Below are 55349 nucleotides of genomic sequence, written 5' to 3'. Positions count from 1 at the left end.
CGCTGTGGGAGCTGGGCGCCGACGTGGTGTCGATCGGCGTCGAGCCCGACGGCTTCAACATCAACAAGGAATGCGGCTCGACCTCGCCGGAAGCGCTGTCGAAGAAGGTGCGCGAGATGCGCGCCGACATCGGCATTGCGCTCGACGGCGATGCCGATCGCGTCATCCTGGTCGACGAGCGCGGCCATCTCGTCGATGGCGACCAATTGCTCGCGGTGATCGCGCAGAGCTGGAAGGAAGACGGCCGGCTGTCGCGGCCGGGCATCGTCGCCACCGTGATGTCCAATCTCGGGCTCGAGCGCTTCCTGAAAGGGCACGGGCTCGACCTCGTGCGCACGCCGGTCGGAGACCGCTATGTGCTCGAGCAGATGCTGAGCGGCGGCTACAATCTCGGCGGCGAGCAGTCCGGTCACATCATCCTGTCCGACTACGCCACCACCGGCGACGGCTTCGTTGCCGCCTTGCAGGTGCTGGCCGTGGTGCAGAAGCTGCGCCGGCCGGTGTCGGAGGTCTGCCACCGCTTCGATCCGCTGCCGCAGATCCTGAAGAACGTCCGCTACAAGAGCGGCAAGCCGCTCGATGATTCCGACGTCAAGTCGGCGATCTCCGACGGCGAGAAGCGGCTCAACGGCCATGGCCGCCTCCTGATCCGCTCCTCCGGCACCGAGCCGGTGATCCGCGTCATGGGCGAGGGCGAAGACCGCATCCTGGTCGAGGACGTCGTCGACACCATCGTCTCCGCACTCGGACAGGCGGCGGCTTAAGGCGCATAGCTGCGCGAAGCACGATCGTAGCCCGGATGAAGCGCAGCGAAATCCAGGACTGCGCCACTGGGCTCCCGGATTGCGCTTCGCTTCATCCGGGCTACGAGCGGTATCCCGGCGACATCTCAGACCCTCATGGTGAGGAGCCCGCTTTGAGCGGGCGTCTCGAACCATGCAGGCCGCGCCGGTTCACACGGCGGCCCCGGAGCGCGGCGCCTGCCCAAGCTGCCGCGGTACACGCGTTAACGCATCCTTTTTCGCTGCAACGCAGCTTTACGCATCGTTAGGAAATGCGGCGAACGCGGCGCATTTGGCGCCGCATTTTCGCAACGCTCGCGCGGCGCGCGCGTGTGCAGTGAGAAAAAATCAACCTTAAAAATTAGGGTTAAGTGGCGCTTAAGCATTTGCTGCCATCGTCGTCCCGTGAGTTTCCAGAACGTGGGGCGTCTGCATTTTGCCTCACCGGCCATAAGGACGAAGCCAAATGCGTAGCGTTAAGTCTCTCCTTGCCGCGGGTGCGGCCTCCCTGATCTCGTCGATGGCGTTCGCCGCCGATATGCCGATCGCGGCTCCGCCTCCCATGTACGCGCCGCCGGCTCCGCCCGCCGATTTCGGCGGCTGGTATCTGCGCGGCGATGTCGGCATGACCAACCAGCGCGCCAAGAGCATCGAGGGCACGGTCGCGCCTGGGTTTACGAAGACGACGGAGGGGCTCGGCTTCGACTCCTCGCCGCTGTTCGACCTCGGCGTCGGCTATCGCTTCAACAACTGGTTCCGCGCCGACGTGATCGGCCAGTATCGCGGCAAGGCCAACCTGCACGGCAGCGACAACGTCATCGGGCCTGGCTTCGTCGGCGCCAACAACTACACCGGCAGCAAGTCCGAGTGGGTCGTCATGGCCAACGCCTATGTCGATCTCGGCACCTGGTGGTGCGTCACCCCGTTCATCGGCGCCGGTGTCGGCGGCTCCTACAACAAGCTCAGCGGCTTCCGCGACGACGGCGTGTCATTCAGCGGCGGCACGCTGTCCAACAGCGTCGCCTACTTCGCCGACAGCGGAAAGTGGAACTTCGCCTGGGCCGCCCATGCCGGTCTCGCCTACAAGGTCAATCCCGGGTTCACCGTCGAACTGGCCTACAGCTACATGAACCTCGGCGACGCGGCGCCCGGCAACTACCGCCTGTTCGACAACAGCGCCTCCGGCCCGAGCTCGATCAAGATCAAGGAGCTCACCTCGCATGACCTGAAGCTCGGCGTGCGCTGGGATCTCAACAGCCCGCCGGTCTACGCGCCGCCGCCGCTCGTCACCAAGGGCTGATCGTCGGCCTCATCGCTTAACGTCTCTTAACGGCGCGGGATCATCCCGCGCCGTTTTGCTTTGCGTATTTTTCATTGCTCGCGGCGGCGAGGGTGCCTGACGCAACCATTGGTTAAGGTTAACAGGCGATGATCATCGCAACAGTTCGAGTCCGATGGAGCGTTGCGATGCGTAGGCTGATGTTGGCGGCAGCGATGTTGGGGACGGTGTCTGCCGCGCACGCGGCCGACATGCCGGATCTGCCAATCCTGCGCGGCAGCTTCACCGACGGTCTGACCAGATCCAACGTCAACTGGCAGGGCTTCTACGTCGGAGGCCAGGGCGGCTATGGCTCCTCGGATGAGAATTTCAGGGGATCGACCAGCAACATGATGGCCGCGCTGCTCGCGGACACCATGATCGAGCAGGAGATGCAGGTCTCGCAATGGAATCTCGGTCTGGGAAAGGCCTCACAGCGCAGCAGTGGATGGGGTGCGTTCGCGGGTTACAATGCCCAGTGGGACGATGTCGTGATCGGCCTGGAGGTCAGTTACCTGCACGGCAACTTCGGCGGATCGACCACGGCCAGCGAAGCACGCAGCAACACGCTGTCCGATGGTAACGTGCATTCCGTGACAGCGACCTCGACGTCATCGATCGCGATCAAGGACATGGCGACGTTTCGCGGCCGGGCCGGTTATGCGTGGGGATGCTTCCTGCCCTACGCGTTCGGAGGACTCGCGCTCGGCAATGCCGATATCGTTCGCACGGTGAGTGCTCAGGATTACATCACGCCTGCCGGCGTTCTGCAGGGGCCGGTCTCCGCGAGCGAGGCGCAGCACAATCATCTGATCTACGGCTACACCGGCGGTCTCGGCGTGGACGTCAACCTCGTCGGCGGTCTCTTCATGCGCGCCGAGTGGGAATACATTCGCTTCACTTCCCAGGTCGACACCAGCATCAACACCGTCCGCGCCGGCCTCGGCTACAAGTTCTGACGCGGCCGCGCACGCCGCGGTTGACAGCCTCCCGCCGTCCTGATGCTCTATCGTCGGACGCGGGGTGCGGCAGCGATGAAGATCTACGGCGACAGCAATTCCGGCAACTGCCTGAAGGTGAAGTGGGTCTGCGACAAGCTCGCACTGCCCTATCAGTGGATCGAAATCGACACAAGCAAGGGCGAGACGCGCACGCCGCAATTCCTCAGGATGAACGGCGCCGGCCAGGTGCCGACCGTCGCCTTCGACGATGGCCGCACGCTGGCGCAGTCCAATGCCATCATCCGCTATCTCGCCCGCGACAGCGCGCTCATCCCACGCGACGCCTTTGCTGCGGCCAAGATGGATGAATGGTTGTTCTGGGAGCAGTACAGCCACGAGCCCTATATCGCGGTGTGCCGCTTCCTCCTCGTCTATCTCGGCAAGGATGCATCCGAGCTCGACCCCGAGAAGGTCAAGCGCGGCTATGCGGCACTCGACCGCATGGAGCAGCACCTTTCCGCCAGCCGTTTCTTCGTCGGTGACGCAGTTTCGCTCGCTGACGTCTCGCTGCTCGCCTACACGCGTCTCGCGCATCAGGGCGGCTTCGATCTCGGCCGCTTTGCCGCCGTCCGTCGCTGGATCGGCGAGGCCGAGGCTGATCTCGGCCTGCCGCCGGCGCGCTGAGTCCTGGAGCCGTCCGCATGAACGATAAGTCCGTCTCCATCCGTCGCGCGCGCCGCGACGACGTTGCCGCGATCGTCGCGATGCTCGCGGACGATCATCTCGGGCGCGCGCGCGAGCGCTTGGAGGATCCACTGCCCGCCTTCTATCACGAGGCGTTCGAGCGGATCGAACGTGATGCAAATCTCCAGCTCGTCGTCGCCGAGAGCGAGGGCAGGGTGGTCGGCTGCCTGCAGCTGGCGATCCTGCCGGGCCTCAGCTCGCAAGGCGGCTCGCGCGGTCTGCTCGAAGACGTGCGCGTCGCTTCAGATTGCCGCAGCCGCGGCATCGGCGAGCAATTGGTGCAATGGGCGGTCGCAGAAGCGAAAGCGCGCGGCTGCAATTTGGTCGAATTGCTGACGCATGCGAGCCGCGTCGATGCGCAGCGCTTTTACAAGCGGCTCGGGTTCGCTGCGAGTCATGTGGGCATGACTGTGCGCTTTTGAGGCAGGTCGCCGCAGCCTCTGCATTGTCTGCGAAATCGGATCGCGCATTCATTCGCATTAAGGGCTGATAAACTACCCAGCCGTCGTTCACGTGGACCTAGGAACGAACGGTGCTACGGCAGCGTCAGACACCGGGCTCGGTCGGTTCGGGGATTTCGATGACAAGCTATTCGATGATCAAGGTCGGCAACGATTACGTTGTGCAGGCCAATGATAAATGCATTTTGAAGGTCGGCAGCCGCCGCAGAGCCGCGCAATTGATCAGCGAGGCCACGGACTTGCTGAACGCGCTCGCGGCCGTCGAGTCCCCGAAACTCGCGCCGGAGGCGCCTTCACTCCCCCGTGAGACGCCGGAACTTCCTTGACTGGTCTGCCCGATTCCCGTATCAGCCGCGGCGGGACACCTCCCCCCAACGGGAGGCTTACTATCTGGAAGGGTAGATCATGACTGTAGCGAAGCCCGCTTCGCGGCCGAACGTGCCGCATTTTTCTTCCGGCCCCTGCGCCAAGCGCCCCGGCTGGAACGCCCAAAATCTCAAGGACGCAGCCCTCGGCCGCTCGCATCGCGCGAAGGTCGGCAAGACCAAGCTCAAGCTCGCGATCGATCTGACGCGCGAAGTGCTCGAGGTCCCCGCCGATTACCGCATCGGCATCGTGCCGGCCTCCGATACCGGCGCGGTCGAGATGGCGCTATGGTCGCTGCTCGGTGCACGGCCCGTCACCACGCTCGCCTGGGAATCCTTCGGCGAGGGTTGGGTCAGCGACATCGTCAAGGAACTGAAGCTCAAGGACGTCACCAAGCTCAACGCAGCCTATGGTGAGATCCCCGACCTCTCCAAGGTCGATCCCGCAAGCGACGTCGTGTTCACCTGGAACGGCACCACCTCCGGCGTGCGCGTGCCGAACGCCGACTGGATCAAGGCGGATCGCGCCGGCCTGACGATCTGCGACGCGACGTCGGCCGCATTCGCGCAGCCGCTCGACTTTGCAAAGCTCGACGTCGTCACCTTCTCCTGGCAGAAGGCGCTCGGCGGCGAGGCCGCGCACGGCATGCTGATCCTGTCGCCCCGCGCGGTGGAGCGGCTCGAGACCTACAAGCCGGCCTGGCCGCTGCCGAAGATCTTCCGCATGACCAAGGGCGGCAAGCTCAACGAAGGCATCTTCGTCGGCGAGACCATCAACACGCCGTCGATGCTCTGCGTCGAGGACTATCTCGACGCGCTGAACTGGGCCAAGTCGATCGGCGGCCTCAAGGCGCTGATCGCGCGTGCCGATGCCAACACCAAGGTGCTCGCCGACTGGAAGTCGAAGACGCCGTGGATCGACTTCCTGGCCAAGGACCCTGCGATCCGCTCCAACACCTCGGTGTGCCTGAAGTTCACCGACCCCGCGATCACCTCGCTCTCCGAGGACGCACAGGCCGAGTTCTCCAAGAAGCTGGTCGCGCTGGTCGAGAAGGAAGGCGCCGGCTACGACTTCGCCTATTACCGCGATGCGCCGGCCGGCCTGCGCATCTGGTGCGGCGCCACCGTCGAGGCTGGGGACGTCGAGCTGCTGACGCAGTGGATCGACTGGGCCTTCGCCGAGACCAAGGCGCAGCTCGCCACGGCGGCGTAAGTTCGTTCCAGCTCCATCTCGTCATGGCCGGGCTTGACCCGGCCATCCATCGATCAAGAGAGATGGATCCGCGGGTCAAGCCCGCGGATGACGTTCCGTAAATGCACCTCGCACCACGGATCATCCCCATGACCAAGCCCAAAGTTCTCATTTCCGACGCGCTCTCGCCCGCTGCCGTGCAGATCTTTAGGGATCGCGGCGTCGAGGTCGACTTCCAGCCCAATCTCGGCAAGGACAAGGACAAGCTCGCCGAGATCATCGGCAATTACGACGGCCTCGCGATCCGCTCCGCGACCAAGGCGACGGCCAAGATCCTCGACAAGGCGACTAACCTGAAGGTGATCGGCCGCGCCGGCATCGGCGTCGACAATGTCGAGATCCCCGCCGCCACGGCCAAGGGCATCATCGTGATGAACACGCCGTTCGGCAATTCGATCACGACCGCCGAGCACGCCATCACCCTGATGCTGGCTTTGGCCCGCGAGATCCCGCAGGCCGATGCCTCGACCCAGGCCGGCAAGTGGGAGAAGAACCGCTTCATGGGCGTCGAGATCACCGGCAAGGTGCTCGGCGTCGTCGGCTGCGGCAATATCGGCTCGATCGTCGCCGACCGCGCGCTCGGCCTGCGCATGAAGGTGGTCGCGTTCGATCCGTTCCTGTCGCCGGAGCGCGCCAAGGACATCGGCGTCGAGAAGGTCGATCTCGACGATCTCCTCAAGCGCGCCGACTTCATCACCCTGCACACGCCGCTGACCGAGAAGACCAGGAACATCATCGATGCGGCCGCGATCGCCAAGATGAAGAAGGGCGTGCGCCTGATCAACTGCGCCCGCGGCGGTCTCGTCGACGAGCAGGCGGTGGTCGATGCGCTCAATTCCAAGCACATCGCAGGCGCCGCCTTCGACGTCTTCGTCGAGGAGCCCGCCACCGCCAACGTGCTGTTCGGCCACCCCAACGTGATCTGCACGCCGCATCTCGGCGCCTCCACCACGGAAGCGCAGGAGAACGTCGCGCTCCAGGTCGCCGAGCAGATGTCGGATTATCTGCTCACCGGCGCGATCTCGAATGCGGTCAACTTCCCCTCGATCACCGCGGAAGAAGCGCCGAAGCTGAAGCCGTTCATCGCGCTCGCCGAGAAGCTCGGCTCGTTCGCCGGCCAGCTCACCGAAAGCGGCATCCTCAAGGTCCAGATCACCTATGAGGGCCACGTCGCCGAGATGAAGATCAAGGCGATCACCTCCGCCGTGCTGTCGGGCCTGCTGCGGCCGATGCTGGGCGAGGTCAACGTGGTGTCCGCGCCCGTCGTCGCCAAGGAGCGCGGCATGGTGGTGGACGAGATCGTGCGCGCCGCGCAGAGCGACTATGAGAGCCTGATCACCGTCACGGTGGCGACGGAGCGCCAGGAGCGCTCGGTCTCCGGCACCGTGTACCATGACGGCAAGCCGCGTCTGGTCGACGTCAAGGGCATCCGCATCGACGCCGAGTTCGGCAAGTCGATGATCTACATCACCAACGAGGACAAGCCGGGCTTCATCGGCAGGTTCGCAAGCCTGCTCGGCGACGCCAAGATCAACATCGCCACCTTCCATCTCGGCCGCGTCGCGCCGGGCAGCGATGCCATTGCGCTGGTCGAGGTCGACGGCGCGGTGCCGCCGGAACTGCTCGCCAAGGTGCAGGCCCTGCCGCAGGTCAAGCAGGCCAAGGCGCTGACGTTCTGATCCACACCGTCATTCCGGGGCTCGCGAAGCGAGAACCCGGAATCTCGAGATTCCGGGTTCGATGCTGCGCATCGCCCCGGAATGACGGTGATCATGTTATATATTCCGACCCGCGGAACAACGCCGCCTCCGTCACCGGAGGCGGCGTTTTTATTTCCCGCGACCTTCCAACTTTGTGTACCAATGGCGAAAGGACGCTCCGTTCAAAGTCGTTCGAAAAGGGAGAAACACATGCGTGAAGCCGTCATCGTTTCCTATGCGCGCACGGGGCTCGCAAAATCCGGCCGCGGCGGGTTCAACATCACGCCGCCGATGTCGCTCGCGGCGCACGCCATCCAGCACGCGGTGAGCCGCGCCGGCGTCGACAAGGACTATGTCGAGGATTGTTATCTCGGCAATTGCGCCCATGGCGCGCCGAACATCGGCCGTCAGGCCGCGCTGCTCGCCGGCCTGCCGAAGACCACCGCCGGCGTCTCGGTGAACCGCTTCTGCTCCTCTGGACTCCAGACCATTGCGATGGCTGCCAACTCGATCCGCTCCGACGGCGCCGACTGCATCGTCGCCGGCGGCGTCGAGAGCATCTCGATTCCCGGCGGCGGCTCGCCGAAGGAATCGATCGATCCGGAACTGCTCAAGGTGGCCCCCGACATCTTCATGGCGATGATCGACACCGCCGACATCGTCGCCGAGCGCTACAAGCTCAGCCGCGAATACCAGGACGAGTTCTCGCTGGAATCGCAGCGCCGCATGGCCGCGGCCCAGCAGGCGAACAAGTTCAAGGACGAGATCGTCCCGATGAAGACCAAGATGAAGGTCGTCGACAAGCAGACCAAGGCCGAGAGCATCGTCGACTACGTCGTCGATCGTGACGAATGCAACCGGCCGGAGACCACGATGGAGGGCCTTGCCAAGCTCGAGCCGGTGAAGGGGCCCGGCAAGTTCGTCACCGCCGGCAATGCCAGCCAGCTCTCGGACGGCGCCGCCGCCGTGGTGCTGATGGAAGCCAAGGACGCCGAGAAGCGCGGCCTCAAGCCGCTCGGCCGCTTCGTCGCCTGGGCCACCGCCGGCTGCGAGCCCGACGAGATGGGGATCGGCCCGGTGTTCGCGATCCCGAAGCTGCTCAAGCGCACCGGCCTCAAGATCGACGACATCGATCTCTGGGAGCTCAACGAAGCCTTCGCCAGCCAGTGCCTGTATTGCCGCGATCAGCTCGGCATCGATCCCGCCAAGTACAACGTCAATGGCGGCTCGATCGCGATCGGCCATCCCTTCGGCATGACCGGTGCGCGTCTCACCGGCCATCTGCTCCAGGAAGGTGCGCGCCGCAAGGCCAAGTGGGGCGTGGTGACCATGTGCATCGGCGGCGGCCAGGGCGGCGCCGGCCTGTTCGAGATCTACAGCTGAGACCAGTCGCAGGAATGCGGAGAGGGCACGGCGCGCGCCGTGCCCTTTTTGTTTGTGCTGAACAGCAAGGGACGAGCCGCTCTCTCACCCCTCGTCATTGCGAGCGCAGCGAAGCAATCCAGAATGTCTCCGTGGAAAGACTCTGGATTGCTTCGCTGCGCTCGCAATGACGGAGATGTCGGATGGACGGCGCATCGTGGCGATCCCGCCTACGCCTTCGCCAGCGCCGGTGCGAACACCACCTCGATCAGCGTGCCGGAATTGCCCGCGCTCTTGATGTTGAACCGGGCGCGGTTGGCTTCGACCAGGGCCTTGGTCAGCGACAGGTTCAGCGCCGAATTGTCCGCGGCGTCGCCCGGCGGCGGGGTGCGGAACGGCTCCATCGCGGCGGCGACCTCGCGCTCGGACAGGCCATGGCCGGTGTCGCGGATGCGGAGCGCGACCTCGCCGCGATCGTTCAGCGCGGTCGAGACGATCACCTGGCCGCCGGCGCTGGCGAGCCGGATCGAGTTGGAGATCAGGTTCATGGTGATCTGCCGCAGTGCGCGCGCGTCGGCCGCGACCTGCGGCAGCGCGTGCGCCAGCGAGGTGCGGATGATGATGCGCTCGCGATTGGCCTGCGGCTGCATCACCGTGACACAGGCCTCGACCAGGTCGTTGAGATTGAGGTTGGCGAAGGTGAGGTCGAGCTTGCCGGTCTCGATGCGCGACAGCTCGAGCAGGTCGTCGATGATCGCGATGACGCGCTCGCCCGAGGCGCGGATGTCCTTCATGTACTCGCCGTAGCGCTCGTTGCCGAGCGTGCCGAAGCGCTCCGAGATCATCACCTCGGCGAAGCCGATGATGGCGTTGAGCGGCGCGCGGATCTCGTGGCTGATCCGCGCCAGCATATCGGCCTTGGCGTTGGCCGCGCCGTCGACGAGACGGCGGGCCTGCGTCAGCTCGCTCTCGCCCTTCTTGCTCTGCGACAGGTCGCGGAACACGGCGAAGAAGTTCGGCCCGTCCGGCCGCGTGCGGCCCATGATCATGGCGAGCGGAATGACGCCGCCCTTCTTCTCGCGTCCCAGCACCTCGCGGCCGTGGTCGAGCAGGCTCGCGATGTCCTCGCTCTTGAGGCTTTCGAGATAGTCGATGACGATCTGCTGGCTCTCGGGCGCGAACAGCGTCAGGACGTTCTGCTCGAGCAGCGCCTGGCCGTCGTAGCCGAACAGCGCTTCGGCGCTGCGGTTGCAGGCGTGGATGTTGCCTTCGGCATCGAACATGACGATGCCTTCGGCCGTGGTGTCGAGGATCGCGGCGAGGTCCTCGGCATCGGCATCGCCGGCCGCGGATTCGAGCTGGGGCGCGTAGGGGAACGACTCCGGGACGATCGTCTCGGTGATGACGGACGCGGCAACCACGGCTGCTGGCTCCGGCAGCGCGCAGATCAGCGCATGCGCGCTCTCGCCGTTCCAGTCGATCGTGTGCAGATGCGCCTCAGTGGTCGCAAGCGGCTGCTCGCCGTTTGCGACGGTCGCGCTGATCGTCACCGGCGTGCCGGCCTGCGAGGTGCTGCTGGCCGTGGACACGCCGGGTTCGACATAGAGCGCGTCGAGCCCGCCGGCGTCCTCCAGCGCATTGAGGCTGGCATAGCCCATGCGCGCGAGGAAGGCGGCGTTGGCGTAGAGCAGGCGGTCGAGGCGATAGATCAGGATGCCGGTCGGCACCAGGTCGAGCAGCGTGCGATCGCGCATGGACTCGCCGCGCGCCGGCGCCGCCGGCTCGGTCAGCCATTCGGCCGCGGCTTGCGGCGCATCCGGCTCCGGCGCCGCTGGTTCGGGCGTGAGCTCCGCGGCCGGCGGTTCGGTCGCGCTAGCTGTGATCGTCTCCCGCTCGCGTTCGAGCCGCTCGGACAACTGCCGGGCGAGCTCGTTGAACGCGCTGTTCTCGACGGGCGTCAGCGTCGGCGCCCGGGGATCGCCGGGCGGGCGGAACGGCACGACATTGGGAGGCGTTTCCACGGGCGTTTCCGGATCGGTTGGGTGTGAATTCGCGTCGGTTGCAGGTTCGGGCAGTTCAGCGACAGGCTCAGGCTCAGGTGTTGGCGGCGCGATCGGCGGAGGCGCCGCCGCTGCCTCGGGCTCAGGCTCGGGCTCCGGGTCGACGATGTCGGCGCACGGGCCGCGCTGTCCCGCCGGCTCGGCGACCAGCTCGAAGCGCCGCAGCGCCTCGAGCCGGTTGAGAGCGTCGAGATCGCGGCAGACCCCAAAGCCCCTGAAGCCCACGAAATTGCGCATCCGGTCGTAGACGGGAAGGCCGGCGAGCTCGACCGGCAGATGCTCGCCGCCATCGGCCGGCCAGTTCACGGTGATCCCGGCCCAGGTGTCGTGGCTCGCCAGCGCCGCTGCGACGCGGCCCTCGGGATCGAGCGAAAATTGCTCGGCGATCTCGCGCCAGGGGCGGCCGAAGCCGGCGGCCGTGCGCGGGCCGATCAGGCGGATGAATTCGCCGGAGCCGAGCACAAAGCGGCCGTCTGCATCCATCTGCCAGAGGAAGCGCAGCGGATGCTGACGCGGTGCGGGCGGCTCTTCAAAGCCCGACGGCGGTTCGACCATGCTGGTAGTGATCGGCGCCGCCTGCGGCGACACAATGGCCTGGGAGCGGTTTTCAACCGGAGTTTTGGGCGCCGCTTCCACCGCTGGCGTAGCGGTTTGCCGGATGACCTCCACCGCCGGCGGTTCGGCCGCTGCGGGCGCCTCGACCGGTTCGGCGAAGGCGTCGAACAAGGCGATCCCGGCCGGCGCGTCGTGCGAAGGCGGCGGCTCGCTCGGCGTCGCAGCTTCTTGCTGCGCAGATCCAGCCGGTGCCTCGGCAGCCGCGGCCTGCGCAGCGGCCGCGGGCGCGATCAGCGCGACCAGGCCGATATCGGCACCGGTGCCGACCCGTTGCAGCACCATCTGGCCGATGCCGATCGGCGTCTCGGCGCGGCCAAGGCTCAGCGCTTCGCTGCGCGCCTGTTCGAGGCCGGCCTCGGCCAGATCGCGGAAGCCGAGCAGGGAACGGGCGGCCTCGCTCGCGCCGACGAACAGGCCATCGGGGGCGAACGCCGCCATCGGCACCTTCGCACCCGCGACGAGACCATGCAGCCGCTCGACCAGCGGCATGGTGCGGCCCAGTGGATCCATCGCGGTGACGAGCACCGCAGATCTTCCGGCGGGATGGCCGCCATCGGCAAAGTCGAGCCGCGCGCAGGCGCAGGTCATCAGCGTCCCGAGCCGGGCGCCGAAGCCGCGCAGCCGTTCGAGCCTGACGGCGCCGCCGGCCGACAGCCGGCGGGCGAGCCGGGCGACCTGGCGGCGGTGGCTGTCGGCCGGGCCGAAGGTCTTTTGCGCGAGGGCTGCGGCATCGGCCGCGCCGAACAGCCTGGCGCCGACCGGATTGGCCCACAGCACGCGCGTGCCGTCGATCGACCACAGCCAGGCGGGCAGGGGAGAGGTCGCATGCACGGCCAGCCGCGGATCGCCGACGCCTCGCAACTGGAAATCCGAACTCGTCATCCGACCGGCTTTAGTCTCGCTGTCGCATCTGGTGGGACGGCTGCCGGAATGGCAGCCTTAAGAAAGGGTTAGTATCGCGCGCGGGCGCGGGCAGGTCCACGGCCCCCGCCTTACGGGGCGCCCCTAAGCCGCGATAACCTTAATGTGGCTGAACCTGCAAGCCACACCCGCCCGGCATCCGCAGGATTCCTGTCGACTTGGCGGGGCCTGAGCGACCGCCTCGTCCTTCGAGACGACCGCTTCCAGCGGTCTCCTCAGGATGAGGCGAAGCGCATCGTTGCCTGCTAACTGGAATTGTTGCCGCGCACTCCGTCCTCATCCTGAGGGCCCGCCAAAGGCGGGCGTCTCGAAGGATGGGTCGCAGGTGAGCTTTCCGGCATCCAACTACCTCAACCATCGGTTCCCCCGACGGGGAACCTCGCCCTCACCGAGATTAAATTTGCACTGCCCCGCGCGGATCGCATTGCAATGCACAATGTTGACATGATGCGGGGCAATAGTGGCGGAGCTGGGCGAGCCGACTCCCTAGTTTCGCGTTTCCAGTCTTCGCACCGCTAATTGAGGCCTAGGTCGGGGCCGGCGGGCGCGCCAGAAGGCTCACTCCATTTTTCATTAGCGTGAGGGACAACCATGACAGGTGCGACTGATCCGTTTTCTGCCTCGATCATCCCGTTCGAGGTCCCCGAGCAGATGCGTGCGTTCGCCGAGAAGGGCGTGTCGCAGGCCCGCGAAAACTACGCCAAGTTCAAGGACGCCGCCGAGACCCACAACGGCACCGTCGAGGCCGTGTTCGCCTGCGCCAGCAAGGGCACGAGCGAGTACACCGCCAAGCTGATGGAGTTCATGAAGGCCAACACCAGCGCCCATCTCGACTTCGCCCAGGAGCTGCTCGGCTCCAAGTCGCCGTCGGACGCGCTGGAGCTGTGGACCGGCCACACCCGCAAGCAGCTCGAGACCTTGCAGTCCCAGGCCAAGGAGCTGCTCGAGCTCGGCCAGCGCGTCGCCGCCGAGACCGCCGAGCCGATCAAGGCCTCCGCCTCGAAGTTCTACAAGCCCGCCGCCTGAGCGGCCGCGGAGCGTTCAAGTTGAGAAACCCGGGCCTAGCGCCCGGGTTTTTTTCACCTCTCCCGCTTGCGGGAGAGGTCGGCGCCCGCCGGGCGATGCGCAGCATCGTCCCGCCGGGCGATGCGCAGCATCGTCCGCGCGCCGGGTGAGGGCTCTCTCCCCACGGGGAGTTTCCCTTTTACGTGCAGGGTTATCGCATTTGACTTTTTGTGGCGGCCTGAGCGCACGCCTCGTCCTTCGGGACGACCGCTTCGCGGTCTCCTCAGGATGAGGCTAAGCGGCGCCTTCACCTGTCGAAATTGCTGCCGCGCACTCCGCCCTCATCCTGAGGGCCCGCCAAAGGCGGGCGTCTCGAAGGATGGCCGCGGAGAAACGGTCTTCAAATGCGATTGCCCCGCCCGTAGGCAGGTGAGGAAGCGCACACCCCTCATCGTCGCCATCAAGCGATTTCATCGTGTTGAGGGTGATTTACCCCGGTTTTTCGCCCCATTGCGGCCTTGCCAAACGGGGCCGTTGCACCTAGTTTCCGCCCCGTCCAGCCCCCTCGGCAATCGCCTTTTCAGGCAGCCCTTGAGGGCGGCTCGCCAGGATGCAGTTGTAGCTCAGTTGGTTAGAGCGCCTGTCTGTGGAACAGGAGGTCGGTGGTTCGAGCCCACCCAACTGTACCAGCACTCCCAGATCAGCAGCTTGTTAAACAAGGCCTGACCTCAAGCAACTATGCTGCAGCCGAGTCGCTATGGACAATCCTCGAAAGTGAAGCGCTTGCGCGGCCGGACTACTGCACATCCACTGCGAACGTCCTCGATCTCTCGGCTTTGTGCTTGAAGCGACCCGCCCATGTGCTCAAATGCCACTTGGCTTACGGTTTTAGGCATTTGGCGCAAGAGCGCTGAGGCAGGCTCCGATGGCAAAGAATGCACGTACTCGCAAAGGCGTTGGTTCAATCGCTTCGCGGCAGCGTCGTGCCCCCGGCTCGCGGAGCAACAAGCGAATCAAGCCGACAACGGCGTCGGCCCTTCTTCAGCGGCCGGACCATCCTGAACGCCTGTCGGCCGCCGAGCCGGACCAGACCTACCACCCGCAAGCCGGCGCGGTCGTCGTTCGCGGACACTTCGATGCTGTCACCGGCCTCTCCACCGTCACCGATGCGCCTTCGCTCGGGCGCGGCACGAGCGCGGCAGATGAATCGCTTCCGCCGGCCGAACTGTTCAATGTCGTCATCGACGCCAATCGTCTGTTTCGCATCGAGCCTGCCGCGCTTAAGCGGCTCGCCCATTACAGCGACGACGAAATCTTCGCGCTCGTCGTGCCCAAGCGCACGCTGGCGCGGCGGCTGTCGGATGGCGAGCCGCTGACGATCGAGGAGACCGACAAGGCGGTGCGGCTGGCGCGGATCGACCGGCTGGCCGCGAACGTGTTCGGCGAGGCCGCGAAGGCGCACCGCTGGCTGCGCAAGCCGAAGAAGCTGCTTCGCGGGGAAACGCCGCTGGCTTACCTCGCGACGGAGGCGGGCGCGCGAGTCGTCGAGGAGATGTTGCACCGGATCGATCATGGCATCCTTGCTTAGGATTTGGCGTGAGGATCTGGCGGATCTCCAATTTCGACGATCTGTCTGGCGTTGGCGGCCTGAAGGCCGACGGCCGCTGGCACGATCGCGGCCGCCACGCAGTCTATGCCGCGGATCATCCGGCGTCGGCGCTGCTCGAAGTGATGGTCCATCTGGAAATCGATCTCGAGGACCTGCCCACCAGCTATCAACTGCTCGGCATCGATGTGCCTGATGACCTCGCCGTCGAAACGGTGAACTTGAGCGACATCGAGAACATATCGCCGGATTGGGCTGACGATCCCAGGGTGACACGCGATCTGCTGCGGCCCTGGTTCGCTGATGCGCGCACGGCGATCGTGTCGGTGCCATCGGTCATCGTGCCGTTCGCGCAAAACTATTATATGGTCAATCCGAGACACAAGGACGCCGCGCGCATCCGCGTGTGGCACGTCGCGCGCTATCCCCATGACATGCGCCTGTTCGGGCAAAGGACAGGACGAACTACCTGACCCGCATCATCCACCATCACCGGCAACGTCATCGCCGGCAGCAGCGTCCCAGCGCCTCTCCTCAATCACCGTCCACAATCCGAACAAGCTCCGCTTCCAGCTTCAAGCCGGGCGATTGTTTTGCAAAGCCCGTGCAGGATGTGGATGAGCCATCGACCGAGCGGCCCGACACGACGATGTCGATCTCATCCAATCCGAACACACCGGGCGGTCCCGGCGTCACGCGGCGGGCGGAAAGACTGGCTTTGAAGTGCCCGCCTTCCTGCGTCCAATGTCCCGCATAGGCAAACGTGGAATCGCCGCCGCTCAGTTTTCCGTCGGGTGCGAACTCGACGACCCCGGCGCCTTCGCCAACCGGCGTTTTGAACCAGACGGAATATTTGCCCGGGGTGATCAATCAGGTCCACCATCTCGACGGGTATCCAGCTTGAGTTGAGCCAGACCAAAATGGCTATCGAGTGGCAGACGCTCGGGAGCGCCGAGCAGATGGCGCGGGATCTGCGGAGCTATTTCGACCTCGCCATCACCATCAGCACCACCACCGGCAACGTCGCCGCCGCCAGCAGCTTGAGCGCGCACATCACGAGGATTCCGAGCTTCTCGCCCTTCACCTCGAAGCTGAACAGGTTGATGCCGAGCTCAGCGCCGTCGGCGATCCTGCCCGCGTCAAGGATGAGATCGGTGTACGAGACTGCCGAGGTAGCGGGCCGCGCATCAGGTAAGGCAATCGATCTTACTCTTTGGATTGCCGCTTCAGACTTTTTACGACGAAAGCAATGACGAGTGTAAGGTGTTTCACAGCAGCCGGCTCGCTGCGATCTTAACATCGTTCTGCACTTCCATGTTCTTGCGCGGCCCGTCCGTACAAGGTGTCGCTCTCTGTTGACAAGAGGAGCATGAAGATGAAGACGTTTCTTGCAACGAAATCTCCATTCCTGATCATCGCCGCTCTCGCAGTTTGCGTCGGCACTGCGCGTGCCGATGTCATCATGGACTGGAATGCGAAAGCGGATGCGATTGCCGCTGAAAAGAAGGTCCTGCCCGTGCCACAGGCCCGGACGATGTCGATGCTGCACGTTGCCATGTTCGAGGCCGTCAATGCGATCGAAAGACGCTACACGCCCTACAAGCTGGATCTCGTGGCAGACCGCTCTACGTCCAAGGAAGCCGCAGCGGCGACTGCGGCTTACAACATTCTTCTGACGATCTATCCGGACCAGAAATCTGCTCTTGATGCCGCATTGCTTGCATCGCTTTCCGGTATCCAAGATTCGGACGGAAAGGCGAATGGAATTGAGCTTGGAAAGATTGCCGCTTCCGGCGTGATCGCGTTGCGAAAGGATGACGGCAGCGACGCTCAGGAGACTTATCGGCCCTATACTGCCCCGGGTGTCTATGTGCCGACCGTGGTGCCGATCGCCACGACGGCTGGAGCAACGTCGCCTTGGGTCATGACGTCGGTCTCACAATTCCGTCCAGCGCCGCCACCGGCGCTTGATTCCGAGACCTGGACCAAAGACGTCAACGAAATTCGGGAGGTCGGTGCTCGCAACAGCACCACCCGAACAGCAGAGCAGACGGCGATCGGACGATTCTGGTTTCTGGTCGGGCCTCCCAGCTTCAATCCAATCGTCCGGCAAGTCGCTTCGGCCAAGCACATGGACGTCGTTGACTGCGCTCGTCTCTTTGCCCTTGCCGAGATCGCCGCGAACGACGCAATCGTTGCCGTCTTTGACGCGAAGTATCATTACAATTTCTGGCGGCCAATGACGGCCATACGCAATGCGGACATCACGCACAACCCGATGACAACACGCGAAGCGTCCTGGTTGCCGCTGGGTGAAACGCCGATGCATCCCGAATACCCCTGCGCCCACTGCATCATATCGGCGTCGGTTTCTACGGTTCTCCGGTCCATCGCCGCGGACGAAATAGAGTTGTCGATGATCAGTCCGACTGCGCCAGGGGTGACTCGCAAGTGGTCCAAGATTCAGGATTATAGCGACGAGGTCGCAAATGCGCGCATCTATGCCGGCTTCCATTACCGTTTCTCGGCGGAGGTCGGAAAGGACATGGGCAGGAAGATCGGTGATTTGACCGTCAGGACACAGCTTCGCGGGCTGGAAGCGCGAGCTGATCCGAAGCAGTAGGAGTGTTCCTATGCAGGGGGCTATTCATACGTGTTGAATGGCCCCCGCTGGAGCTGCAACTGCTGGCGCGAAGACGAGCTGCCTACCTCACCCCCGCCACCACAACCACCACCACCGGCAACGTCACCGCCGCCAGCAGCGTCCCCAGCGCCACCGCGCCTGATACCGGATTCACCAGCCGCTGATACTGCGCCGCGAAGATGTATGCGTTCGCGCCGGTCGGCATCGCCGCGAACAGCACGGCGACGCCGGCAGCTAACGGCGGCAGGTTCAGCAGCCTGGCCAGCACGAAGGCGGCCGCCGGCATCGCCAGCAGCTTGAGTGCGCTCATCACGGCGATGTCGAGCTTCTCGCCCTTCACCTCGAAGCGGAACAGGTTGATGCCGAGCGCGAACAGCGCCGTCGGCGATCCCGCCTGCGCCAACAGCTCGATGGTCCTGTCGACGACGGGTGTGAGGCCGAGGCCGGTGAGGCGCCAGAAGAGGCCGAGGCCGATCGCCAGCATGATCGGGTTGCGGGCGAGATCTGCGAGCACCGGCAGGATGATCGACAGCGGCGATGTGGTGTGCTTGCGGCCGACGAGCTCCATTTGCAGCGTGCCGCAGAGCCAGAGCAGCGGCGTGTTCACCGACAGGATCAGCGCCATTGGCCCTGCGGCCTCAACGCCCAGCGCCGAGAGCGTCAAGGGAATGCCGAGCATCACGATGTTGCCGTAGACCGAGCCGATCGCGAACACGACGCCGTCCTCGCTGTCCCCGCGGCGCTTGCGCAGCAGGGCCGAGAGCGCCAGCGCCGCGAGCCAGGTGACGGCGAGCGCGCCGTAATAGGCGCCCCACATCCGCCACGGGCTGACATCGGAGAATTCCGACACGACGATGGTGCGGAACAGCAGCGCGGGAATCGCGATGCTGAAGGCAAATTCGCTGATGCCCTTGTGAGCGGTCTCGGAGACGAAGCGAAACAGCACCGCGGCATAGCCGGCCGCGATCAGCGCAAACACCGGCGCGACGATCAACACGGTGGCCATGCGCCCCCCAACCTCACGGGGATATCGGCCGACCACCCCACGCAGCTTTCGATCGTGCCATCATGCCACTGTTTTGCCCGACGGGTCAAATGTATTTCGTAAAATCCGTAAAGCGCAATCCGCGCCTGGACTTGGCTACTGTGCATGGGGTTGTTTTCGCGGTTTTTGTTGGAGGGGCGCGGAAGCTGCGAGCCTGCCCCGATCTCGCCAGTTCTGCCAAAGGGTTAGCCGTGGTCCTTCCCCACGCACAGCTGTCATCCCCCGCGCATGCGGGGGATCCAGTACGCCGCGGCTTCTCGGGGAGCTATGGACGTCTCTGGAATACTGGATCACCCGCCTTCGCGGGTGACGACAGCGAAGTGAACGGCACGCCCCCCACCCTGTTGCCGAGACCGCACACGTCCCGGCTTTCGCATCTGCCCTCGTTGCCAACGAACGCCCGTTCACCCACTATTCCCTCCTGTTCGACATTTGGGGGGATCGATGCCGGCGTCTCGCTTGAACAAGTTCCTGGCTGCTGCAAGCCTCTCGCTTGCGCTGGCCGTCCTGGCCCATCCCGGCGCAGCCTTCGCCTACACGCAGGAAGAGCAGCAGGCCTGCTCGCCGGATGCGATGCGGCTGTGCGGCGAGTTCGTTCCGAATGTCGACGCCATCACCGCCTGCATGATCAAGAAGAAGGCGCAGCTCTCGCCGCAGTGCCGGGTGTTCTTCCGCCCCGGCCCCGAGCCCGGCGAGAGGCGCGCCGGCAAGCCGACCAACATTGCACCCAAGTCCGCCAAGAAGAGCGCCAAGCCGGCGGCGAAGGCGAGCAGGAAGAAATCCGGCGAGGGCTGAGCGCGCGCGTTCCCTTCGTAACACTCCGTGATGCCCGGGAGCTGCTCCCGGGCATTTGCATTTCCGCGCGTCTTCTGAGGCGTGCGTGAACGACCATTGACCGCGGCGGCGATGTCCTCCGATTGCGCGAGGCCTTCGCCCGTTCCCCTTGAGTCAAGATGACGGACATTAGCCACGCGACAGCCACCGGACTCCTTTTGTTCGCCTTGGCGCGCATCGGCTTGCAGCCGTTGCGGCGACGTTGACGGAAAAGAGTCGCGATACGGTTTGCGCGGCGAGGTTGCATTCCGCTTTTTCCCGCATTGCTGCCCGGAAAATGCACGATTTGCGCGGGTGACAGCGTGTTTATGGCGGTTTGTGTCAGGCCTCGCGCGGAGGAGTGTGACTCAAAAGCCAGACCCTCTTGTTATTTCGTGACTGCGACGCAACTCCCGATAAATTTTTCTTTCACGAATCAGCGCGGTGATTCATTTTCGTGGCACGGGGTCAATCTGGAGGCCGAACGTATGAACGTTATTGTTTTTGCATCGCGTAAAGGCGGCTCGGGCAAGAGTACCCTGGCTGCACATCTCGCCGCGCAGATCAAGGCGAGCAAGCAGGTCATGCTGGTGGACGCGGATCCGCAGGGTTCGCTCACGCTGTGGCACAAGCTGCGTGGCACCAACGAACCGCCGATCAAGGCTGCCGTGAACTCGGTCAGCGGCATCGTCTCCGCTGCCAAGCGCGACGGATATGAATGGGTGTTGATCGACACGCCGCCGAACCTGTCGGCCGTCGTCGACGACGCGATCAGGAACGCGACGATGGTGATCATTCCGGCCCGTCCCGGCGTGTTCGACGTCAACGCGGTGCAGGAAACCATCCAGATGTGCCGCGCGGCGCGCAAGCCCTACGCGGTCGTCCTCAACGGTGCGCCGGCGCGCCGCGACGAGGCCGAAAGCCCGATCGTCACCATCGCCCGCGAGGCACTGGCGAAATTCCGTGCTCCGGTGTGGGGCGGCCAGATCACCAACCGTTCGGATTTGCTGATGGCGCTGAGCCACGGCGAAGGCGCGCGGGAATATCAGGCCGAGAGCCGCGCGGCCCAGGAAATTGCAAGGCTGTGGGCGGCGATCGAGCGTTCAGTCAAGGCCATTCGCGGCACGGCGTCGGCATCCGGCGCAATGCACAAGCAGGCGGCGTAATTTCATCATTCTTTTCCCCGGACGAAAAACGCGCGGATGTCCGCGCGTTTTGCGTTTCTGCCTTCACTCGTCATTCCGGGATGGTCCGAAGGACCAGACCCGGAATCTCGAGATGAAGGTCACGCCACCATCAGCATGTAGAACACGATGACCGGCGACAGGGTGAGGATCACCGACCAGATCCCGACGGCCCAGAGAATGTCCGCGGTGGTGAAGTTCTGCTCGGTGGTAAAGCTCTGCTGTCCAGCGTCGTAATGCGACGCCACCTTGCTATGACTATTCACAAACGCCCCCGCGATTTCTTCGCTTATGGGCGTGAACGCTACACGGGATGTTTTAAGATTCCGCGCAGCTTCCGGCGGCGCATTTGAACACAGGTGCTACCACGGGTTAACCATCCGTGGCCCGCCGCGTGTCAGCCGACCAGCCAGACGCGAAACGCCAGCACCGGCATCAGGCCGAGCATCACCGCCCAGAACCCGAACGACGACACCACCAGAATTCCCTGTAACAGATCGGCCGGCGCGAATTGGCTCGCGGCCGTAGGCCGGGTGCGATGTCCCATGGTCATTCCCCCCTTTTGGAAAGTCCGGGAGCAACGATAGGCGCGATTGCGTAACGAGCCGTGGATGCGCCATGCGGCGGATGCGAAGGCGATTGGGGTGAGGTTAACCACGGTGCACGCTCTACCACTCCCTCTCCCCGTTCTTACGGGGAGAGGGTGGGGTGAGGGGCCGTCTCCGCAAGCACGGTTGGGATCTGGACTCGCGGAGGCTCCCCCTCACCCGGAAATTTGCGCGGCGCGCAAATTTCGGCCTCTCCCCGCAAGCGGGGAGAGGCGAAGGACCGCCAAACCCACCGTGCATGAGCAAGCGAGACGCTACGCCGCGACTTTCATCCTTCGCTCGATCTCGCCGTCGATCGTTGCCGCGAGCTCGCTGCTCACCTCCACCATCGGCAGGCGCACTTCGGGGCTGTCGATGAGGCCGCTCCGCCACAGCCAGTGCTTCGCCGGCGCGGGGCTCGGTTCGGCGAACAGGAGGCGCGTCAATTCGGCGACCTCCTGCCAGCGCGCCAGCGCCGCATCGTGGTTGCCGCGCTTCAGCTCGCTGTAGACCGCGGCGAAGCTCGCCGTCTCGACATGGGCGGACAGCACGATGCCGCCGTCGGCGCCGTCGCAAAGCGCCTCGAAGTAATTTGCATCCTCGCCGGTGAGCACGCGAAAGTCCTTCGGCCTGTCGCGCAGCAGCGCGATCGATTGCTCGCGGCTCGCGCCGCAATCCTTCAGGCCGACGATGTTGGGATGTTCGGCAAGCCGCAGCATGGTCTGGTTGGCGATGTTGACGGCGGAGCGGTAGGGCATGTTGTAGAGCGCGAGCGGCCAGGCGGCGTGATCGGCGAGGGCTTCGAAATGCGCCAGCAGTCCGCGCTGCGACGGCCGCACGTAATAGGGACTTGCGATCAGATAGCCGTCGATCGGCCAGTCCGCGGTTTCGTCGAGGCGATCCTTCAGCCGGGCGGTGTCCGCGCCCGAAAGCCCGAGGCAGATCGGCTTGGTGCGGCGTCCGGCCACCATCTCGTCGTGGACGATGGCGACGAGGCGCTCGAGCTCGCCGTCGCGCAGCGTCATGCCTTCACCGGAGGTCGCCCCCAGGATGAAGCCGTCGATCGCCTGTGCGCCGTAGTGCCGCGTCAGCCGCCGCAGCGACGTCTCGTCGAGGCGGCCGTCGCGAAACGGCGTCACCAGCGGCAGCCACAGCCCGTGCAATTGGTCTCGTAGTCCGGTCATGTTCCATCTCCTTCTCGGGAAAAAAACCTGAGACGGAGGCACATGAAAAAACCCCGTCCAGGCGGCGGGGTTTTCGGGATTTGCTGCGATGACGAAGCCTGACTAGCGCGCGCAAAAATCCGAGGTCCCCGGATGGGGGCCTTTTTTCGAGACGACTGCGCACGACTTCGTGATCATTCGCAAATGATGCGGGGTATGCCTGGAACTGTCAATACACGCGGAAGGCGAGGGCTGGATCTGGCAGAAAAAAAGCCGGACCCGAAGGGCCCGGCTTAGGTATTGGCCACGTGAGGCCGACACAATCACCTTCCAAGAGGGATTACTGAACTCCCGCGCCACTGGAGGAGGGGGACAAATGCGCAACGCGAAGGCTCAGCGTGCAAGCAGTATGGGCTTGACGAGCGCCATGCAGCAACAGCCGAGGCCGCATGTCAGTCATGCGGAAATCAGGACGGCCAGCGCTGCGCCTTGCTCACCACGAAGTCGCGGAACACCTGCACGCGTGCGACCGTCTTCAATTCCTCGGGATAGACGAAGTACGTGTCGAGCTGGATCGAATCCGATTCGCCGAACAGCTGCACGAGCTTGCTCTGCTCCTCGACGAGATAGTCGGGCAGCGCCGCGATGCCGAGGCCCTGCTGGCAGGCGCGCACGAGGCCAAGGATGTTGTTGACCTTGAAATAGGCCTCGCGCGGACCCGAGCCGTTGCGCGCAGCTTCGACCAGCCAGTTGCGGTTCTGAAGATGCGGCGCGAAGTTGCCGTCGGAGAGCGTGATGATGCGGTGGGAGTCGAGCTCCTCCAGCGTGCGCGGCGTGCCGAAGCGCTTGATGTATTCCGGCGAGCAATAGGCGTGGAAGCCCATCGCGAACAGCTTGCGCTGGATCAGGTCCGGCTGCGTCGGCTTGCGGGTGCGGATCGCAACGTCCGCCTCGCGCATCGACAGGTCGAGCTCCTCGTCGGTGACGATCAGCGAGATCCGGATCTCCGGATAGAGCGCGGTGAATTCGCCGAGCCGCGGGATCAGCCAGTTGATGCCGACGCCGGGCGTGGTGGTGATCTTGAGATCGCCGCTCGGCCGTTCGCGGCTGTCGGTCAGTTTCGCGCGCGCCGCCTGAAGCTGCATGAACACGTCATGCGCGGTGCGGAACAAGAGGTCACCCTGCTCGGTGAGGATGAGGCCGCGGGCGTGGCGGTGGAACAGCGAGACCGAAAGCTCCTGCTCCAGCGCCGAGACCTGGCGCGACACCGCCGATTGCGACAGGCCGAGCTGCTCGCCCGCATGCGTGAAGCTGCCCGCTTCCGCCGCCGCGTGAAACACCTTCAGCTTGTCCCAGTCCATATCCGTGAATCCGTCGCGTGTTCGGGGCATGATCTTTATTCCGCTGCCGCGCGCTCGCTGGCGCGAAGGGCCAAGAAACGTTCGGCTTCGAGTGCGGCCATGCAGCCGAGGCCGGCGGCCGTTACGGCCTGGCGATAGGTCTCGTCGGCGACGTCGCCGGCGGCAAACAGGCCGGGCACCGAGGTCGCGGTCGAGTTCGGGGCGACCTCGACATAGCCCGACGGTTTGAGCTTGACCTGGCCCTTCACGAGCTCGGTTGCCGGTGCATGGCCGATGGCGATGAAGATGCCGTCGGTCGGCACATCGGTCAGGGTGCCGGTCTTGACGTTCTTCAGCCGCACATGGGTGACCTTGTTCGGGTTCTCGGTGCCGCAGATCTCGTCGACGGCCGAGTCCCAGATCACCTTGATCTTCGGGTGCTTGAACAGACGCTCCTGGAGGATGCGTTCGGCGCGGAAGTGATCGCGACGATGCACGATGGTGACCTGCGAGGCATGGTTGGTGAGGTACAGGGCTTCCTCGACCGCGGTATTGCCGCCGCCGACCACAACGACGTCCTTGTTGCGGTAGAAGAAGCCGTCGCAGGTGGCGCAGGCCGACACGCCGCCGCCCTGGAATTTCGCTTCGGACGGCAGCCCGAGCCAGCGCGCCTGCGCGCCCGTGGCGAGGACGACGGTGTCGGCGAGATAGACATCACCGCTGTCGCAGGTGAGGCGGAACGGCCGATGCGCCGTCTCCAGCTTGGTGACGAGGTCGGAGACGATCCTGGTGCCGACATGGACCGCCTGCTTCTCCATCTGCTCCATCAGCCAGGGGCCCTGGATCACGTCGGCGAAGCCCGGATAGTTCTCGACGTCGGTGGTGATGGTGAGCTGGCCGCCCGGCTGGATGCCCTGGATCAGGATCGGCTCGAGCATCGCGCGTGCGGCGTAGATCGCCGCCGTGTAGCCGGCGGGGCCGGAGCCGATGATGACGACCTTTGCATGAACAGGAGCGGACATTTCGATGGACGCCTTTCACGGGGGATTTGCAGCGCGGGCGCGGAACGTGCCGGGAGGCCTCGCGGAGGCGCTGAAATATAAGAGCTAATCTAAGCGTTCTGGTGAGCCATGCAAGAATTGCATTCCCTATCGGCGGATTTTTCCAACAGGGAACAAAAGTCGATTGCGCTGCACGCGCAATAAAATTGCGCATCTGGTGCGGACTGGGCTATGAGGATTGCGACAGACCCACCCAATACCGCCGCAAAGGCCAGGAGTTCCAATCACGTGTCGCGGAACCTAGACGAGATCGACCTGAAAATTCTCGCCGAGATTCAGTCCGACGGTCGAATCACCAATGTCGAGCTGGCCAAACGCGTCGGCATTTCCCCGCCGCCCTGCCTGCGCCGGGTCCGGGCGCTGGAGGAGGAGGGCTATATCCACGGCTATCGCGGCCTGCTGGACGCCCGCAAGCTCGGCTTCGACGTCACCGTGTTCGCCGCGGTGCACCTGTCCAGCCAGGCCGAGGCGGATTTGCGCGCCTTCGAGGAATTCGTCCGTGCCGAGCCGCTGGTGCGGGAATGCTGGATGCTGTCCGGCGAGGTCGATTTCATCCTCAAATGCGTCGCGCCCGATATGGCGACCTTCCAGGATTTCGTCACCCACCTCACCGCCGCGCCCCATGTGCGCAACGTGCGGACCTCGCTGGTGCTGCACAATTCGAAATACGAGGCGGCGGTGCCGCTGGACGTGAAGGGAAGGCGGTAGCGCTTCCGTCGTCATTGCGAGCGCAGCGAAGCAATCCAGACTGCTGCCGCGGAAAGATTCTGGATTGCTTCGCTGCGCTCGCAATGACGCGTGGTGAGGGCGGAGCCCTTCGCATGCCCAGTAGCACGCCGAAACAAAAAAGGCCGCGCAAGAAGCGCGGCCTTTTCAGAACGTCAGTGCGACGACGGCAAATCCTTACCGCCACTCCACCTTGGTGATCTCATACGCCTTGGCGCCGCCGGGCGTGTTGACCTCGACGGTGGCGCCCTTCTTCTTGCCAATCAGCGCGCGGGCGAGCGGCGAGGTGATGGAGATGCGGCCCTTCTTGGCGTCGGCCTCGACCTCGCCGACGATCTGCCACACCGTCTTCTTTTCGGTGTCCTCGTCGACCAGCGTCACGGTGGCGCCGAACTTGATGGTATCGCCGGACAGTTTCGAGATGTCGATGATGTCGGCGCGCGCGAGCTTGTCCTCGAGTTCGGCGATGCGGCCCTCATTGTGGGACTGCTCTTCCTTCGCGGCGTGATACTCCGCGTTTTCCGACAGGTCTCCGTGCGAGCGCGCCTCCGCGATGTGCTCGATGATCCGCGGCCGATCCACGGATTGGCGATGCTTCAATTCTTCTCCGAGCGCGGCAAATCCGGCCGAAGTCATCGGAACCTTTTCCATCTTCTCTCTCGTTCTTCGATCGCGCGCCCGAAACACAAATGGGCACCCAACCTTGATTCGTCGGTCTTTCCGGGGCTCGACACACGGGCCGCCGGTCGTTGACAGATATGGGCTTAGCGCCGGAACAGAACACCCACATGGCCGGACAGTTCCTCCGGCCATTGTGGCTTCATTGCCAATCACTTAGCGAAAGGCTTAACCCCAAAAGGCTTAACCCCAAAAGGCCTGGCCTTCCGCGCGCGATCAGGTTTCCGAAAAGTAGCTCTGCAGGGTGCGAACCTCAAGGTCCCCGCCGAGATAGGCGCGGATGCCCTGCGCGGCCGCCACGGCCCCGGAAAGAGTGGTGTAATACGGCACTTTATGCAAGAGGGCCGCGCGCCGCAGCGAACGGCTGTCGGCCAGCGCCTGCGGGCCTTCGGTGGTGTTGAAGACGAGCTGGACGTCGCCATTGGTGATGGCGTCGACGATGTGCGGCCGTCCCTCCAGCACTTTGTTCACCTTCTCGGTCGGGATGCCCTGGTCAGTCAGGAAGCGCTGCGTGCCGGAGGTGGCAAGCACCTTGAATCCGAGCGTGTGCAATTCGCGCACGGCCTCGGTGATGCGGATCTTGTCGCTCTCGCGCACCGAGACGAACACCGTGCCGTTGCGCGGCACCCGCGTGCCGCCGCCGATCTGGCTCTTGGCAAAGGCGACCTCGAAATTGCGGTCGATGCCCATGACCTCGCCGGTCGAGCGCATCTCGGGGCCGAGCACCGTATCGACGCCGGGGAAGCGCGCGAACGGGAATACCGATTCCTTGACGCCGACGTGCTTGAGCTCCGCCTTCTTCAGCTTGAAGTCGGCGAGCTTCTCGCCGGCCATGATGCGCGCGGCGATCTTCGCGACCGGCGTGCCGATCACCTTGGCGACGAACGGTACCGTGCGCGAGGCGCGCGGGTTGACTTCCAGTACGTAGATCTCGCCGTCCTTGATCGCGTATTGCACGTTCATCAGGCCGACGACGTCGAGGCCGAGCGCGAGCTCGCGCGTCTGCCGCTCCAACTCGTCGAGCGTCTTGGCGTCGAGCGAATAGGGCGGCAGCGAGCAGGCGCTGTCGCCGGAGTGAATCCCGGCTTCCTCGATGTGCTCCATGATGCCGACGATGAAGACGTCCTTGCCGTCGGAGAGGCAGTCGACGTCGACCTCGGTGGCGTCCGAGAGGTAGCGGTCGAACAGCAGCGGGTTCTTGCCGAGCACCGTGTTGATCTGCCCGGTCTTGTCGTTCGGGTAGCGCGCCTTGACGTCGGCGGGCACCAGCTCCGGCAGCGTGCCGAGCAGATAGTCGTTGAGCTGGTTCTCCTCGCGGATGATCTGCATCGCGCGGCCGCCGAGCACGTAGGACGGGCGCACCACCAGCGGCAGGCCGAGATCGGCGGCGACGAGCCGGGCCTGCTCGACCGAATAGGCGATGCCGTTCTTCGGCTGCTTCAGCCGCAGCTTGTCGAGCACACGCTTGAAGCGGTCACGGTCTTCGGCGAGGTCGATCGCGTCGGGCGAGGTGCCGAGGATCGGCACTTCGGCGGCTTCCAGCGCACGCGCGAGCTTTAGCGGCGTCTGGCCGCCGAACTGCACGATCACGCCATGCAGCGTCCCGTTGGTGCGCTCGGTCGCGATGATCTCCAGCACGTCCTCGGCGGTGAGCGGCTCGAAATAGAGCCGGTCGGCGGTATCGTAGTCGGTCGACACCGTCTCCGGATTGCAATTGACCATGATGGTCTCGTAGCCGGCGTCCGCCAGCGCGAAGCAGGCGTGGCAGCAGCAATAGTCGAATTCGATGCCCTGGCCGATGCGGTTCGGGCCGCCACCGAGGATGATGACCTTCTTCCGGTCGGACGGCGCGCTTTCGTCGGCGAGGTGACCTGCGAACGGCGCCTCATAGGTCGAGTACATGTAGGCGGTCGGCGAAGCGAACTCCGCCGCGCAGGTGTCGATGCGCTTGAACACCGGGCGGACGCCGAGCGCGTGGCGCCTGGCCGTGACCTCGGCATCCGTGGTCTGCGCCAGCACGGCGAGCCGCGCGTCGGAGAAGCCCATGGCTTTCAGCGTGCGCATGCCGAAGGCGTTGGACGGAAGACCGTTCTTCTTGATCTTCTCTTCCATGTCGACGATGCCGCGCATCTCGCTGAGGAACCACGGATCGATCTTGCAGGAGTTGAAGATATCCTCGTTGGACCAGCCGAGCCGCATCGCCTGCGCGACCTGGAGCAGCCGGTTCGGCGTCGGCGTGCCGAGGGCGGCGCGGATCGCGTTCTTGTCGTCGCCGTGGCCGAGACCTTCGATCTCGATCTCGTCGAGGCCGGTCAGGCCGGTCTCGAGCCCGCGCAGCGCCTTTTGCAGGCTCTCCTGGAAGGTGCGGCCGATCGCCATGACCTCGCCGACCGACTTCATCGACGTCGTCAGCGTGGAGGAGGCGCCGGGGAATTTCTCGAAGGCGAAACGCGGGATCTTGGTCACCACGTAGTCGATCGTCGGCTCGAACGAGGCCGGCGTCGCGCCGCCGGTGATGTCGTTGGCGATCTCGTCGAGCGTGTAGCCGATCGCGAGCTTGGCGGCGACCTTGGCGATCGGGAAGCCGGTCGCCTTCGACGCCAGCGCCGACGAACGCGACACGCGCGGGTTCATCTCGATCACGACCATGCGGCCGTCGGCGGGATTGATGCCGAACTGCACGTTGGAGCCGCCGGTCTCGACCCCGATCTCGCGCAGCACCGCCAGCGAGGCGTCGCGCATGATCTGGTATTCCTTGTCCGTCAGCGTCAGCGCCGGCGCGACCGTGATGGAGTCGCCGGTGTGCACGCCCATCGGATCGAAATTCTCGATCGAGCAGACGATGATGCAATTGTCCTTCTTGTCGCGCACCACCTCCATCTCGAACTCTTTCCAGCCGAGGACGGATTCCTCGATCAGGACTTCGTTGGTGGGCGACGCATCGAGGCCGCGCTCGATGATGTCGAGGAACTCTTCCTTGTTGTAGGCGATGCCGCCGCCGGTGCCGCCGAGCGTGAAGGAGGGACGTATGATGGCGGGCAGGCCGATCTCGGACAGCGCCATCATGGCCTGGCCCAGCGCATATTCCTGGTAGCGCTTGCGGCGCTCGTTCTCGCCGAGCGTCCATTGCCGGTCGAGCTCTTCCTGCGCGGCGCCGGACAGCTTCTCGCGCTCGGCAAGATACTTGTCGCGGAACGACTTCTTCAGCTCGGACGCATTGGCAAGGCGCGACCTCGGGGTCTGGAGCCCGATCTTCTCCATGGCGTTGCGGAAGAGCTGACGATCCTCGGCCTTGTCGATCGCATCCGCCGTCGCGCCGATCATCTCGACGTCGAATTTTTCCAGTGTGCCTTGCCGGCGCAGGCTGAGCGCGCAGTTCAGCGCGGTCTGGCCGCCCATGGTCGGTAGCAGCGCGAAGCCGCCGGGAATGACGTAACGTTCCTTCTCGATGATCCTGGCGACGATCTCGGGCGTGATCGGCTCGATATAGGTCGCATCGGCCAAATCCGGATCGGTCATGATCGTGGCCGGGTTGGAATTGACGAGGACGATGCGGTAGCCCTCTTCCCTCAGCGTCTTGCAGGCCTGGGTGCCGGAATAGTCGAACTCGCAGGCCTGGCCGATCACGATGGGACCGGCGCCGATGATCAGGATGGTCGAGATGTCGGTTCGTTTGGGCATCACCGCTCGCAGGCTGGAATTTAGGCACAAAAAAAGGGCGCGCTGGTCGCGCGTCCCCTAAGCCGAGAGCGCGGGTTTCCCTCGCGCGCGGGTGGGTCTTAGACCAGTTTTCGGGGCGGCGAAACCCCGAAAAACGCCCATCAACCGGCAATTTTGACCGGTTTTGGCCGTGACTGCCAGCCACGGGCGAGGTGCACCAGAAGCGAGGCCGCCACGCTCGATCCGCCGATCCAGCCGAGGTCGGCCGGCGAGAGGGTGGCCAACACCACGCCACCGAGTGCCCCGCCAATGGCAAAGCCGAGATACATCGCGGACGCATTGAGCGAGAGCGCGATCATCGAGGCCTGCGGGTCGATCCGGATGATGCTGGCGATCTGCGCCGGATAGAATGCCCAGCCCGAGATGCCCCAGAGGAAGATCGCGCCCAGCACCGCGTAATGGGCTTGCCCGGGCATCAGCTTCAGCACCAGCGAGTGCAGGATCAGCGCGCTCGCCATGCCGGCGAGCCCGAGGGCGGCGGTGGCGAGCGTGCCGAGCCGATCGGCCAGGACGCCGCCGAGCATGTTGCCGATCGCGGCGGCGCCGCCGAACACCAGCAGCGCCAGGCTGATCTGCGACGCATCGAAGCCGAGGCCGCGCAGCGGAACCGCGAAATAGGTGAACACGGTGAAGCCGCCGAGCGCCCAGAGGATGGTGATCAGAAGCGCAACCAGCACGTGGCCGTGCCGCGCCACTGCCAGCCGCGCGCTGAGCGAGGCGGTGTTGCGCGGCAGTCCGCGGGGCAGGCCGAGCAGCAGGCCGGCGAGCGCGACCGCGCCGATCAGTGCGACCATGGCGAAGGTCGCGCGCCAGCCGAACAGGCTGCCGACGAGATTGCCGAGGGGAACGCCGATGACGGTCGCTACCGTGAGGCCCGAGGTGACGAGTGCCACCGCACGGCCGCGCCGTTCGGGCGAGGCGACCGCCACGGACACCGCGAGCGCCGTCGGCATGCACAGCCCGGAGCCTAGCGCCATCAGCATGCGCGAGGCCAGCAGCAGCGCGTAGCTGGATGCCACCATTGCCGCGAGATTGCCGGCGATGAAGGTCGACAGCGCCACCGCCAGCACGGTGCGGCGATCGATGTTGTTCAGCGCCACCGCCAGGATCGGCGAACCAACGGCATAGGTGAGGGCGTAGGCCGTAACCAGTTGCCCGGCGGCCGAGACGGAAATCGCAAGGTCAGTCGCAATCGCCGGCAAAAGCCCAGCAATGACAAAGCCTTCAGTGCCGATCGCGAAGGCCGCGAGGGCCAGCCAGAACACGCTCATTCGGAACAGTCCTTATGGTTCAACGTTTCTTGAACAATTGAATGGGGTAGGTGTCAATTGGTTCAAGAACTATTGAACATTACAATGGCTTCGCTATGATTCCGGGATCATGAGCCGCACACCTCTCCATCCCGCCCGCGAGCAGATCGAGCTGCCGATGGTCCTGGATTGCCTGAGGGATCCGATCCGTCTGGCGATCGTCTACCAACTCGCGCAGCAAGAACGTGTCAGCAGCGAGCTCTGCTGTGGCGACTTCAGCGGTCTCGGCGGCAAGTCGAATCTCGCCTACCACTTCGCCAAGCTGCGCGAATGCGGGCTGATGCAAACGCGCGTGGCGGGGACCAACCGGTTCATGCGGCTGCGCCGCGAGGATCTGGACGCGCGCTTCCCGGGCCTGCTCGATGCCGTCATCAGCTCCGCGGCCAGGGATGCCGGCCGGCTCCAGCTTCTGTCCGACTGTGAAGTGGTCGATGCGGGCTGACGAGATTTTGCTTTGGGTGGTCTGCCAAAGTGTGCCCGACTTCGCCCTTCGGGCTTCGTCGAGGCGGCCTTCGCTACGATAGGGCTTGCCTCGCCGACGCTGGCGGAGCCAGCGAAGGCTGGAGACCCGGCCTGGACTTGAACCAGGATGAAGAGCGATGCACCGCCCTCGCGTAGACTCTTCCGCCACCGGGCCGCACGGATCATACCGATCGCGGCGCGGCAGACCACCTCGGCTGATTGTTATGCTTAACGAACCAGAGGCGGCCGTGCGACGAAGGTCATGCGCCAGGGATTGTGGCCGATATTGGCATGGGCGCGCTGGACCGCGAAGCCGGCTGCGGTCAGCTTGGCGGTGATCTCGTCCTCGCTGTAGCGCTGAAGCCCGATGCGCGAGCGCAGATGACGGTAATCTGACAGCGCGGTGCTGATCAGCCCGACCAGCGCATCCTTCAGGAAGCCGTGACGCAGGCCGAAGTTGAGCAGCGCCAGCACGTCCCTGACCATGCCGACATTGGGCTGGAGGATATCGCCGAGCACGAGCTTGCCGGACGGCGTCAGAAGCCGCCGGACGTTGAGGAGGGCGGCATCGAGCTCCGCCGGCGTCATATATTGCGCGACCGAGTTCATCACCACGAGATCGATCGACTGGTCCTGCATCTTGCGGACGTCGTCGAGCGAGCGGACGCGGATCTTGGTGTTCGGAGCAAACCGCGCGATCAGCCGGCCGCGCACGCCGGGCGCGGGCTCGGCGAGGATCAGCTTGCCGCACGCGGATGCCACCTGGCTCGCCGACAGCGCCTCTCCGCAGGCATAGTCGAGCACTGTCGCCTCGGGCGAAGAGATGTAGCCAATGATGTCCCGCGCGATGATCTGGAAGTGCAAGTCGCGATGCAGCTTGCTGACATAGATCGTATGCGTGGAGTCGTAATAATCGATCCAATCGTCCATGGTATTTGAAGGTCCCGGCCAAACGGTTCCTGGTGAGGAACCGGCGCTGCCCGCCTTGCGTTAGGGGTGCGACGGCGCGCCGTCAATGTCCGCGTCCTAACAGGAAGGTTTCCCGTGAGCAAAGCCCCCCACAAGGTTTCGCCCGATCTCGACACTCCCACCGATCTGTCGCCCGATGGGGTCAAGAAGGTCTCCGAGGCGCTCAACGTGCTTCTGGCCGACGCGTTCGCGCTGTATCTGAAGACCAAGAATTTCCACTGGCACATCAGCGGCCGGCATTTCCGCGACTACCATCTGCTGCTCGACGAGCAGTCCGACCAGATCTTCGCCACCACCGACCAGCTCGCCGAGCGCGTCCGCAAGATCGGCGGCACCACGCTGAAGTCGATCGGCCAGGTCGCAAAACTCCAGACCATCAAGGACAACAACGAGGAGTACGTCCCGCCGCGCGAGATGCTGCGCGAATTGATGCAGGACAACAAGCATGTCGCGGCTGCGATGCGCAAGGCGCACGATGTCTGTGACGACGCCGGCGATGTCGCCAGCGCGAGCATCCTGGAAAACTTCATCGACGAGACCGAGCGCCGCACCTGGTTCCTGTTTGAAGCCACCCGCCAGGAAGGCGGCAACGAGGCGTAGGGCAGTCTGTAGGGTGGATTAGCCGAAGGCGTAATCCACCACGTCTGCCGCTGAGGAAGCAGAAGTGGTGGGTTACGCTACGCTAACCCACCCTACGGCGCTGCGCTTGTCGCTACCGCCACAACCGCATCAGCGCCCCATCCTTCCCCGTCACCGGATCGGCGGGCGGCATCGCAACCTTCGGAATCGTCTTCAGCGCCTTGGCGTGGTTCTCCGGCGTTGCCCGCGTGATCTCCATCTTCGCCCCCGGCGGATAGGCGCCGATCACGCAGAAATCGTCGCTCGCCTTGATGCGCTGATGCCCTGTGCCTGCGGGGAGGATCGCGACGTCGCCGGCCTTGATCTGAAGCTCCTGGCCATGATCGCCGCCGAAGCGGACGCGAGCGCTGCCGCGCGCAACGCCGAGCACCTCGTGCACGGTCGCATGATAGTGCAGATAGTCGTAGACGCCGTTGCGCCACGTGCCGCCCCAGCTGTTCGCTTCGAACAGCTCTTCGATAGTCTCTTCGGGGCGTTTCGGGTCGAGCTTCACCGCGCCCTGATAGACCAGGAACGGGAGGATGTTGTTCGGCACGAGCCCGTCGTCCTCGAAGACGATGGCGAGCGGTTCGGCGTTGTCGCGGATGACGGACATGGCGGGCTCCCGCACAAGAATAGCAGGGATCAACGAGGGGCGTGAGGCGAGGTTCCTCAGTCTCCCCGCGTCATTCCGGGGCGACGCACAGCGTCGAGCCCGGAATCCATCGTGCCGCACAGTTTGCTGTGCGATGGATTCCGGGCTCGCGCTTTGCGCGCCCCGGAATGACGAAAAAAAGCCCGGGACGAGCCCGGGCCTTTTTCACAGGAGTTGCAAGCGCCTTACGCGCTCTTCTTCTGCCGCATCAGGTCGGCAAAGCGCTGGAACAGATAGTGCGAGTCGCGCGGGCCCGGCGAGGCCTCGGGGTGGTACTGCACCGAGAACACCGGCTTGCCGTCGAGCTGGATGCCGCAATTGGAGCCGTCGAACAGCGAGATGTGGGTCTGCGTCGCGCCCTTCGGCAGGGTCTTTTCGTCCACCGCGAAGCCGTGGTTCATCGAGGTGATCTCGACCTTGCCGGTGGTCTCGTCCTTGACGGGATGGTTGGCGCCGTGATGGCCCTGATGCATCTTCTTCGTCTTGGCGCCGACGGCGAGGCCGAGCATCTGGTGGCCCAGACAAATTCCGAAGGTCGGCGTGCCCGACTTGATGACGTCCTGGATCACGGGCACCGCATATTTGCCGGTCGCGGCCGGATCGCCCGGACCGTTCGACAGGAATACGCCGTCCGGCTTCATCGCCAGAATGTCCTCGGACGAGGTCGTCGCCGGCACCACCGTCACCTTGCAGCCGACTCCGGCGAGCAGGCGCAGGATGTTGCGCTTGATGCCGTAGTCGATGGCGACGACGTTGAACTCCGGCTTCTCCTGCCGGCCAAAGCCCTTGTCCCAGAGCCAGGGCGTCTCGTCCCAGGTGAAGCGCTGGCCCGAGGTGACCATCGGCACGAGGTCCATGCCCTCGAGGCCGGGCCATTCCCGCGCCTCTTCCTTGAGGCCGTGCAGGTCGAACTCGCCGTTTCTGGCGTGAGCGATCACGGCGTTGGGCATGCCCTTGTTGCGGATCAGCGCGGTCAGCGCACGGGTGTCGATGCCGGAGAGGCCGATGATGCCGCGTGCCTTCAGCCACTGATCGAGATGCTTGGTGGCGCGGTAGTTCGAGGGATCGGTGATCGCGGTGCGCAGGATCACGCCGCGCGCGCCGGGCGTCGCGGCCATGTTCACCGTCTCGATGTCTTCCTCGTTGGTACCGACATTGCCGATATGCGGGAAGGTGAAGGTGATGAGCTGGCCGGCATAGGAGGGATCGGTCAAGATCTCCTCATAGCCGGTCATCGCGGTGTTGAAGCAGACCTCACCGACGGCGTGGCCTTCGGCGCCGAGACCAAAGCCCTCCAGCACTGTGCCGTCGGCAAGCACGAGGAGCGCGGTCGGTTTGTGGTCCGGCCAGGCGGGATCGTTGTCATGTTGTGTCATGAGCGGGTTTCATAAGGCCCCCACGCGCGCCCGTCAAAGCGGGAAGAGGCCGATTCACATGCGTTTTTGCATATTTGACAGGCCTCCTCAGGCACTTAAGCCGGAACTGGCAATTTTGCGCCGTTTCGGCGTCCCGTGGGGAAACAATGCTCCGGCGACAGGTCCGGTATGGCCTCTTTCCGGTGAACGGCTTAGATCAGGCAAGATCGAACGAGAGGACAAGGCCATGCTGCGCGACGACATCAACAATGCGGTCAAGGAGGCCATGAAGGCCAAGGACGAGCGCAAGCTGTCCACGCTGCGCATGGTCAACTCGACCATCAAGAACGCCGACATCGATGCCCGCGGCAACGGCAAGCCGCCGCTGTCGGATGCCGACCTGCTCGCCGTGCTCCAGAAGATGATCAAGCAGCGTCAGGAGGCGGTCGAGCTCTACGACAAGGGCGGCCGCGCCGAGCTCGCCGCGCAGGAGCGCGAGGAGATCGCGGTGATCTCGGCCTATCTGCCGAAGCAGATGACAGACGACGAGGTGAAGAAGGCGATCGCGGACGCGATCGCCGAGACCGGTGCCGCCGGCATGAAGGACATGGGCAAGGTGATCGCGGTGTTGCGCGCGAAGTATGCGGGACAGATGGATTTCGGCAAGGCGTCTGGTCTCGTGAAGGCCGCGCTGTCGGGCTAGGTCGTCATTCCGGGGCGGTGCGAAGCGCCGAACTATGATGCGCAATTGCGCATCTGAGAATCCATCGTGCTACCGGCCCTGTTGCGAAATGGATTCCGGGCTCGCGCTTTGCGCGCCCCGGAATGACAAGAAGAAACTAGGGGAGGCAACCGATGACCGGCGCCGTCAAATCGTTCCGCATCGCCATCAGCGACGACGTCCTGTCCGACCTCAAATCACGCCTTGCCCGCACGCGCTGGCCGGATGCTGAACTCGTCGATGACTGGAGCCAGGGCGCGCCGCTCAGATGGATCCAGGAGATCTGCGCCTACTGGGCTGATGGTTACGACTGGCGGACGCGCGAGTCGAAGCTCAACCGCTTCGAGCAGTTCACCACCGAGATCGATGGCCTCGACATCCACTTCGTCCATGTGCGCTCGAAGGAGCCGTCGGCGCTGCCGCTGATCATCACCCATGGCTGGCCCGGCTCGATCGTCGAATTCCAGAAGGTGATCGCGCCGCTGGTCGATCCGGCCGCGCACGGCGGCAATCCCGCCGATGCCTTCCATGTGATCTGTCCGTCGCTCCCCGGATATGGCTTCTCGGCGAAACCGAGGACCACCGGATGGGGCGTCGACCGCATCGCCGCGACCTGGGCCAAGCTGATGGACCGTCTTGGTTATGCGCGTTACGGCGCGCAAGGCGGCGACTGGGGCTCGGCGGTGACGGCCTCGCTCGCGGCGCAGGACGCCGGGCATTGCGCCGGCATTCACATCACGCTGTCCTTCATCTCGCCGCCGCGCATCGAGGGCGAGCCGACGCCGGAGGAGAAGCGTGCGCTCGCCGGCCTCAAGCATTACGTCGATCTCGACACCGGCTATTCCAAGCAGCAGTCGACCCGGCCGCAGACGCTCGGTTACGGCCTGACGGATTCACCGAGCGGGCAGGCGGCCTGGATCCTTGAAAAATTCTGGGCCTGGACCGATTGCGACGGCCATCCCGAGAACATCTTCACCAGGGACGAGTTGCTCGACAACGTCATGCTCTACTGGGCGACGGAGACGGCGACCTCGTCGGCGCGGCTCTATTGGGAAAGTTTTGGCAAACGCCGGACGATTCCGGTGGTCAAGGTGCCGACGGGCGTCGCGGCGTTTCCCAAGGAGATCATCACGCCGGTACGGCGCTGGATGGAGCCGAACTTTCACAACATCACGCACTGGAGCGAGATGGAGAAGGGTGGCCATTTCGCCGCCTTCGAGCAGCCGGAGCTGTTCGTGCGCGATGTGCGCAAGTTCTTCGCGACGGTGCGGTAGTCTCGCACTCAGCCGTCATGCCCGGGCTTGTCCCGGGCATCCACGAGCTTAGACTAGGCCGAAGAAGCAGAACGTGGATGGCTGGAACTAGTCCGGCCATGACGCCGAGACCGTGGAAACGCCAGGCCATGCTGACCGAAGCCAAGACCTACGACGAGCTCTATCGCAATTTCCGCTGGGACATCCCTGCGCGCTTCAACATGGCGGAGGCTTGTTGCGATCGCCATGCCGACGGCACCGGCCGTCTCGCGCTGATCTATGTCGACGACAACGGCGCCACCACGCGCACCTCCTTCGACGAGGTCGCCGACATGTCGCGCCGCTTCGCCAATGTGCTGAAGGCGGATGGGCTCACGCGCGGCGACCGCGTCGCGGTGTTCCTGTCGCAGTCGCTGGAACTGCCGATCGCGCACATGGCGGCATTCCGCTCCGGGCTGATCTCGATCCCGCTGTTTGCGCTGTTTGGCGAGGACGCGCTGGAATTCCGCCTGTCGAATTCGCAGGCAAGGGCCATCATCACCGATGAGGCGGGCTGGGAGAAGCTCACCAAGATCCGCGATCGGCTGCCCTATTTGCAGGACATCTATGTTACGAGCGGCGCCGTCCACGCCGGCGCAAAACCGTTCTGGCCGGCGATCGAAACCGCATCCGAGGACTTCGCGACCGTGGACACCTCCGCCGATGATCCCGCGCTGATCATCTACACATCAGGCACAACCGGCAACCCGAAGGGCGCGCTGCATGCGCATCGCGTCGTGCTCGGCCATCTGCCGAACGTCGAGATGTGTCACAACTTCCTGCCGCGCCCCGGCGATCTCATGTGGACGCCGGCGGACTGGGCCTGGATCGGTGGCCTCGTCAACGGCCTCTTGGCATTCTGGTATCATGGCATTCCCCTGGTCGGCCACCGCGCGCGAAAATTCGAGCCGCAGGCGGCGATGCAGATGATGGCCGACCTCGGTGTGCGCAACGTCTTCCTGCCGCCGACCGCGTTGAAGCTGATGCGCCAGGCCGGCGTGAAGCATTCCGGCGTCCAGCTGCGCAGCATTTTTACCGGCGGTGAATCCCTCGGTGGTGAGCTGCTCGGCTGGGTGCGCGAGACTTTCGGCATCGATGCGCATGAAGTGTTCGGCCAGACCGAGTGCAATCTGGTGATCGGCAGCAACTCCAACCTGTTTCCGATCCGCCCGGGTTCGATGGGCAAGGCGACGCCGGGCTTCGACGTCCGCATCGTCGACGACAAGGGCGAGGAAATGCCGCGCGGCCAGCGCGGCATCATCGGCGTGCGCCAGCCCTGTCCCGTCACCATGCTCGAATATTGGCGCAATCCGGAGGCGACGGCGAAGAAATATGCCGGGGAATTCCTGCTCACCGGCGATCTCGGTGTGCAGGATGACGACGGCTATTTCTGGTACGTCAGCCGCGAGGACGACGTCATCACCACGGCCGGCTATCGCGTCGGCCCGTCCGAGATCGAGCATACGCTGATGAAGCATCCCTCGGTCGCCATGGCGGCGGTGGTCGGCATTCCCGATCCGATCCGCACCGAATCGATCAAGGCCTGGATCGTGTTGCGCCCCGGCTTTGCGGGCAGTGACGCACTCGCGCGCGAGATCCAGGAGTTCGTCAAGGTGCAGCTCGCCGCCCACGAATATCCGCGCTTCGTCGAGTTTGCCGAGACGCTGCCGATGACCGCCACCGGCAAGGTGTTGCGGCGCGAGTTGCGGGCGAGGGGGTAGGTTCTCTAAAGTCGGGAACGATGGCAAAGACGTCGCAAGCCGCGGGGCTTCACCGCGCCTCCCTTACGAAGCTGCACGATCTGGATGCGGCGCTGGAGCTGATGTACTACGGCTGGCGCGGGATGACGCTGGAGGCCGATGCATATCTTGCGCAGCAGGGCCTCTCGCGTCCGCACCACCGCATCCTCTACGTGGTGGCGCGCCGCCCCGACATCGCGATCGGCGCGCTGATCGAGACCCTCGGCATTTCCAAGCAGGCCCTCAACCGGCCGCTCAAGCTGTTGCTGGAGCGCAAGCTCCTGACGTCACAGCGCTCGCCCGAGCAGCATCGTTCCAAGCTGCTGCGCCTGACGGTCGCGGGGCAGCGCATCGAGCAGAGGGCATCGGACCACGAACGCAAGGTCCTGCGCGAGGCGTTCGATCGCGCCGGGGCGTCGGAGGCGGCCGCATGGATGGCCGTCATGGAGGCGATCGCCGACAACAACTGACGAAGTCTCAAGTCAACATGATTGACATGAGATGTCGGCTTTGCCACTCTTCCGTTCCGAGCCGGAGGAGAACCGCGTCATGGGCGGATGGAAAATGGATCGCGCGACCGCCGAACGCTTCGTCACGGCATGGTGTGCGAACTGGTGCAGGGTCGATATCGACGCGGTGCTCGCGCATTTTGCCGACCATGCGCAGATGCGCAGCCCTCTGGCGCTGGAGCTGACCGGTTCTCCGGTCGTCACGGGCGTCGAGAATATCCGCGCCTATTGGCGGCAGGCCTATGGCCACATCGAAAGCGCCGACCTGAAGATCCTGAGCTGGAGCTGGGACGACACCTTCGCACGCCTGACGGTGTGGTGGCAGCTCGGCGACACGCGCGCCAGCGAATTCATGGATTTCGACGATGCGGGCCGTGTGGTGCGCAGCGAAGCCTTCTACGGAAAATAACCATGCGTCTTTTGGATATCGTTCTGCTTCTCAACGCGCTCTGGTTCGTCGGTGCCTTCATCCAGTTCAGCATCGCGCAAGCCAACACGCTGAAGATATTGCTGCCGCGGGAAGAGCGCAGCAATCCGATCGCGCCGACGCTGGCCGCCAGCGTGGCGTTCCTCGGCGGGATGAATCTGCCGATCGGGCTGCTGTCGTTCTATCTTCTGGCCGCGCGCCCGTCTTTCTTCCAGCCGATCGAAGCCCAACTCGTGCTGTCCCTGTTCTTTGCCGCCTGCCACTTCAGCCAGTTCGTCTACAACGTTCCGGTCCTGATGCGCGGCGGGCGTGTCGGGGTCGCTTACTGGCCCGTGCTGAAGGGCCCGATGCTCAGGATCTTCGTCATCGACGCGGCCCTGTTCGCGGCCAATCTCGGCGTGGCGCTTCTGCTTGCGTCGGGCGCCTGACAAGCGCGGCGCCTCAGACGAAGGGTGGTGGTATCTGCTGACCGCCCAACTCTTCCGTGCAGGGATCGCGAGAGCGAGCTAACATCGACCCAACAACGCGCGACGAAGATTGCGTGAGGGAGGGAGCCGATGTCCATCTCGGGCAAAGTCGATCCGGTGGTGCGTTCCGTCGCAGCGACCGACATCGCCGAAGCGCTGGTCGAGGGTCTGCGCGATTTCCAGGCGCTGCCGTTGTACGGGCTTTGCTTCGGTGCGCTCTACGCCGCCGGCGGCATCGCCATCATGCTGTGCCTCACCGCCTTTGGTATGGTCTATCTCGTCTATCCGCTGGCCGCCGGCTTCGCACTGATCGGGCCGTTCGTGGCGATCGGCCTCTATGAGGTCAGCCGCCGCCGCGAGCGCGGCGAGCCGGTCTCGTTCGGTGCCATCTGGTCGACGGTGCGCTCCCGCAGCGAGATCGGCTGGATGGCCTTCGTCACGCTGTTCGTGTTCGTGATCTGGATGTACCAGGTGCGGCTCCTGATCGCGCTGCTGCTCGGCCTGCACGCGTCCTTCTCGAGCCTCCAGGAATTCATGACGGTGGTGCTGACCACCAATGAGGGTCTCTTGTTCCTCGCGATCGGCAATGCGGTCGGCGCCGCACTGTCGCTGATTCTGTTCTCGCTGACCGTGGTGTCGTTTCCGCTGCTGCTCGACCGCGAGGTCGATTTCGTCACTGCCATGGTGACGAGCGTGCGCGCGGTGGTGACCAGCCCGTTGCCGATGATCGCCTGGGCCGCGGTGATCGTGATGCTGCTGATCGTCTCGGCGCTGCCTTACTTCCTAGGACTGGTCGTGACGCTGCCGGTGCTGGGGCACGCGACCTGGCACCTCTATCGGCGTCTTGTAGTGCCGGTGTGAGGTCGTCGCCCCCGCGAAGGCGGGGGCCCATAACCACAGGGAGAAGTGCAGGGAAGATTGGTAACCGCGAGTCTTCGCCAAACCTCTTCCTGTGGTTATGGGTCCCGGGCTCGCGCTTCGCGCGCCCCGGGACGACAGTGGTGGCTTAAGGCGTCTTGATCCCCATCGCCTTCAACGCGTCGAGCATCCGCCGTGGCGGACCCATCTGGACGACCAGCGGCTTGCCGGTCTCCAGCACGCTCTTGAGGCCGGACAGGATCGCCGGCCAGCCCTGCCGTCCGCCTTCGAGGATGTCGTCGCTGAGGGGGCGGTCGTGGCCTTCGCTCATGGTGAGCCGGGTCGCTTCGCCGACCTGTTCGATCTCGTAGGTGACGAGGGTCGGGCCGAGCTTCTCGATCAGCTCGGGCCAGTTGACGTTGAAGGTGACCGACAGCCTTCGCGGCGGATCGTATGCGAGAACCTCGCCGCTGATGTGCAGCGCGCCGTCCGGCGTGCGCACGATGAACGCGCCGCCGAGGCGTGGCTCGACCTCCACCGTGTTGCCGAAGAAATACATGCGGCTGAACTCGGCCGATGTCAGCGCCTCCCACACCTTGTCCGGCGTCGAGGCGATGTAGATGGTGTAGACGGTCAGCGGCTTGAATTGCTCCACGTTCATTTTGCGTCGAATCCTTTGTTGAGCGCCGTGCGCGGAATGGCGAGCACCTTGCCTCTCTCCAGCAGGCTCTTGAGTCCGGACAGGATCGCCGGCCAGCCGTTGGAGACGGCGCCGAGGTATTTGCCGCCCTCGACAAAGCCGTCGTGCAGCACGGTCAAACGCACGAGCGAGCCGAACGGTTCGATGGTGAAGACGACGCGTGATATCGGCTCATTGCGTAGTTCCTCGAACTTATGGTGCTTGAAGCTGTAGGAGAGGCGTCGCGGCGGATCGGCCTCGAGGATATCGCCGGAATCGGTGACCTCGCCGTCCAGCATGAGCGCGAAGGGTGAGCCGACTTTCCAGTCGGACCGGACCTCGGCGCCGAACCAGTATTGCTTCGTGAACTCGCTCGACGTCAGCGCCTCCCACAGTCTCTCCGGCGTGGTTTCGATGTAGGTCACGTAGACGAATTGCGGTTTACTCATCGCGCTTCTCCAACTGGCGTTTCAACTCGCTGAGCGCGGCGAGCTTGCCGCGCTCGAATTTCCTGATCCAGCGTTCGCCGATCTGATGGATCGGCACCGGATTGAGATAGTGCAGCTTCTCGCGGCCCTGCCTGACGGCCGTGACCAGATTGGCCTCCTCGAGAATGACGAGATGCTTCGTCACGGCCTGCCGCGTCATCGCGAGGCCCTCGCAGAGTTCGTTCAGTGTCTGGCCGTTCCTGGCGTGAAGCCTGTCCAGCAGCGACCGTCGTGACGCATCGGCGAGCGCTTTGAAGACCTCATCCATGGCAGGGATAATAGGCAACCAAATGGTTGCATGTCAAGCGCCGATCATGCCGAGGGAACAACGCGCGCTGCACCGGCTTCCGTTCCTGCTGCCGGCGTGCATTAATGAGCCGCCACGTCTTCAGCGAGTCTCCGCAAATGATGTCCCTGCAAGCCTATCTCGCCTTCGTCGCCGCCTGCATCGCGCTCGCGCTGCTGCCGGGTCCGATCGTCACCCTCGTCATCGCCAACGGCCTGCGTCACGGCACGCGCGCGGCGCTGACCAACGTCGCGGGCGCGCAGGCCGGCCTTGCTATCGTCATCGGCATCGTCGCGATCGGTCTGACCTCGCTGATGGCGACCATGGGCTACTGGTTCGACTGGGTGCGCTTTGCCGGCGCCGCCTATCTGATCTGGCTCGGCATCAGGCTGATCTGGGCGCCGGTCGAAGGCGTCGACGTCGATGCGCCGCCCCCGCCGCCGCGCGGCGGCTTCTTCCTGCAAGGCTTCCTGGTGCTGCTGTCGAACCCGAAAGTGCTGGTGTTCTTCGGCGCCTTCATTCCGCAGTTCATGGACATGAACCAGCCGCACTTTCCGCAGGTCGCGCTGCTGGGCGCCACCTTCATGGTCACGGCGGTGATGACGGATGCGCTCTACGCCATCGCCGCCGGGCGCGCGCGAAAATTCTTCTCGGCGCGCCGCACGCGCATGATGTCGCGCGTCTCCGGCGGCTTCATGATCGGCGGCGGCATCTGGCTGGCGCTGACAAGGGCGAAGTGAAGCCTACGCCAACAACTTCGCCTTCAGCTCCACCTCGATCTCGGCAAGAATCCGCGCCAGCCGCTCGGCCCATTGTTGCTGGCCGGATTGATCCGCGATCAGGTCCTGGCGGATCTCGATGCCGGTGTTGACGAGACCGCGCGCTTCGCCGTGCACGGGGATGGTGTAGTCGGTGACGTCGCTCACCGCGTAGGGCTCGTTGTCGCCGACGACGAGATCGCTCTCGGCACGCAAATGCCCGAGCAGGAGCTGCGGCAGCACGGTGTCGCGGTTGTAGAGCGCGCCGATGTGCCAGGGCCGCGCGACGCCGGCATAGACCGGCGTGAAGCTGTGCAGCGACACCAGCACGGTGGGCTGCTCGTCGTGCAGGCGGCGATTGATCGTGGCCTCGATGCGGTGATGATACGGCTCGAAGATCTCGCGTCGCCGTGCCGCGCGCTCGCCCTCGGAGATTGCTTCATTGCGCGGGATCGCGGTCGCTTCGGAGATGACCGGGATCGAGCTCACTGCGGTCGGCGGCCGGTTGCAGTCGATCACCAGCCGCGAATAGCGCTGCGCGATCAGGTGCGCATCCAGCATCTCCGCCAGCCGTTCGGCGACGCCGGCGATGCCGATGTCCCAGGCGATGTGCCTGCCAAGCTCGCTTTCGGCGATGCCGAGATCACCGAGCGCGCGCGGCAGCGCCCGTCCGTAATGATCCGCGGTGAGCAGGAAGGGCGATCGCCCCGTGATGTTGGCCTCATGAACCGGATCGATGTCGCCCTTGCCCAGCAGTTGAGAGGGCGCGCAGGTTACGTCTGAAGCCATTCGGGATTGCCTGTCGAAGCAGCAGCTATTCGTGACTGGACCAAGCTATAGAAGAGGCGACCTCAAAGCACCACCGTGACGACGGCTTGAATGAGCGCCTGCTCGCAGGCTAACAAGCGCCCATGACCTCCGATCGTCTGTTCGTCTACGGCACCCTGATGCGCGGCTTCGACCATCCGATGGCGCGGCTGCTCGCGGCCCATGCCGATTTCCTTGGCGAGGCGACCTGCCGCGGCAGGCTCGTGCTGGTGAAGCATTATCCGGGGCTGCTGTTGTCGGACGCGCCGTCCGACATCGTCCATGGCGAGCTTTTCCACCTGCGTGCGGGCGACGAACTCCTGCGCGAGCTCGACATGTACGAAGCCTGCGGCGAGGGTTTTCCGGAGCCGACCGAATATCTGCGCATGCTCGTCGACGTGACGCTGCCGGATGGCGTCACGGAGAAAGCGTGGACCTACGTCTACAATTGGCCCGTCACCGACCTGCCGCGCATCGAGTCCGGTCGTTTTCTCGAGCACTGACGGCGGATGTGGACTTCACCTCGCCCCGCTTGCGGGGAGAGGTCGGCTTGCATCGAAGATGCGATCCGGATGAGGGGGACTCTCCGCGAGTCCAATTCTCACCGTCCTTGTGGAGACTCCCCCTCACCCCAACCCTCTCCCCGCAAGCGGGGCGAGGGAGCGCACCTTCATCGTGGCCGGCAGCTCAAGCATTAAGCCGACAGCACTTCCTTCACCACGCGCACGTCGATCTCGCGCTCGACATAGGTCCACTCCTCGGTGCGCCGGAGCATTGCCACCAGCTCCTCGAACAGCGCGGCATCTGCGGGTGCGAATTCGAACCAGGTCAGGAAATCGAAGGGCCCGCCGAGGTCGCGGCTGTGGTAGAGCTGCCGCGCGATGGCGGGCAGGTAGGGCAGGCTGCTCGCGATGTGGTGCGACTTGTCCTCGAAGATCCTGCGACGCTCTTCCTGCGTCAGCTCCCACCAGGCTTGCGACTTGCGGATCGGGATCAGCGCAGCGCTGGTTGCTTCCGGCCGGCCGAGCCCGGCTTGCACGGCCACGAGCTGCTCCTTCTCGGCACGCTCGGTGTAGCGCAGCGCGCTTGCGATGCCGACCAGCCGCCACGCATTGCGCGAGGGCACCTGCGGCAATGCGACGGCCTCGCTGTCGGTCACCGACAGCGCCGGCATGAAGGGCAGGGGCTCGCCCGTCACGGGCGACATCGAGGTCACGCGCCAACCCCCGCTGTGGCCGCCTCGAAACGTCCTGAACATGGCGCTATGGAAGCGTGGAACCGGGCAGGGTTCAAGACCCAGCTGCTGTCATTTCCGGGCCCTGACGGTGAAACCGCCCTTGGCTGCGTGGGCTCGCGCCCTGGAATGACGAGCTTTCTAGTCGGGATTAAGTTCCGCGTCCCCGGATCACGCCCGCTTCTTCGGCTTGGACTTCTGCTGCATGTACGAGCGCAGCACCGCATTGATGCGCCGCTGATAACCCTCGCCCTCGCGTTTGAAGAAGTCGAGGACATCCTCGTCGACGCGGATAGAGATGGCTTTTTTCTTCGGCGGTACGATCAGAACGGCGTCCGACCAGTCGATATCGATCGGCACCGCATCTGGATCGTTGGCGACAGCCTCGGCGATGTCTTCATCGGTCAGCGCATCGACGCGGGCCCAGTCGGTCTTACCCTTCCGGCGATCGCCCCATTTTCGCGTTACGATATTCTCTTTCTTCATTCTTTCTTGCGCGACGTGCCGAGATGATTCGGAGCGCATTCTTCCGCCAAGTGTACGCTACGGCGATGATGCGTCCTTGGATTTCACCTAAGGCTATCCAGCGCTCCTCATTCTTTCGGTTTGACCTGCTAACCAAGATGTCTCCGTAAAAAATCTCCGTAGCATCTTCAAAATCAATTCCGTGTTTCTCTAAATTGCTCGCGCGCTTAGTCTCATCCCATTCGAACGCGGAAATCTGTTCGAGCGGAATCCTCGATTCGTCGACAGCCATGCTTGTGGCCCTTTAATTTCCGTTGGATCCCATTCATTTGAAATATCTCCTATGTCGATATCCCTCGGACGGTTGATCGCCATCCTCGGTAGGTTCCTCGGCAAGCTAAGGCCATTTCATACGAGGCGCTCCTTTTAGTATGTGCAAATGTATATACGTAAGTGTATATACATTTGTCAATCTTCGTCTTAAGTGGGAGTAGGTTGCGGTCTTGCCAATCCGCTGATGGGCTGTGGAAAGGTGTGAAAACGTGGATTGACCAGAACAAAATAAGAACATACTATTTTTGGCTCTGGTGTGGCTGCCTGCGATTCGTGACTGTCGCGAGCAGAGCGTGTCTACGCTTCCCTCGGAATTTGTTGTGAGTGAGATAGCGCATGCGCTTCCCGCCTAGCTTTCTAGACGAGCTGAAAGCGCGTCTGCCGATTTCAGACGTCGTGGGACGGCGTGTGAAATTGAAGAGGGCCGGTCGCGAATGGAAGGGGCTGTCTCCATTCCAGCAAGAGAAGACCCCATCGTTCACGGTCAACGACCAGAAGCAATTTTATCACGACTTCTCGACCGGTAAGCACGGCAATATCTTCGATTTTGTAATGGAGACGGAGGGCGTCTCCTTTCCGGAAGCCGTAGAGCGTCTGGCTGGCCTTGCTGGGCTGCCACTGCCCCGTACTTCTCGAGAGGAAGAGCAGAGAGAGCATAGGCAAAAGTCTCTCTTTGACGTCATGGAGCTTGCGACGAAGTATTTCGAGCAGAATCTTGCGTCAAATTTGGGAGCTCAAGCTCGAGGATATCTTTCCGATCGCGGCATTGTTCCTTCGACAAATGTCGAGTTCAGGCTCGGCTATGCGCCTGCAAGTCGATATGGATTGAAGGAATTTCTGGGTTCTAAGGGCGTATCCGTTGCGGACATGATCGAGACTGGCTTGCTAATAGCCGGTGATGACATTCCCGTGCCGTACGATCGCTTCCGCGATCGCGTAATCATTCCTATACACGATCAGCGCGGCCGAGTGGTCGGGTTTGGTGGTCGCGCTTTGAAAAGCGACGTGCAGCCCAAATACCTTAATTCGCCGGAGACCTCGATCTTCCACAAAGGGTCCGTCGTTTTCAACTTCCATCGTGCCCGTGAGCCCGCTCACAAGGCCGGTTCAGTCGTGGCCGTAGAGGGGTACATGGATGCCATAGCGATTTCGCAAGCTGGTATCAAAAGTGTTGTTGCAACGATGGGCACGGCATTCACTGAAGAGCAGATCGCAACTCTCTGGCGATTGTCGCCAGAACCTGTGATTTGCTTCGACTCTGATCGCGCCGGCGTTGCGGCGGCGCACCGTTCTATCGATCGGATCTTGCCATTGCTGACAGTCGGGCGCGCTTTTCGCTTTGCGTTTATGACTGAGCAAAAGGATCCCGACGATCTCATTCGTGAAAAAGGAGTTGAAGCATTTAAAAGCGTACTCGCGGGCTCTTTGCCAATGTGGGACGTTCTCTGGGAGCGAGAGATCGCTGGCACAGATGTGAGAACTCCAGACAAACAGGCGGCACTCGAACAGAAGTTGTATGGACTAGTTCGCACTATCAAAGACCCCAACGTTCACAAGGCCTATTTTCGTACCTGCAGGATGCAGCTTGCGAGCCTCTTTTGGCAGATCGGAAGGGGAAAGGCATCGAAGGACGATGGGCCGAGCAAGCTCGTACGCGACAGGGTCAAGATTTCGAAGGATGGACCTCGCTATGGCCTGCAGCGTGTCCTACTCGGAATGTTGGTCCATTATCCCGATCTGCTGGATGAAAAGCAGGACGAGGTTTTTCGTCTGCAGTTTGCAACGGAGCTTCAGACCTTCTGGGAAGCGCTTCATCAACTGCTGATCGACGAAGAGCAGTTAACGGTCCAGCTCATCTATCGACGGCTGGGGCCAAGCTTCTACGAAACGTTGGAAAGTATTCACGGTGACGAGGCAGAAGGGCGGCCTAGGGGTTATCGGCTCTTTCGGCGGTTTCCGATTTTGAAGAAGGATCCACCCAGGGATTTCATCTCTCGATGTATGGACCACTTTATTCGGATCATTCACCTTCACCAGATGGACGATGATATCGCACGGGTCCAGTTCGAGGCCGGGCAGCCCGGTGGAGACGGGGCCATGGAGCAGTTGGTGAATCTCGTGAATGTTCGGCATGAAACTCATGCGGAAATTCAAGCCGAAGGGCTGATTCTTGCCGAGGAAGCTAACGTCCTAACCCGAATCTGGTCGCCAGAGCCGGCTAGTCTGCAAGTTTCGGCCTAGTTCGAGGTATCATTGTACCTGGAGATGGTATTTCTTCTTGCGGTTCAAAGCTTGACTACTACTTAGCAAGTCGAACTGGTCGATAGTGGGGTTTTGGCGAGCTGTCGGGTCGGTTCCAGAAGAGCGTGTGATGAAAGAATCATGCGGACGGCCGGGGCCGGAACCGCTAAAAGACTCGCCAAATCCAAGGTTTGGCGGCAAAAACAGGGTTAATCGAGGCTTAACGGTCTTGTAGCACTTTGGCCCAGAGGCGGCCGCAGGCAGAACAGACGCGTCAGGAATGAATCCGCGCAAGCTCTGTTGGGACTACACCTGCATCCGCTGCGACAAAGAGGCTCACGAAGCGTTAGGCAATTCCGGCGAGAGAAAGTTGGGGGTGGCGAGAGTTAGGTGCGCCGCCCTTTCCGTGTCGAGAGCTGCCGAAGCGAGAGCGTCGAGCAACAGGTTCAAGTGAATTCAGGCGGACGCGGCGAACGTCCGGCATGAAGCGCGTTTAGGAGCAATGGATGGCCACCAAGGCAAAGACGCTGCAGGCGAAGGACAAGGAAAAAGACGACAAGGCAGCGGACGCGCCGGAGAAGGATTCCCAGGACGCGCCCTCGCCCTTGCTCGACCTGTCCGACGCGGCCGTGAAGAAGATGATCAAGCAGGCCAAGAAGCGCGGCTTCGTGACCTTCGATCAGCTCAACGAAGTGCTGCCGTCCGACCAGACCTCGCCCGAACAGATCGAGGACATCATGTCGATGCTCTCGGACATGGGCATCAACGTCACCGAAGCCGACGACAGCGAAGGCGAGGAGGACAAGGACGAGGGCGAGGACGAGACCGACAACGAGCTCGTCGAGGTCACCCAGAAGGCCGTCACCGAGGTCAAGAAGAGCGAGCCGGGCGAGCGCACCGACGATCCCGTGCGCATGTATCTGCGCGAGATGGGCACGGTCGAGCTCTTGTCCCGCGAAGGCGAAATCGCGATTGCCAAGCGCATCGAGGCCGGCCGCGAGGCGATGATCGCAGGCCTCTGCGAGAGCCCGCTGACCTTCCAGGCCATCATCATCTGGCGCGACGAGCTCAACGAAGGCAAGATCTTCCTCCGCGACATCATCGATCTCGAAGCGACCTATGCCGGTCCCGACGCCAAGGGCGGCATGAACACCGCGATGATCGGCGGTCCCGCCGGCGAGAACGGCGAAGCGCCGGCCGAGGGCGGCGAGGCCGCACCGGCAACCGGCGCTGCGCCCGCGCATGTCGCGCCGCCCGCCGCTCCCCCGTCGCCGACCCCGTTCCGTGCCGCGCCCGCCGCCGGTGACGGCGAAGGCGGCGAGAAGGATCCGGGCGAGGCCGCGGCCGAAGCCGACATGGACGACGACGAGTTCGAGAACCAGATGTCGCTCGCGGCGATCGAGGCCGAACTCAAGCCGAAGGTCGTCGAGATCTTCGACAAGATCGCCGACAGCTATAAGAAGCTGCGCAAGCTTCAGGAGCAGGACATCCAGAACCAGCTCCAGAACGAGTCGCTCTCGCCGCACCAGGAGCGCAAGTACAAGAAGCTGAAGGACGAGATCATCGTCGAGGTGAAGTCGCTGCGCCTCAACCAGGCCCGCATCGACTCGCTCGTCGAGCAGCTCTACGACATCAACAAGCGCCTCGTCTCGCATGAGGGCCGCCTGATGCGCCTTGCCGACAGCCACGGCGTCGCGCGCGAGGACTTCCTGCGCAACTACACCGGCTCGGAGCTCGATCCGCGCTGGCTCAACCGCGTGTCCAAACTCTCGGCCAAGGGCTGGAAGAACTTCGTCCACCACGAGAAGGACCGCATCAAGGACCTTCGCCATGAGGTGCATCAGCTCGCGGCGCTGACCGGGCTCGAGATCGTCGAGTTCCGCAAGATCGTGCATTCCGTGCAGAAGGGCGAGCGCGAGGCACGGCAGGCCAAGAAGGAGATGGTGGAAGCCAACCTGCGTCTCGTGATCTCGATCGCCAAGAAGTACACCAACCGCGGCCTGCAGTTCCTCGACCTGATCCAGGAAGGCAACATCGGCCTGATGAAGGCGGTCGACAAGTTCGAGTACCGCCGCGGCTACAAGTTCTCGACCTACGCCACGTGGTGGATCCGGCAGGCGATCACCCGCTCGATCGCCGACCAGGCGCGCACCATCCGCATCCCCGTGCACATGATCGAGACGATCAACAAGATCGTGCGCACTTCCCGCCAGATGCTCAACGAGATCGGCCGCGAGCCGACCCCGGAAGAGCTCGCCGAGAAGCTCGGCATGCCGCTCGAAAAAGTCCGCAAGGTCCTCAAGATCGCCAAGGAGCCCTTGTCGCTCGAAACGCCCGTCGGTGACGAAGAGGATTCACATCTCGGCGATTTCATCGAGGACAAGAACGCGATCCTGCCGATCGACGCCGCGATCCAGTCCAACCTGCGCGAGACCACCACGCGTGTGCTCGCCTCGCTCACGCCGCGCGAAGAGCGCGTGCTCCGCATGCGCTTCGGCATCGGCATGAACACCGACCACACGCTGGAAGAAGTCGGCCAGCAGTTCAGCGTGACGCGCGAGCGTATCCGCCAGATCGAAGCGAAGGCGCTGCGCAAGCTGAAGCATCCGTCAAGGAGCCGGAAGCTGCGGTCGTTCCTGGACAACTAATTCGGATTGTCATGCCCGGGCTCGACCCGGGCATCCATCCAAACAAAAATGGCGGGCCGCAAAGCCCGCCGTTCTTTTCTATCGCCCATTCGGTGGCGAACGTCGCCATAGCTATCGTCTCGCTGCGGTATGCCGCTAAGAGGACTTGGTCCGCCATTGCTCCTGCGTGGTCACGGCTGGCGCTAATCGGCATTATCGCGGGCTTGGGCGCGACCTCCCAGATGAAATTAGTTTTCCCCTATGCCTTCGAATGACTATCGGGCAAAAAGAGCGAATTTCGCAGCATCTTCAATGCCATGCTTGGCGGTCGATAGCGTAGGCGGCCCTCTCTCAGCGATAATTGCGTTCATCCTTTGAAAGCGTGCAGCGGCATTCCGCTGAAATATCCTCGCCTCCGAAACAGCACTCGCTTCGCGAGTAGAGCGTTTCTCGGCTCGCGGCGATCGTAGGATCGACTCCGGATCAGGCGGGCATCCTTGTTCGAATCTTCCGATTCGTGCCTTTCCCAGCATCAAAAAATGCCCGGTCCTGCTTTGGCAATCGCTTCACCGTCGGTAGGCCGCAAGGAGGATTTGATCCGACATTGCTCTTGCGCGGTCACGACTGGCGCTAATTGGCATTATCGCGACCGTCGGCCTATCGCCTCGACCATAATTATCGATATGCCAGCAAATTCAAAATTATCTATCGATTTCGCAAAATAAATTAGCGTATACAATAGTTTACGTAGTACAAGATAAATCACATAGTCAAGTCAATTAGCTAAAATATATCTGATGCGAAGGGGTGTCGAGATTATGATCCCTTCTAAAGGATGGGTACGTATGCAGGGAAAAAAGTGCAGAATTTGACGTCGTGTCGGGGGTGACGATGGGGGTCTGTTGCCGGACTTGCGATCCAATACAATTTCATATATCATACGGATTGTATCCATAAATTATCCATTTTAGCCGGAAGGCGAACGTAGAGAAAACGTATGGAAAACGAAAGTATGGAGCTTCGGCTGCAGAGGCTTGAAGAACGGGTGGAGAGGCTTGAAAGACTGATAGGCGGCGAAAGCCGCGAAGCTGTCGCTAAAGAGCGAAAGCTCTCAGCAAAGGAGTTCATGCTCTCCAAGAAATTGAAATCAGAAACGCAGAAGGTGTTGGCATTGGCCTACTTCCTCGAGCGTGAAGAGGGCATCGCGTCATTCAATGTTTCGGACTTGGAGTCGGCTTTCCGCTCGGCCCGCGAGAAGTTGCCAAAAAATATGAATGACGCGGTCAACAAGAATATTGCGCGAGGCTTCCTCATGGGAACGAGCGAAAAGAAAGATTCGAAGAAGGCTTGGCAACTAACGTCAACCGGTGAACGGCACGTCGAGCATGAACTCAATTGAGTCTTAGGAGCTGTTCGTGGAAAAGCTTGTACCTCTCGATGCGATGACCAAGGTTGTCGAAGTTCTGTCACCGCTATCGTCTGAAGATCGTGCCCGAGTGATAGGAGCAGCGCTAGCGTTGCTGGGCGACGCTCAATCGATGATCGCGGCGCCGACCTTTGGTGGGTCCAAGGCCGACGGCGTCGAACTCGATGCCCTGCCGTCTCGGGCGAAGTCGTGGATGAGCCAGCACGGAGTTTCAACTGTCGAGCTTCAGCAAATCTTCCACATAGAAGGCGGAGTAGCTGACTTCATTGCAGCGGTGCCTGGGCGGAATAAGAAAGAGCAGACCTACAATGCCTATGTACTAACTGGGCTTGGCCAACTCCTCTGCACTGGTGCTCCCACATTTGCAGACAAGGCGGCCCGTGCGTTGTGCGAAATTTCGGGTTGCTACGACAGCGCAAATCACGCGGCCCACATGAAAGACAAGGGAAACGAGTTTACCGGCTCGAAGGACAAGGGGTGGACACTTACGGCTCCCGGGCTGAAGCGCGCGGCTGAACTCATAAAAGAACTGCAGAAGTGATCCCGATTCTAAGCAAGCCAACGAGTTGCTCCGATGAATGATGAAGTAAATCAGTTTCTAAGTTCAGTCAGTGAGGCCGCTTCGCTGAAGTATTCCGATCTTGTTGATTTGTTCGTCTACTACTTAACCGTCAAGGGAAATGCTCCTGCAGCAACAGTAACGCAAGTCGGCGAGTGCTTCCGGGCATGCGATCTAGCGCTGCCATCGCGACTCGCGCCATATCTTTCCGATGGGCTAAAGTCGAATCCGCCAAGGTTCGTGAAGGCGAACGGCGGTTACAAACTGCAGCGGGGTTACAGAGAGGTTGTCGCTAGGCGCCATGGCCTTGATTTGATCGAGCTACCAGCCAAGTTTGGCCCTTCATCTAAAGCGCTGGGCAAGGGAGAAAACGGTGCGCCTTCCGCCGAGGCGGCAGGTGCGGATCCCCGATCGAAGTCGATCTTTGTTGTGCATGGGCACAACGAGGCAATGAAGCAAACGGTTGCGCGATACGTCGAGGGACTTGGTCTTCTTCCAATAATTCTCCACGAGCAGGTGAATCAAGGAAAGACCATCATCGAAAAGTTCGAGCGAAATGCTGCTCAGGCGGGCTTCGCGGTGGTACTCATGAGTGCGGACGATGAGGGAGGGCCAGCAAACAGGCCAGAGCTTCGGCGTCCTCGAGCGAGGCAAAACGTTGTAGTTGAACTAGGATACTTCACCGGTCTCTTGGGGCGATCCAAGGTCTGCGTTCTGGTGTCCGATGATCTTGAGATACCCAGCGACTATCTTGGCGTTGTCTATACAAAGTTCGATGCACTGGGGGCATGGAAGATGGATTTGGCCAAGGAGCTTGCGTCTGCAGGCTATATGATCAATCCAGCAGCGTTGCTGCGGTGATTTCCCGCATCGTCACTAGGCAATAGACTTGCTGCCAACAAGTGCGCAATTTACCGGTAGCTCGCCTACTTCTTCTTCGCCCCGACCCGCTCGATCCGCTTGATCTCCAGCGCCGGGCGGCCGCTCTTCTCGGCGATCTCGCGGTCCTGCTCCATGATGAAGCCGCGCGCGGGCTCGTCGCCGTCGAGGCCGCCGAGCAGTTCAGTGGGCACGCGGCGGTTGGAGCGCTGGGAATCGTCTTCATAGACGACGTTGAAGAAGGCGAATTCGCCCTTGGGATTGGTTCCGGGTTTTTTGGCCATGGCGGCTTGTCGTCGATCAGGGGGCCGCAGTCAAATGACTTCGCGCTTTGTCGACATGCGCGTCGCGCCGGAGCGCTTGTCTGGCCGGCGATGGGGGCTGTTTGATCGCGATCGTTTATGGGGGGCGGCGCCAGGTGACTGCTGTCTCAAAAAATAAACGGCGGACCGCGAAGGTCCGCCGTTTACTTTGGTCTTCAGCATCGCCCGGGGCTGGCAGGGCGACAACCTTAAATAGAAGACTATAGCTCGCATCCTGCGATGGCAAGGCAAATCGGGCGGCATGGATGTCGCAGCCAGCGCAGCAGATATGCGCTGATCGTGGAGCCCGTTTCGGCGGGTTCCTCGATACAGATGGTTGGACAGCCTAAACACTTCGTTCACCTTGTCGCCCTCGCAATTGCAGCGAGAGAATGCACCTTCCGCGTGTAAATATTACGGTCTGCATCTCTTCCCTATGGCATGCGAAAGGTCTCATCGCGCATGCGGCGAGTTCCGTCCGTGCGGAACTCAGCGCGCGCGCCGCGCCAACTCCTGCGCGGCAAGCTGCGATCCATGTCCGCCGCCGCCTCGACCATCCTTCTCCTTGCGTCCCTGCGCCATGATCGCGCTGCCCATCGCGGCCGAGCCGAAGGTGATGAGGAAGGAGGCGAGCAGCAACAGCAGTGCAATGCCCGGTGAGCTGTCGGCGAAGATGAGCTCGCGCAGATGCGAGGGGTTGAGCCGGAGCAGCCCGCCGACGAGGAGCGCCGCGGCGCAGGCGCCGATCGCAAGGTTGATGGCGAGGAGGCGGAACAGGGGGATGCGGAGG

General features: G+C 63.3%; 57 protein-coding genes and 1 tRNA gene (1 of these 58 running past the window's edge). 34 read left to right on the top strand and 24 right to left on the bottom strand.

From position 1 onward, the window contains the following. From glmM to GPL20_RS05120, 9 genes are all read left to right on the top strand, one after another. Positions 1-764: the 3' portion of a phosphoglucosamine mutase gene (gene glmM, locus GPL20_RS05160; RefSeq protein WP_157328357.1), read on the top strand. Its footprint begins 580 nt before the window's first position; 764 of the gene's 1344 nt are visible here — the last part of the coding sequence; its start codon lies off the left edge, out of view; its stop codon occupies positions 762-764. 484 nt (positions 765-1248) lie between these two features. Further along, complete coding sequence (locus tag GPL20_RS05155; protein WP_157328355.1) at positions 1249-2082, top strand: outer membrane protein; 834 nt, start codon at positions 1249-1251, stop codon at positions 2080-2082. A 167-nt stretch (positions 2083-2249) separates the two neighbouring features. Beyond that, a complete protein-coding gene (locus tag GPL20_RS05150; RefSeq protein ID WP_205751138.1) occupies positions 2250-3059 on the top strand; it encodes an outer membrane protein in 810 nt (269 codons plus the stop codon). Positions 3060-3134: 75 nt separating this feature from the next. Next, entirely contained in the window at positions 3135-3725 is a 591-nt protein-coding gene (locus GPL20_RS05145; RefSeq protein ID WP_157328353.1) for a glutathione S-transferase family protein, read from the top strand. Between the two features lie 17 nt (positions 3726-3742). Further along, positions 3743-4207, top strand: coding sequence for a GNAT family N-acetyltransferase (locus tag GPL20_RS05140; RefSeq protein WP_157328351.1), 465 nt, complete (start codon positions 3743-3745; stop codon positions 4205-4207). 158 nt (positions 4208-4365) lie between these two features. Next, positions 4366-4572, top strand: coding sequence for a hypothetical protein (locus GPL20_RS05135; RefSeq protein WP_157328349.1), 207 nt, complete (start codon positions 4366-4368; stop codon positions 4570-4572). Between the two features lie 79 nt (positions 4573-4651). Next, complete coding sequence (locus GPL20_RS05130) at positions 4652-5824, top strand: phosphoserine transaminase (protein WP_157328347.1); 1173 nt, start codon at positions 4652-4654, stop codon at positions 5822-5824. Positions 5825-5952: 128 nt separating this feature from the next. Further along, positions 5953-7542 carry a phosphoglycerate dehydrogenase gene (gene serA, locus GPL20_RS05125; RefSeq protein WP_157328345.1) on the top strand — a complete coding sequence of 530 codons (1590 nt, stop codon included), beginning with the start codon at positions 5953-5955 and terminating at the stop codon, positions 7540-7542. A 231-nt stretch (positions 7543-7773) separates the two neighbouring features. Then, positions 7774-8946, top strand: coding sequence for a thiolase family protein (locus GPL20_RS05120; protein WP_157328343.1), 1173 nt, complete (start codon positions 7774-7776; stop codon positions 8944-8946). 209 nt (positions 8947-9155) lie between these two features. On the opposite strand, the gene GPL20_RS05110 is transcribed toward GPL20_RS05120, so the two are convergent. Beyond that, positions 9156-12482 carry a PAS domain-containing protein gene (locus tag GPL20_RS05110; protein WP_157328339.1) on the bottom strand — a complete coding sequence of 1109 codons (3327 nt, stop codon included), beginning with the start codon at positions 12480-12482 and terminating at the stop codon, positions 9156-9158. A 630-nt stretch (positions 12483-13112) separates the two neighbouring features. Here GPL20_RS05110 and GPL20_RS05105 point away from each other — a divergent pair. The 4 genes from GPL20_RS05105 (at position 13113) to GPL20_RS05090 (ending at position 15605) form a co-directional block, all read left to right on the top strand. Further along, a complete protein-coding gene (locus GPL20_RS05105; RefSeq protein WP_157328337.1) occupies positions 13113-13547 on the top strand; it encodes a phasin in 435 nt (144 codons plus the stop codon). Positions 13548-14138: 591 nt separating this feature from the next. Next, a tRNA-His gene (locus GPL20_RS05100) sits at positions 14139-14215 on the top strand. Positions 14216-14451: 236 nt separating this feature from the next. Then, complete coding sequence (gene parS / locus GPL20_RS39305) at positions 14452-15114, top strand: type II RES/Xre toxin-antitoxin system antitoxin (RefSeq protein ID WP_157328334.1); 663 nt, start codon at positions 14452-14454, stop codon at positions 15112-15114. An 8-nt stretch (positions 15115-15122) separates the two neighbouring features. After that, positions 15123-15605 (top strand): RES family NAD+ phosphorylase, encoded by a 483-nt coding sequence (locus GPL20_RS05090; RefSeq protein ID WP_254125662.1) that lies wholly within the window; start codon positions 15123-15125, stop codon positions 15603-15605. 61 nt (positions 15606-15666) lie between these two features. Here GPL20_RS05090 and GPL20_RS05085 read toward each other — a convergent pair whose 3' ends face one another. Together GPL20_RS05085 and GPL20_RS05080 are read right to left on the bottom strand one after the other, a co-directional pair. Beyond that, positions 15667-16002 carry a hypothetical protein gene (locus GPL20_RS05085; RefSeq protein ID WP_157328332.1) on the bottom strand — a complete coding sequence of 112 codons (336 nt, stop codon included), beginning with the start codon at positions 16000-16002 and terminating at the stop codon, positions 15667-15669. Positions 16003-16111: 109 nt separating this feature from the next. Next, entirely contained in the window at positions 16112-16432 is a 321-nt protein-coding gene (locus GPL20_RS05080) for a hypothetical protein (RefSeq protein WP_157328330.1), read from the bottom strand. A gap of 75 nt (positions 16433-16507) precedes the next feature. On the opposite strand from GPL20_RS05080, the gene GPL20_RS05075 reads away from it, so the two are divergent. Further along, positions 16508-17755: a vanadium-dependent haloperoxidase gene (locus GPL20_RS05075; protein WP_246250117.1), complete on the top strand. Its 1248-nt coding sequence runs from the start codon at positions 16508-16510 to the stop codon at positions 17753-17755. A gap of 82 nt (positions 17756-17837) precedes the next feature. Here GPL20_RS05075 and GPL20_RS05070 read toward each other — a convergent pair whose 3' ends face one another. Then, positions 17838-18782 (bottom strand): AEC family transporter, encoded by a 945-nt coding sequence (locus GPL20_RS05070; protein WP_157328326.1) that lies wholly within the window; start codon positions 18780-18782, stop codon positions 17838-17840. 483 nt (positions 18783-19265) lie between these two features. On the opposite strand from GPL20_RS05070, the gene GPL20_RS05065 reads away from it, so the two are divergent. Both GPL20_RS05065 and GPL20_RS05060 read left to right on the top strand, forming a co-directional pair. Next, positions 19266-19616, top strand: coding sequence for a hypothetical protein (locus tag GPL20_RS05065; protein ID WP_157328324.1), 351 nt, complete (start codon positions 19266-19268; stop codon positions 19614-19616). Positions 19617-20122: 506 nt separating this feature from the next. Continuing rightward, positions 20123-20800 carry a ParA family protein gene (locus tag GPL20_RS05060; RefSeq protein ID WP_027575286.1) on the top strand — a complete coding sequence of 226 codons (678 nt, stop codon included), beginning with the start codon at positions 20123-20125 and terminating at the stop codon, positions 20798-20800. A 119-nt stretch (positions 20801-20919) separates the two neighbouring features. On the opposite strand, the gene GPL20_RS05055 is transcribed toward GPL20_RS05060, so the two are convergent. The 5 genes from GPL20_RS05055 to trxB form a co-directional block, all read right to left on the bottom strand. Next, on the bottom strand, positions 20920-21084 hold the full coding sequence (locus GPL20_RS05055) for a hypothetical protein (protein WP_254125666.1): 165 nt from the start codon (positions 21082-21084) through the stop codon (positions 20920-20922). Positions 21085-21215: 131 nt separating this feature from the next. Then, entirely contained in the window at positions 21216-21365 is a 150-nt protein-coding gene (locus GPL20_RS38695; RefSeq protein WP_167532899.1) for a hypothetical protein, read from the bottom strand. A 315-nt stretch (positions 21366-21680) separates the two neighbouring features. Then, a complete protein-coding gene (locus GPL20_RS05050; protein ID WP_157328323.1) occupies positions 21681-22589 on the bottom strand; it encodes a 4-hydroxy-tetrahydrodipicolinate synthase family protein in 909 nt (302 codons plus the stop codon). Positions 22590-23035: 446 nt separating this feature from the next. Then, entirely contained in the window at positions 23036-23959 is a 924-nt protein-coding gene (locus tag GPL20_RS05045; RefSeq protein WP_026312114.1) for a LysR family transcriptional regulator, read from the bottom strand. Between the two features lie 5 nt (positions 23960-23964). Then, positions 23965-24930, bottom strand: a complete 966-nt coding sequence (gene trxB, locus GPL20_RS05040) for a thioredoxin-disulfide reductase (protein WP_157328320.1) — start codon at positions 24928-24930, stop codon at positions 23965-23967. Between the two features lie 267 nt (positions 24931-25197). Here trxB and GPL20_RS05035 point away from each other — a divergent pair, with 267 nt between their 5' ends. Continuing rightward, entirely contained in the window at positions 25198-25677 is a 480-nt protein-coding gene (locus GPL20_RS05035) for an Lrp/AsnC family transcriptional regulator (RefSeq protein WP_254125668.1), read from the top strand. Between the two features lie 195 nt (positions 25678-25872). On the opposite strand, the gene greA is transcribed toward GPL20_RS05035, so the two are convergent. From greA to GPL20_RS05020, 3 genes are all read right to left on the bottom strand, one after another. After that, on the bottom strand, positions 25873-26346 hold the full coding sequence (gene greA, locus GPL20_RS05030; RefSeq protein ID WP_157328317.1) for a transcription elongation factor GreA: 474 nt from the start codon (positions 26344-26346) through the stop codon (positions 25873-25875). 243 nt (positions 26347-26589) lie between these two features. Beyond that, entirely contained in the window at positions 26590-30054 is a 3465-nt protein-coding gene (gene carB / locus GPL20_RS05025; protein WP_157328315.1) for a carbamoyl-phosphate synthase large subunit, read from the bottom strand. A gap of 140 nt (positions 30055-30194) precedes the next feature. Beyond that, on the bottom strand, positions 30195-31364 hold the full coding sequence (locus GPL20_RS05020; protein ID WP_157328313.1) for an MFS transporter: 1170 nt from the start codon (positions 31362-31364) through the stop codon (positions 30195-30197). A gap of 109 nt (positions 31365-31473) precedes the next feature. Here GPL20_RS05020 and GPL20_RS05015 point away from each other — a divergent pair, with 109 nt between their 5' ends. After that, positions 31474-31845 carry an ArsR/SmtB family transcription factor gene (locus GPL20_RS05015; protein WP_157328311.1) on the top strand — a complete coding sequence of 124 codons (372 nt, stop codon included), beginning with the start codon at positions 31474-31476 and terminating at the stop codon, positions 31843-31845. A gap of 248 nt (positions 31846-32093) precedes the next feature. Here the strand turns inward: GPL20_RS05015 and GPL20_RS05010 are convergent, their stop codons facing one another. Further along, positions 32094-32795, bottom strand: a complete 702-nt coding sequence (locus tag GPL20_RS05010; RefSeq protein WP_157328309.1) for a class I SAM-dependent methyltransferase — start codon at positions 32793-32795, stop codon at positions 32094-32096. A gap of 114 nt (positions 32796-32909) precedes the next feature. Here GPL20_RS05010 and GPL20_RS05005 point away from each other — a divergent pair, with 114 nt between their 5' ends. Then, on the top strand, positions 32910-33434 hold the full coding sequence (locus tag GPL20_RS05005) for a Dps family protein (protein ID WP_254125670.1): 525 nt from the start codon (positions 32910-32912) through the stop codon (positions 33432-33434). Between the two features lie 112 nt (positions 33435-33546). On the opposite strand, the gene GPL20_RS05000 is transcribed toward GPL20_RS05005, so the two are convergent. Both GPL20_RS05000 and carA read right to left on the bottom strand, forming a co-directional pair. Next, entirely contained in the window at positions 33547-34068 is a 522-nt protein-coding gene (locus GPL20_RS05000; RefSeq protein ID WP_157328307.1) for a hypothetical protein, read from the bottom strand. A gap of 224 nt (positions 34069-34292) precedes the next feature. Further along, positions 34293-35483 carry a glutamine-hydrolyzing carbamoyl-phosphate synthase small subunit gene (carA, locus tag GPL20_RS04995; protein ID WP_157328306.1) on the bottom strand — a complete coding sequence of 397 codons (1191 nt, stop codon included), beginning with the start codon at positions 35481-35483 and terminating at the stop codon, positions 34293-34295. Between the two features lie 226 nt (positions 35484-35709). Between carA and GPL20_RS04990 the strand changes: the two genes are divergently transcribed. The 7 genes from GPL20_RS04990 (at position 35710) to GPL20_RS04960 (ending at position 41478) form a co-directional block, all read left to right on the top strand. Beyond that, positions 35710-36165 carry a GatB/YqeY domain-containing protein gene (locus tag GPL20_RS04990; RefSeq protein WP_157328304.1) on the top strand — a complete coding sequence of 152 codons (456 nt, stop codon included), beginning with the start codon at positions 35710-35712 and terminating at the stop codon, positions 36163-36165. A 152-nt stretch (positions 36166-36317) separates the two neighbouring features. Further along, on the top strand, positions 36318-37457 hold the full coding sequence (locus GPL20_RS04985; RefSeq protein WP_157328302.1) for an epoxide hydrolase family protein: 1140 nt from the start codon (positions 36318-36320) through the stop codon (positions 37455-37457). Positions 37458-37585: 128 nt separating this feature from the next. Next, positions 37586-39196: an acyl-CoA synthetase gene (locus GPL20_RS04980; protein WP_157328300.1), complete on the top strand. Its 1611-nt coding sequence runs from the start codon at positions 37586-37588 to the stop codon at positions 39194-39196. A gap of 20 nt (positions 39197-39216) precedes the next feature. Continuing rightward, positions 39217-39684, top strand: a complete 468-nt coding sequence (locus GPL20_RS04975) for a MarR family winged helix-turn-helix transcriptional regulator (protein WP_157328298.1) — start codon at positions 39217-39219, stop codon at positions 39682-39684. Between the two features lie 79 nt (positions 39685-39763). After that, positions 39764-40132, top strand: coding sequence for a nuclear transport factor 2 family protein (locus tag GPL20_RS04970; protein WP_157328296.1), 369 nt, complete (start codon positions 39764-39766; stop codon positions 40130-40132). Positions 40133-40134: 2 nt separating this feature from the next. Continuing rightward, the gene (locus tag GPL20_RS04965) at positions 40135-40578 is read left to right on the top strand and encodes a hypothetical protein (protein WP_157328294.1); all 444 of its coding nucleotides are present in this window, start codon (positions 40135-40137) and stop codon (positions 40576-40578) included. Between the two features lie 129 nt (positions 40579-40707). Continuing rightward, on the top strand, positions 40708-41478 hold the full coding sequence (locus tag GPL20_RS04960; protein ID WP_157328292.1) for a DUF2189 domain-containing protein: 771 nt from the start codon (positions 40708-40710) through the stop codon (positions 41476-41478). Between the two features lie 145 nt (positions 41479-41623). On the opposite strand, the gene GPL20_RS04955 is transcribed toward GPL20_RS04960, so the two are convergent. The 3 genes from GPL20_RS04955 to GPL20_RS04945 are packed head-to-tail and all read right to left on the bottom strand — an operon-like array spanning position 41624 to position 42910. Continuing rightward, positions 41624-42136, bottom strand: coding sequence for an SRPBCC family protein (locus GPL20_RS04955; RefSeq protein WP_157328290.1), 513 nt, complete (start codon positions 42134-42136; stop codon positions 41624-41626). Continuing rightward, on the bottom strand, positions 42133-42603 hold the full coding sequence (locus tag GPL20_RS04950; RefSeq protein ID WP_157328288.1) for an SRPBCC family protein: 471 nt from the start codon (positions 42601-42603) through the stop codon (positions 42133-42135). Before GPL20_RS04950 ends, GPL20_RS04955 begins: the two co-directional genes overlap by 4 nt. Next, entirely contained in the window at positions 42596-42910 is a 315-nt protein-coding gene (locus GPL20_RS04945) for an ArsR/SmtB family transcription factor (protein WP_157328286.1), read from the bottom strand. Before GPL20_RS04945 ends, GPL20_RS04950 begins: the two co-directional genes overlap by 8 nt. Positions 42911-43047: 137 nt before the next feature. Here GPL20_RS04945 and GPL20_RS04940 point away from each other — a divergent pair, with 137 nt between their 5' ends. Next, a complete protein-coding gene (locus GPL20_RS04940; protein WP_205751137.1) occupies positions 43048-43668 on the top strand; it encodes a LysE family translocator in 621 nt (206 codons plus the stop codon). Between the two features lie 3 nt (positions 43669-43671). Here GPL20_RS04940 and GPL20_RS04935 read toward each other — a convergent pair whose 3' ends face one another. After that, on the bottom strand, positions 43672-44475 hold the full coding sequence (locus tag GPL20_RS04935; protein WP_157328284.1) for an N-formylglutamate amidohydrolase: 804 nt from the start codon (positions 44473-44475) through the stop codon (positions 43672-43674). A 122-nt stretch (positions 44476-44597) separates the two neighbouring features. On the opposite strand from GPL20_RS04935, the gene GPL20_RS04930 reads away from it, so the two are divergent. Next, on the top strand, positions 44598-44996 hold the full coding sequence (locus GPL20_RS04930; protein WP_157328283.1) for a gamma-glutamylcyclotransferase family protein: 399 nt from the start codon (positions 44598-44600) through the stop codon (positions 44994-44996). Between the two features lie 191 nt (positions 44997-45187). Here GPL20_RS04930 and GPL20_RS04925 read toward each other — a convergent pair whose 3' ends face one another. From GPL20_RS04925 to GPL20_RS04915, 3 genes are all read right to left on the bottom strand, one after another. Beyond that, entirely contained in the window at positions 45188-45751 is a 564-nt protein-coding gene (locus tag GPL20_RS04925; RefSeq protein WP_157328281.1) for a chlorite dismutase family protein, read from the bottom strand. A gap of 147 nt (positions 45752-45898) precedes the next feature. After that, a complete protein-coding gene (locus tag GPL20_RS04920; protein ID WP_246250115.1) occupies positions 45899-46252 on the bottom strand; it encodes a BrnA antitoxin family protein in 354 nt (117 codons plus the stop codon). After that, positions 46161-46484, bottom strand: a complete 324-nt coding sequence (locus GPL20_RS04915; RefSeq protein WP_157328279.1) for a BrnT family toxin — start codon at positions 46482-46484, stop codon at positions 46161-46163. Before GPL20_RS04915 ends, GPL20_RS04920 begins: the two co-directional genes overlap by 92 nt. A gap of 377 nt (positions 46485-46861) precedes the next feature. On the opposite strand from GPL20_RS04915, the gene dnaG reads away from it, so the two are divergent. The 6 genes from dnaG to GPL20_RS04885 all read left to right on the top strand — a co-directional run bounded on the left by dnaG (position 46862) and on the right by GPL20_RS04885 (position 54239). Then, positions 46862-48766: a DNA primase gene (dnaG, locus tag GPL20_RS04910; protein WP_157328277.1), complete on the top strand. Its 1905-nt coding sequence runs from the start codon at positions 46862-46864 to the stop codon at positions 48764-48766. 506 nt (positions 48767-49272) lie between these two features. Further along, positions 49273-51414, top strand: a complete 2142-nt coding sequence (gene rpoD / locus GPL20_RS04905; protein WP_157328275.1) for an RNA polymerase sigma factor RpoD — start codon at positions 49273-49275, stop codon at positions 51412-51414. A gap of 11 nt (positions 51415-51425) precedes the next feature. Beyond that, positions 51426-51668, top strand: a complete 243-nt coding sequence (locus GPL20_RS04900) for a hypothetical protein (protein WP_157328273.1) — start codon at positions 51426-51428, stop codon at positions 51666-51668. A 722-nt stretch (positions 51669-52390) separates the two neighbouring features. After that, positions 52391-52792, top strand: a complete 402-nt coding sequence (locus tag GPL20_RS04895) for a Clp protease/crotonase-like domain-containing protein (RefSeq protein ID WP_157328271.1) — start codon at positions 52391-52393, stop codon at positions 52790-52792. Between the two features lie 16 nt (positions 52793-52808). Continuing rightward, on the top strand, positions 52809-53360 hold the full coding sequence (locus GPL20_RS04890; RefSeq protein ID WP_157328269.1) for a hypothetical protein: 552 nt from the start codon (positions 52809-52811) through the stop codon (positions 53358-53360). A gap of 33 nt (positions 53361-53393) precedes the next feature. Continuing rightward, a complete protein-coding gene (locus GPL20_RS04885; RefSeq protein WP_157328267.1) occupies positions 53394-54239 on the top strand; it encodes a TIR domain-containing protein in 846 nt (281 codons plus the stop codon). A 65-nt stretch (positions 54240-54304) separates the two neighbouring features. Here GPL20_RS04885 and GPL20_RS04880 read toward each other — a convergent pair whose 3' ends face one another. Both GPL20_RS04880 and GPL20_RS04875 read right to left on the bottom strand, forming a co-directional pair. After that, a complete protein-coding gene (locus tag GPL20_RS04880) occupies positions 54305-54541 on the bottom strand; it encodes a hypothetical protein (protein WP_157328265.1) in 237 nt (78 codons plus the stop codon). 507 nt (positions 54542-55048) lie between these two features. Further along, positions 55049-55349, bottom strand: a 301-nt coding sequence (locus GPL20_RS04875) for a hypothetical protein (protein WP_157328263.1), incomplete at its 5' end; no start/stop codon positions are given.

Origin of the sequence: Bradyrhizobium cajani (genome assembly GCF_009759665.1) — a bacterium.
GTDB lineage: Bacteria > Pseudomonadota > Alphaproteobacteria > Rhizobiales > Xanthobacteraceae > Bradyrhizobium > Bradyrhizobium cajani.
This window is presented reverse-complemented; position numbering and strand designations above follow the sequence as displayed.

Coding starts and splice junctions, on each gene's coding strand:
- GPL20_RS05155 (WP_157328355.1), top strand. CDS start 1,249: ATGCGTAGCGTTAAGTCTCTCCTTGCCGCGGGTGCGGCCTCCCTGATC.
- GPL20_RS05150 (WP_205751138.1), top strand. CDS start 2,250: ATGCGTAGGCTGATGTTGGCGGCAGCGATGTTGGGGACGGTGTCTGCC.
- GPL20_RS05145 (WP_157328353.1), top strand. CDS start 3,135: ATGAAGATCTACGGCGACAGCAATTCCGGCAACTGCCTGAAGGTGAAG.
- GPL20_RS05140 (WP_157328351.1), top strand. CDS start 3,743: ATGAACGATAAGTCCGTCTCCATCCGTCGCGCGCGCCGCGACGACGTT.
- GPL20_RS05135 (WP_157328349.1), top strand. CDS start 4,366: ATGACAAGCTATTCGATGATCAAGGTCGGCAACGATTACGTTGTGCAG.
- GPL20_RS05130 (WP_157328347.1), top strand. CDS start 4,652: ATGACTGTAGCGAAGCCCGCTTCGCGGCCGAACGTGCCGCATTTTTCT.
- serA (WP_157328345.1), top strand. CDS start 5,953: ATGACCAAGCCCAAAGTTCTCATTTCCGACGCGCTCTCGCCCGCTGCC.
- GPL20_RS05120 (WP_157328343.1), top strand. CDS start 7,774: ATGCGTGAAGCCGTCATCGTTTCCTATGCGCGCACGGGGCTCGCAAAA.
- GPL20_RS05110 (WP_157328339.1), bottom strand. CDS start 12,482: ATGACGAGTTCGGATTTCCAGTTGCGAGGCGTCGGCGATCCGCGGCTG.
- GPL20_RS05105 (WP_157328337.1), top strand. CDS start 13,113: ATGACAGGTGCGACTGATCCGTTTTCTGCCTCGATCATCCCGTTCGAG.
- parS (WP_157328334.1), top strand. CDS start 14,452: ATGGCAAAGAATGCACGTACTCGCAAAGGCGTTGGTTCAATCGCTTCG.
- GPL20_RS05080 (WP_157328330.1), bottom strand. CDS start 16,432: ATGTTAAGATCGCAGCGAGCCGGCTGCTGTGAAACACCTTACACTCGT.
- GPL20_RS05075 (WP_246250117.1), top strand. CDS start 16,508: ATGAAGACGTTTCTTGCAACGAAATCTCCATTCCTGATCATCGCCGCT.
- GPL20_RS05070 (WP_157328326.1), bottom strand. CDS start 18,782: ATGGCCACCGTGTTGATCGTCGCGCCGGTGTTTGCGCTGATCGCGGCC.
- GPL20_RS05065 (WP_157328324.1), top strand. CDS start 19,266: ATGCCGGCGTCTCGCTTGAACAAGTTCCTGGCTGCTGCAAGCCTCTCG.
- GPL20_RS05060 (WP_027575286.1), top strand. CDS start 20,123: ATGAACGTTATTGTTTTTGCATCGCGTAAAGGCGGCTCGGGCAAGAGT.
- GPL20_RS38695 (WP_167532899.1), bottom strand. CDS start 21,365: ATGGGACATCGCACCCGGCCTACGGCCGCGAGCCAATTCGCGCCGGCC.
- GPL20_RS05050 (WP_157328323.1), bottom strand. CDS start 22,589: ATGACCGGACTACGAGACCAATTGCACGGGCTGTGGCTGCCGCTGGTG.
- GPL20_RS05045 (WP_026312114.1), bottom strand. CDS start 23,959: ATGCCCCGAACACGCGACGGATTCACGGATATGGACTGGGACAAGCTG.
- trxB (WP_157328320.1), bottom strand. CDS start 24,930: ATGTCCGCTCCTGTTCATGCAAAGGTCGTCATCATCGGCTCCGGCCCC.
- greA (WP_157328317.1), bottom strand. CDS start 26,346: ATGGAAAAGGTTCCGATGACTTCGGCCGGATTTGCCGCGCTCGGAGAA.
- carB (WP_157328315.1), bottom strand. CDS start 30,054: ATGCCCAAACGAACCGACATCTCGACCATCCTGATCATCGGCGCCGGT.
- GPL20_RS05020 (WP_157328313.1), bottom strand. CDS start 31,364: ATGAGCGTGTTCTGGCTGGCCCTCGCGGCCTTCGCGATCGGCACTGAA.
- GPL20_RS05015 (WP_157328311.1), top strand. CDS start 31,474: ATGAGCCGCACACCTCTCCATCCCGCCCGCGAGCAGATCGAGCTGCCG.
- GPL20_RS05010 (WP_157328309.1), bottom strand. CDS start 32,795: ATGGACGATTGGATCGATTATTACGACTCCACGCATACGATCTATGTC.
- GPL20_RS05000 (WP_157328307.1), bottom strand. CDS start 34,068: ATGTCCGTCATCCGCGACAACGCCGAACCGCTCGCCATCGTCTTCGAG.
- carA (WP_157328306.1), bottom strand. CDS start 35,483: ATGACACAACATGACAACGATCCCGCCTGGCCGGACCACAAACCGACC.
- GPL20_RS04990 (WP_157328304.1), top strand. CDS start 35,710: ATGCTGCGCGACGACATCAACAATGCGGTCAAGGAGGCCATGAAGGCC.
- GPL20_RS04985 (WP_157328302.1), top strand. CDS start 36,318: ATGACCGGCGCCGTCAAATCGTTCCGCATCGCCATCAGCGACGACGTC.
- GPL20_RS04980 (WP_157328300.1), top strand. CDS start 37,586: ATGCTGACCGAAGCCAAGACCTACGACGAGCTCTATCGCAATTTCCGC.
- GPL20_RS04975 (WP_157328298.1), top strand. CDS start 39,217: ATGGCAAAGACGTCGCAAGCCGCGGGGCTTCACCGCGCCTCCCTTACG.
- GPL20_RS04970 (WP_157328296.1), top strand. CDS start 39,764: ATGGGCGGATGGAAAATGGATCGCGCGACCGCCGAACGCTTCGTCACG.
- GPL20_RS04965 (WP_157328294.1), top strand. CDS start 40,135: ATGCGTCTTTTGGATATCGTTCTGCTTCTCAACGCGCTCTGGTTCGTC.
- GPL20_RS04960 (WP_157328292.1), top strand. CDS start 40,708: ATGTCCATCTCGGGCAAAGTCGATCCGGTGGTGCGTTCCGTCGCAGCG.
- GPL20_RS04955 (WP_157328290.1), bottom strand. CDS start 42,136: ATGAACGTGGAGCAATTCAAGCCGCTGACCGTCTACACCATCTACATC.
- GPL20_RS04950 (WP_157328288.1), bottom strand. CDS start 42,603: ATGAGTAAACCGCAATTCGTCTACGTGACCTACATCGAAACCACGCCG.
- GPL20_RS04945 (WP_157328286.1), bottom strand. CDS start 42,910: ATGGATGAGGTCTTCAAAGCGCTCGCCGATGCGTCACGACGGTCGCTG.
- GPL20_RS04940 (WP_205751137.1), top strand. CDS start 43,048: ATGATGTCCCTGCAAGCCTATCTCGCCTTCGTCGCCGCCTGCATCGCG.
- GPL20_RS04935 (WP_157328284.1), bottom strand. CDS start 44,475: ATGGCTTCAGACGTAACCTGCGCGCCCTCTCAACTGCTGGGCAAGGGC.
- GPL20_RS04930 (WP_157328283.1), top strand. CDS start 44,598: ATGACCTCCGATCGTCTGTTCGTCTACGGCACCCTGATGCGCGGCTTC.
- GPL20_RS04925 (WP_157328281.1), bottom strand. CDS start 45,751: ATGTTCAGGACGTTTCGAGGCGGCCACAGCGGGGGTTGGCGCGTGACC.
- GPL20_RS04920 (WP_246250115.1), bottom strand. CDS start 46,252: ATGCGCTCCGAATCATCTCGGCACGTCGCGCAAGAAAGAATGAAGAAA.
- GPL20_RS04915 (WP_157328279.1), bottom strand. CDS start 46,484: ATGGCTGTCGACGAATCGAGGATTCCGCTCGAACAGATTTCCGCGTTC.
- dnaG (WP_157328277.1), top strand. CDS start 46,862: ATGCGCTTCCCGCCTAGCTTTCTAGACGAGCTGAAAGCGCGTCTGCCG.
- rpoD (WP_157328275.1), top strand. CDS start 49,273: ATGGCCACCAAGGCAAAGACGCTGCAGGCGAAGGACAAGGAAAAAGAC.
- GPL20_RS04900 (WP_157328273.1), top strand. CDS start 51,426: ATGCCCGGGCTCGACCCGGGCATCCATCCAAACAAAAATGGCGGGCCG.
- GPL20_RS04895 (WP_157328271.1), top strand. CDS start 52,391: ATGGAAAACGAAAGTATGGAGCTTCGGCTGCAGAGGCTTGAAGAACGG.
- GPL20_RS04885 (WP_157328267.1), top strand. CDS start 53,394: ATGAATGATGAAGTAAATCAGTTTCTAAGTTCAGTCAGTGAGGCCGCT.
- GPL20_RS04880 (WP_157328265.1), bottom strand. CDS start 54,541: ATGGCCAAAAAACCCGGAACCAATCCCAAGGGCGAATTCGCCTTCTTC.